Origin of the sequence: Pantoea sp. BAV 3049 (assembly GCF_009765445.1) — a bacterium.
Lineage (GTDB): Bacteria > Pseudomonadota > Gammaproteobacteria > Enterobacterales > Enterobacteriaceae > Erwinia.
This window is the reverse complement of sequence record NZ_WHOY01000031.1, coordinates 4,578,696-4,631,539: the sequence shown is the minus strand read 5'-3', so window position 1 is coordinate 4,631,539 and position 52,844 is coordinate 4,578,696. Positions and strand designations below refer to the sequence as shown.

The 52,844-nt window shown below is 52.8% G+C and carries 74 protein-coding genes, 1 pseudogene and 1 riboswitch (1 of these 76 only partly in view); of the genes and pseudogenes, 42 read left to right on the top strand and 33 right to left on the bottom strand.

The genetic code is table 11. The features are described from left to right. The 3 genes in view from modA to modC are tightly spaced (each overlapping or abutting the next) and all read left to right on the top strand, a layout consistent with a single transcriptional unit that may run on beyond the window. Positions 1-514, top strand: the 3' portion of a protein-coding gene (gene modA, locus GSQ70_RS23010; RefSeq protein ID WP_158784680.1) for a molybdate ABC transporter substrate-binding protein. The gene continues 260 nt to the left of window position 1, outside the view; 514 of the gene's 774 nt are visible here — the last part of the coding sequence; the start codon falls outside the window, past its left edge; the stop codon is at positions 512-514. Further along, positions 511-1,200: a molybdate ABC transporter permease subunit gene (modB, locus tag GSQ70_RS23005; protein ID WP_158784679.1), complete on the top strand. Its 690-nt coding sequence runs from the start codon at positions 511-513 to the stop codon at positions 1,198-1,200. Before modA ends, modB begins: the two co-directional genes overlap by 4 nt. Then, positions 1,200-2,171, top strand: a complete 972-nt coding sequence (gene modC, locus GSQ70_RS23000; RefSeq protein ID WP_158784678.1) for a molybdenum ABC transporter ATP-binding protein ModC — start codon at positions 1,200-1,202, stop codon at positions 2,169-2,171. Before modB ends, modC begins: the two co-directional genes overlap by 1 nt. Before the next feature lie 5 nt (positions 2,172-2,176). On the opposite strand, the gene GSQ70_RS22995 is transcribed toward modC, so the two are convergent. Beyond that, positions 2,177-2,995, bottom strand: coding sequence for a pyridoxal phosphatase (locus GSQ70_RS22995; protein WP_158784676.1), 819 nt, complete (start codon positions 2,993-2,995; stop codon positions 2,177-2,179). 146 nt (positions 2,996-3,141) lie between these two features. Between GSQ70_RS22995 and pgl the strand changes: the two genes are divergently transcribed. After that, entirely contained in the window at positions 3,142-4,137 is a 996-nt protein-coding gene (gene pgl, locus GSQ70_RS22990; protein WP_158784675.1) for a 6-phosphogluconolactonase, read from the top strand. Positions 4,138-4,226: 89 nt separating this feature from the next. On the opposite strand, the gene GSQ70_RS22985 is transcribed toward pgl, so the two are convergent. Genes GSQ70_RS22985 through GSQ70_RS22975 form a run of 3 tightly spaced genes read right to left on the bottom strand, consistent with a single transcriptional unit; the run spans position 4,227 to position 6,452 of the window. After that, positions 4,227-4,703 carry a kinase inhibitor gene (locus tag GSQ70_RS22985; RefSeq protein WP_158784673.1) on the bottom strand — a complete coding sequence of 159 codons (477 nt, stop codon included), beginning with the start codon at positions 4,701-4,703 and terminating at the stop codon, positions 4,227-4,229. Positions 4,704-4,717: 14 nt separating this feature from the next. Beyond that, positions 4,718-5,398, bottom strand: a complete 681-nt coding sequence (locus tag GSQ70_RS22980; protein WP_158784672.1) for a type 1 glutamine amidotransferase domain-containing protein — start codon at positions 5,396-5,398, stop codon at positions 4,718-4,720. A gap of 10 nt (positions 5,399-5,408) precedes the next feature. Further along, a complete protein-coding gene (locus tag GSQ70_RS22975) occupies positions 5,409-6,452 on the bottom strand; it encodes an NADP-dependent oxidoreductase (RefSeq protein WP_158784670.1) in 1,044 nt (347 codons plus the stop codon). A gap of 522 nt (positions 6,453-6,974) precedes the next feature. On the opposite strand from GSQ70_RS22975, the gene GSQ70_RS22970 reads away from it, so the two are divergent. From GSQ70_RS22970 to GSQ70_RS22955, 4 genes are all read left to right on the top strand, one after another. Beyond that, positions 6,975-7,571, top strand: coding sequence for a fimbrial protein (locus GSQ70_RS22970; RefSeq protein ID WP_158784669.1), 597 nt, complete (start codon positions 6,975-6,977; stop codon positions 7,569-7,571). A 58-nt stretch (positions 7,572-7,629) separates the two neighbouring features. Continuing rightward, the gene (locus GSQ70_RS22965) at positions 7,630-8,367 is read left to right on the top strand and encodes a molecular chaperone (RefSeq protein ID WP_158784668.1); all 738 of its coding nucleotides are present in this window, start codon (positions 7,630-7,632) and stop codon (positions 8,365-8,367) included. Positions 8,368-8,477: 110 nt separating this feature from the next. After that, complete coding sequence (locus tag GSQ70_RS22960; RefSeq protein WP_158784667.1) at positions 8,478-10,901, top strand: fimbria/pilus outer membrane usher protein; 2,424 nt, start codon at positions 8,478-8,480, stop codon at positions 10,899-10,901. 14 nt (positions 10,902-10,915) lie between these two features. Continuing rightward, a complete protein-coding gene (locus GSQ70_RS22955; RefSeq protein ID WP_158784666.1) occupies positions 10,916-11,959 on the top strand; it encodes a fimbrial protein in 1,044 nt (347 codons plus the stop codon). Here the strand turns inward: GSQ70_RS22955 and bioA are convergent. Next, positions 11,950-13,242: an adenosylmethionine--8-amino-7-oxononanoate transaminase gene (gene bioA, locus GSQ70_RS22950; RefSeq protein WP_158784665.1), complete on the bottom strand. Its 1,293-nt coding sequence runs from the start codon at positions 13,240-13,242 to the stop codon at positions 11,950-11,952. The genes GSQ70_RS22955 and bioA overlap by 10 nt on opposite strands. A gap of 88 nt (positions 13,243-13,330) precedes the next feature. Here bioA and bioB point away from each other — a divergent pair, with 88 nt between their 5' ends. Genes bioB through bioD form a run of 4 tightly spaced genes read left to right on the top strand, consistent with a single transcriptional unit; the run spans position 13,331 to position 16,926 of the window. Continuing rightward, the gene (gene bioB / locus GSQ70_RS22945; protein WP_158784664.1) at positions 13,331-14,362 is read left to right on the top strand and encodes a biotin synthase BioB; all 1,032 of its coding nucleotides are present in this window, start codon (positions 13,331-13,333) and stop codon (positions 14,360-14,362) included. After that, complete coding sequence (gene bioF / locus GSQ70_RS22940) at positions 14,363-15,520, top strand: 8-amino-7-oxononanoate synthase (protein WP_158784663.1); 1,158 nt, start codon at positions 14,363-14,365, stop codon at positions 15,518-15,520. Continuing rightward, positions 15,501-16,259 (top strand): malonyl-ACP O-methyltransferase BioC, encoded by a 759-nt coding sequence (bioC, locus tag GSQ70_RS22935; protein ID WP_158784662.1) that lies wholly within the window; start codon positions 15,501-15,503, stop codon positions 16,257-16,259. The genes bioF and bioC overlap by 20 nt, the downstream gene beginning before the upstream one ends. Continuing rightward, on the top strand, positions 16,252-16,926 hold the full coding sequence (bioD, locus tag GSQ70_RS22930; protein WP_199257298.1) for a dethiobiotin synthase: 675 nt from the start codon (positions 16,252-16,254) through the stop codon (positions 16,924-16,926). The genes bioC and bioD overlap by 8 nt, the downstream gene beginning before the upstream one ends. 1 nt (position 16,927) lies before the next feature. Here bioD and GSQ70_RS22925 read toward each other — a convergent pair whose 3' ends face one another. After that, positions 16,928-17,647, bottom strand: coding sequence for an ABC transporter ATP-binding protein (locus GSQ70_RS22925; RefSeq protein ID WP_158784660.1), 720 nt, complete (start codon positions 17,645-17,647; stop codon positions 16,928-16,930). A gap of 904 nt (positions 17,648-18,551) precedes the next feature. Between GSQ70_RS22925 and uvrB the strand changes: the two genes are divergently transcribed. Beyond that, positions 18,552-20,576, top strand: coding sequence for an excinuclease ABC subunit UvrB (uvrB, locus tag GSQ70_RS22920; protein WP_158784659.1), 2,025 nt, complete (start codon positions 18,552-18,554; stop codon positions 20,574-20,576). A gap of 56 nt (positions 20,577-20,632) precedes the next feature. Here the strand turns inward: uvrB and yvcK are convergent, their stop codons facing one another. Beyond that, entirely contained in the window at positions 20,633-21,541 is a 909-nt protein-coding gene (gene yvcK / locus GSQ70_RS22915) for a uridine diphosphate-N-acetylglucosamine-binding protein YvcK (RefSeq protein WP_158784658.1), read from the bottom strand. A gap of 182 nt (positions 21,542-21,723) precedes the next feature. Continuing rightward, positions 21,724-21,856: riboswitch (molybdenum cofactor riboswitch) on the top strand. Here yvcK and moaA point away from each other — a divergent pair. From moaA to GSQ70_RS22880, 7 genes are all read left to right on the top strand, one after another. Further along, complete coding sequence (gene moaA, locus GSQ70_RS22910; RefSeq protein WP_158785440.1) at positions 21,843-22,832, top strand: GTP 3',8-cyclase MoaA; 990 nt, start codon at positions 21,843-21,845, stop codon at positions 22,830-22,832. It overlaps the preceding riboswitch by 14 nt. A gap of 17 nt (positions 22,833-22,849) precedes the next feature. After that, positions 22,850-23,365, top strand: coding sequence for a molybdenum cofactor biosynthesis protein B (gene moaB, locus GSQ70_RS22905; protein ID WP_158784657.1), 516 nt, complete (start codon positions 22,850-22,852; stop codon positions 23,363-23,365). After that, positions 23,365-23,850, top strand: coding sequence for a cyclic pyranopterin monophosphate synthase MoaC (moaC, locus tag GSQ70_RS22900; protein ID WP_158784656.1), 486 nt, complete (start codon positions 23,365-23,367; stop codon positions 23,848-23,850). Before moaB ends, moaC begins: the two co-directional genes overlap by 1 nt. Next, positions 23,843-24,088: a molybdopterin synthase sulfur carrier subunit gene (gene moaD / locus GSQ70_RS22895; RefSeq protein ID WP_158784655.1), complete on the top strand. Its 246-nt coding sequence runs from the start codon at positions 23,843-23,845 to the stop codon at positions 24,086-24,088. The genes moaC and moaD overlap by 8 nt, the downstream gene beginning before the upstream one ends. Before the next feature lies 1 nt (position 24,089). Continuing rightward, positions 24,090-24,542: a molybdopterin synthase catalytic subunit MoaE gene (gene moaE / locus GSQ70_RS22890; protein ID WP_158785439.1), complete on the top strand. Its 453-nt coding sequence runs from the start codon at positions 24,090-24,092 to the stop codon at positions 24,540-24,542. Positions 24,543-24,545: 3 nt separating this feature from the next. Beyond that, the gene (locus GSQ70_RS22885) at positions 24,546-25,181 is read left to right on the top strand and encodes a TetR/AcrR family transcriptional regulator (RefSeq protein WP_158784654.1); all 636 of its coding nucleotides are present in this window, start codon (positions 24,546-24,548) and stop codon (positions 25,179-25,181) included. A gap of 11 nt (positions 25,182-25,192) precedes the next feature. Continuing rightward, the gene (locus GSQ70_RS22880) at positions 25,193-26,287 is read left to right on the top strand and encodes a DUF1615 domain-containing protein (protein WP_158784653.1); all 1,095 of its coding nucleotides are present in this window, start codon (positions 25,193-25,195) and stop codon (positions 26,285-26,287) included. Between the two features lie 440 nt (positions 26,288-26,727). On the opposite strand, the pseudogene GSQ70_RS22875 reads toward GSQ70_RS22880, so the two are convergent. The 24 genes and pseudogenes from GSQ70_RS22875 to GSQ70_RS22765 form a co-directional block, all read right to left on the bottom strand. Beyond that, positions 26,728-27,739: pseudogene (locus tag GSQ70_RS22875) on the bottom strand (hypothetical protein). 231 nt (positions 27,740-27,970) lie between these two features. Next, positions 27,971-29,782 (bottom strand): methyl-accepting chemotaxis protein, encoded by a 1,812-nt coding sequence (locus tag GSQ70_RS22870; protein WP_158785438.1) that lies wholly within the window; start codon positions 29,780-29,782, stop codon positions 27,971-27,973. A gap of 133 nt (positions 29,783-29,915) precedes the next feature. Beyond that, the gene (locus GSQ70_RS22865; RefSeq protein ID WP_158784652.1) at positions 29,916-31,040 is read right to left on the bottom strand and encodes a phage integrase Arm DNA-binding domain-containing protein; all 1,125 of its coding nucleotides are present in this window, start codon (positions 31,038-31,040) and stop codon (positions 29,916-29,918) included. Further along, positions 31,024-31,266, bottom strand: coding sequence for an excisionase (locus tag GSQ70_RS22860; protein WP_158784651.1), 243 nt, complete (start codon positions 31,264-31,266; stop codon positions 31,024-31,026). Before GSQ70_RS22860 ends, GSQ70_RS22865 begins: the two co-directional genes overlap by 17 nt. Next, entirely contained in the window at positions 31,263-31,406 is a 144-nt protein-coding gene (locus GSQ70_RS25820) for a hypothetical protein (RefSeq protein WP_199257297.1), read from the bottom strand. The genes GSQ70_RS22860 and GSQ70_RS25820 overlap by 4 nt, the downstream gene beginning before the upstream one ends. Beyond that, complete coding sequence (locus tag GSQ70_RS22855; RefSeq protein WP_158784650.1) at positions 31,399-31,788, bottom strand: LexA family transcriptional regulator; 390 nt, start codon at positions 31,786-31,788, stop codon at positions 31,399-31,401. The genes GSQ70_RS25820 and GSQ70_RS22855 overlap by 8 nt, the downstream gene beginning before the upstream one ends. Continuing rightward, the gene (locus GSQ70_RS22850) at positions 31,772-32,134 is read right to left on the bottom strand and encodes a hypothetical protein (RefSeq protein WP_158784649.1); all 363 of its coding nucleotides are present in this window, start codon (positions 32,132-32,134) and stop codon (positions 31,772-31,774) included. Before GSQ70_RS22850 ends, GSQ70_RS22855 begins: the two co-directional genes overlap by 17 nt. Before the next feature lie 11 nt (positions 32,135-32,145). Next, on the bottom strand, positions 32,146-32,346 hold the full coding sequence (locus tag GSQ70_RS22845) for a hypothetical protein (protein ID WP_158784648.1): 201 nt from the start codon (positions 32,344-32,346) through the stop codon (positions 32,146-32,148). Further along, positions 32,346-32,588 (bottom strand): hypothetical protein, encoded by a 243-nt coding sequence (locus GSQ70_RS22840; protein ID WP_158784647.1) that lies wholly within the window; start codon positions 32,586-32,588, stop codon positions 32,346-32,348. Before GSQ70_RS22840 ends, GSQ70_RS22845 begins: the two co-directional genes overlap by 1 nt. Next, positions 32,581-32,913 (bottom strand): hypothetical protein, encoded by a 333-nt coding sequence (locus GSQ70_RS22835; RefSeq protein WP_158784646.1) that lies wholly within the window; start codon positions 32,911-32,913, stop codon positions 32,581-32,583. The genes GSQ70_RS22840 and GSQ70_RS22835 overlap by 8 nt, the downstream gene beginning before the upstream one ends. After that, positions 32,910-33,221, bottom strand: a complete 312-nt coding sequence (locus GSQ70_RS22830; RefSeq protein WP_158784645.1) for a hypothetical protein — start codon at positions 33,219-33,221, stop codon at positions 32,910-32,912. The genes GSQ70_RS22835 and GSQ70_RS22830 overlap by 4 nt, the downstream gene beginning before the upstream one ends. Next, on the bottom strand, positions 33,218-33,442 hold the full coding sequence (locus tag GSQ70_RS22825) for a hypothetical protein (protein ID WP_158784644.1): 225 nt from the start codon (positions 33,440-33,442) through the stop codon (positions 33,218-33,220). Before GSQ70_RS22825 ends, GSQ70_RS22830 begins: the two co-directional genes overlap by 4 nt. A gap of 130 nt (positions 33,443-33,572) precedes the next feature. Next, complete coding sequence (locus tag GSQ70_RS22820) at positions 33,573-33,698, bottom strand: sodium:solute symporter (protein WP_158784643.1); 126 nt, start codon at positions 33,696-33,698, stop codon at positions 33,573-33,575. Continuing rightward, on the bottom strand, positions 33,682-34,284 hold the full coding sequence (locus GSQ70_RS22815) for a hypothetical protein (RefSeq protein ID WP_158784642.1): 603 nt from the start codon (positions 34,282-34,284) through the stop codon (positions 33,682-33,684). The genes GSQ70_RS22820 and GSQ70_RS22815 overlap by 17 nt, the downstream gene beginning before the upstream one ends. After that, positions 34,269-34,985 carry a Rha family transcriptional regulator gene (locus GSQ70_RS22810; protein WP_158784641.1) on the bottom strand — a complete coding sequence of 239 codons (717 nt, stop codon included), beginning with the start codon at positions 34,983-34,985 and terminating at the stop codon, positions 34,269-34,271. Before GSQ70_RS22810 ends, GSQ70_RS22815 begins: the two co-directional genes overlap by 16 nt. Next, positions 34,978-35,256, bottom strand: a complete 279-nt coding sequence (locus GSQ70_RS22805) for a hypothetical protein (RefSeq protein ID WP_158784640.1) — start codon at positions 35,254-35,256, stop codon at positions 34,978-34,980. Before GSQ70_RS22805 ends, GSQ70_RS22810 begins: the two co-directional genes overlap by 8 nt. Positions 35,257-35,265: 9 nt before the next feature. Next, entirely contained in the window at positions 35,266-35,631 is a 366-nt protein-coding gene (locus GSQ70_RS22800; RefSeq protein WP_158784639.1) for a hypothetical protein, read from the bottom strand. Next, a complete protein-coding gene (locus tag GSQ70_RS22795) occupies positions 35,631-35,975 on the bottom strand; it encodes a hypothetical protein (RefSeq protein WP_233268455.1) in 345 nt (114 codons plus the stop codon). The genes GSQ70_RS22800 and GSQ70_RS22795 overlap by 1 nt, the downstream gene beginning before the upstream one ends. Further along, the gene (locus tag GSQ70_RS22790) at positions 35,972-36,163 is read right to left on the bottom strand and encodes a hypothetical protein (RefSeq protein ID WP_158784638.1); all 192 of its coding nucleotides are present in this window, start codon (positions 36,161-36,163) and stop codon (positions 35,972-35,974) included. The genes GSQ70_RS22795 and GSQ70_RS22790 overlap by 4 nt, the downstream gene beginning before the upstream one ends. Then, a complete protein-coding gene (locus GSQ70_RS22785; protein ID WP_158784637.1) occupies positions 36,160-36,369 on the bottom strand; it encodes a hypothetical protein in 210 nt (69 codons plus the stop codon). Before GSQ70_RS22785 ends, GSQ70_RS22790 begins: the two co-directional genes overlap by 4 nt. Next, positions 36,369-36,560: a hypothetical protein gene (locus GSQ70_RS22780; RefSeq protein WP_158784636.1), complete on the bottom strand. Its 192-nt coding sequence runs from the start codon at positions 36,558-36,560 to the stop codon at positions 36,369-36,371. The genes GSQ70_RS22785 and GSQ70_RS22780 overlap by 1 nt, the downstream gene beginning before the upstream one ends. 111 nt (positions 36,561-36,671) lie before the next feature. Beyond that, positions 36,672-37,031: a S24 family peptidase gene (locus GSQ70_RS22775; protein WP_158784635.1), complete on the bottom strand. Its 360-nt coding sequence runs from the start codon at positions 37,029-37,031 to the stop codon at positions 36,672-36,674. A gap of 70 nt (positions 37,032-37,101) precedes the next feature. Continuing rightward, positions 37,102-37,431, bottom strand: a complete 330-nt coding sequence (locus GSQ70_RS22770; RefSeq protein WP_158784634.1) for a hypothetical protein — start codon at positions 37,429-37,431, stop codon at positions 37,102-37,104. Between the two features lie 159 nt (positions 37,432-37,590). Further along, entirely contained in the window at positions 37,591-38,295 is a 705-nt protein-coding gene (locus GSQ70_RS22765; RefSeq protein WP_158784633.1) for a LexA family transcriptional regulator, read from the bottom strand. On the opposite strand from GSQ70_RS22765, the gene GSQ70_RS22760 reads away from it, so the two are divergent. The 9 genes from GSQ70_RS22760 (at position 38,295) to GSQ70_RS22720 (ending at position 43,772) form a co-directional block, all read left to right on the top strand. After that, positions 38,295-38,654, top strand: coding sequence for a Cro/CI family transcriptional regulator (locus GSQ70_RS22760; protein WP_233268453.1), 360 nt, complete (start codon positions 38,295-38,297; stop codon positions 38,652-38,654). The two genes, GSQ70_RS22765 and GSQ70_RS22760, sit on opposite strands and share 1 nt — an antisense overlap. Continuing rightward, the gene (locus GSQ70_RS22755; RefSeq protein WP_158785435.1) at positions 38,654-39,289 is read left to right on the top strand and encodes an ORF6N domain-containing protein; all 636 of its coding nucleotides are present in this window, start codon (positions 38,654-38,656) and stop codon (positions 39,287-39,289) included. The genes GSQ70_RS22760 and GSQ70_RS22755 overlap by 1 nt, the downstream gene beginning before the upstream one ends. Beyond that, positions 39,282-39,515, top strand: a complete 234-nt coding sequence (locus GSQ70_RS22750; protein WP_370521093.1) for a Lar family restriction alleviation protein — start codon at positions 39,282-39,284, stop codon at positions 39,513-39,515. Before GSQ70_RS22755 ends, GSQ70_RS22750 begins: the two co-directional genes overlap by 8 nt. Further along, a complete protein-coding gene (locus GSQ70_RS26505; protein WP_158785433.1) occupies positions 39,430-39,690 on the top strand; it encodes a DUF4222 domain-containing protein in 261 nt (86 codons plus the stop codon). Before GSQ70_RS22750 ends, GSQ70_RS26505 begins: the two co-directional genes overlap by 86 nt. After that, positions 39,687-39,947 carry a hypothetical protein gene (locus tag GSQ70_RS22740; protein ID WP_158784632.1) on the top strand — a complete coding sequence of 87 codons (261 nt, stop codon included), beginning with the start codon at positions 39,687-39,689 and terminating at the stop codon, positions 39,945-39,947. Before GSQ70_RS26505 ends, GSQ70_RS22740 begins: the two co-directional genes overlap by 4 nt. 6 nt (positions 39,948-39,953) lie before the next feature. Continuing rightward, positions 39,954-40,901, top strand: a complete 948-nt coding sequence (locus tag GSQ70_RS26130) for a hypothetical protein (protein WP_233268452.1) — start codon at positions 39,954-39,956, stop codon at positions 40,899-40,901. A gap of 108 nt (positions 40,902-41,009) precedes the next feature. After that, positions 41,010-42,884 (top strand): toprim domain-containing protein, encoded by a 1,875-nt coding sequence (locus tag GSQ70_RS22730; protein ID WP_158784631.1) that lies wholly within the window; start codon positions 41,010-41,012, stop codon positions 42,882-42,884. Beyond that, positions 42,884-43,195, top strand: a complete 312-nt coding sequence (locus GSQ70_RS22725) for a hypothetical protein (RefSeq protein WP_158784630.1) — start codon at positions 42,884-42,886, stop codon at positions 43,193-43,195. The genes GSQ70_RS22730 and GSQ70_RS22725 overlap by 1 nt, the downstream gene beginning before the upstream one ends. Before the next feature lie 178 nt (positions 43,196-43,373). Next, positions 43,374-43,772: an antiterminator Q family protein gene (locus GSQ70_RS22720; RefSeq protein ID WP_158784629.1), complete on the top strand. Its 399-nt coding sequence runs from the start codon at positions 43,374-43,376 to the stop codon at positions 43,770-43,772. 3 nt (positions 43,773-43,775) lie between these two features. Here GSQ70_RS22720 and GSQ70_RS22715 read toward each other — a convergent pair whose 3' ends face one another. Both GSQ70_RS22715 and GSQ70_RS22710 read right to left on the bottom strand, forming a co-directional pair. Continuing rightward, entirely contained in the window at positions 43,776-44,102 is a 327-nt protein-coding gene (locus GSQ70_RS22715; RefSeq protein ID WP_158784628.1) for a contact-dependent growth inhibition system immunity protein, read from the bottom strand. Continuing rightward, positions 44,071-44,895, bottom strand: coding sequence for an RNase A-like domain-containing protein (locus tag GSQ70_RS22710; protein ID WP_158784627.1), 825 nt, complete (start codon positions 44,893-44,895; stop codon positions 44,071-44,073). The genes GSQ70_RS22715 and GSQ70_RS22710 overlap by 32 nt, the downstream gene beginning before the upstream one ends. 159 nt (positions 44,896-45,054) lie before the next feature. Here GSQ70_RS22710 and GSQ70_RS22705 point away from each other — a divergent pair, with 159 nt between their 5' ends. The 13 genes from GSQ70_RS22705 (at position 45,055) to GSQ70_RS22645 (ending at position 52,789) form a co-directional block, all read left to right on the top strand. Then, positions 45,055-45,354: a hypothetical protein gene (locus tag GSQ70_RS22705; RefSeq protein ID WP_158784626.1), complete on the top strand. Its 300-nt coding sequence runs from the start codon at positions 45,055-45,057 to the stop codon at positions 45,352-45,354. A gap of 489 nt (positions 45,355-45,843) precedes the next feature. Continuing rightward, entirely contained in the window at positions 45,844-46,107 is a 264-nt protein-coding gene (locus GSQ70_RS22700) for a hypothetical protein (protein WP_158784625.1), read from the top strand. A 158-nt stretch (positions 46,108-46,265) separates the two neighbouring features. Then, complete coding sequence (locus GSQ70_RS22695) at positions 46,266-46,616, top strand: phage holin, lambda family (protein ID WP_158784624.1); 351 nt, start codon at positions 46,266-46,268, stop codon at positions 46,614-46,616. Further along, positions 46,603-47,028: a lysozyme gene (locus GSQ70_RS22690; RefSeq protein ID WP_158784623.1), complete on the top strand. Its 426-nt coding sequence runs from the start codon at positions 46,603-46,605 to the stop codon at positions 47,026-47,028. Before GSQ70_RS22695 ends, GSQ70_RS22690 begins: the two co-directional genes overlap by 14 nt. After that, the gene (locus GSQ70_RS22685; RefSeq protein ID WP_158784622.1) at positions 47,025-47,483 is read left to right on the top strand and encodes an Rz lytic protein; all 459 of its coding nucleotides are present in this window, start codon (positions 47,025-47,027) and stop codon (positions 47,481-47,483) included. The genes GSQ70_RS22690 and GSQ70_RS22685 overlap by 4 nt, the downstream gene beginning before the upstream one ends. Positions 47,484-47,608: 125 nt before the next feature. After that, a complete protein-coding gene (locus tag GSQ70_RS22680) occupies positions 47,609-47,869 on the top strand; it encodes an Ig domain protein group 1 domain protein (RefSeq protein ID WP_158784621.1) in 261 nt (86 codons plus the stop codon). A 191-nt stretch (positions 47,870-48,060) separates the two neighbouring features. After that, a complete protein-coding gene (locus tag GSQ70_RS22675) occupies positions 48,061-48,789 on the top strand; it encodes a KilA-N domain-containing protein (RefSeq protein ID WP_158784620.1) in 729 nt (242 codons plus the stop codon). A 116-nt stretch (positions 48,790-48,905) separates the two neighbouring features. Further along, the gene (locus GSQ70_RS22670) at positions 48,906-49,802 is read left to right on the top strand and encodes a hypothetical protein (RefSeq protein ID WP_199257296.1); all 897 of its coding nucleotides are present in this window, start codon (positions 48,906-48,908) and stop codon (positions 49,800-49,802) included. Then, on the top strand, positions 49,799-50,038 hold the full coding sequence (locus tag GSQ70_RS22665; protein ID WP_158784618.1) for a hypothetical protein: 240 nt from the start codon (positions 49,799-49,801) through the stop codon (positions 50,036-50,038). Before GSQ70_RS22670 ends, GSQ70_RS22665 begins: the two co-directional genes overlap by 4 nt. 8 nt (positions 50,039-50,046) lie before the next feature. Continuing rightward, positions 50,047-51,504 (top strand): glycosyltransferase family 2 protein, encoded by a 1,458-nt coding sequence (locus GSQ70_RS22660; RefSeq protein ID WP_158785432.1) that lies wholly within the window; start codon positions 50,047-50,049, stop codon positions 51,502-51,504. 42 nt (positions 51,505-51,546) lie between these two features. Further along, on the top strand, positions 51,547-51,807 hold the full coding sequence (locus tag GSQ70_RS22655) for a hypothetical protein (RefSeq protein WP_158784617.1): 261 nt from the start codon (positions 51,547-51,549) through the stop codon (positions 51,805-51,807). A gap of 71 nt (positions 51,808-51,878) precedes the next feature. Beyond that, the gene (locus tag GSQ70_RS22650; protein ID WP_158784616.1) at positions 51,879-52,478 is read left to right on the top strand and encodes a hypothetical protein; all 600 of its coding nucleotides are present in this window, start codon (positions 51,879-51,881) and stop codon (positions 52,476-52,478) included. Then, positions 52,475-52,789, top strand: a complete 315-nt coding sequence (locus tag GSQ70_RS22645) for an HNH endonuclease (protein WP_158784615.1) — start codon at positions 52,475-52,477, stop codon at positions 52,787-52,789. The genes GSQ70_RS22650 and GSQ70_RS22645 overlap by 4 nt, the downstream gene beginning before the upstream one ends. Positions 52,790-52,844 lie beyond the last annotated feature (55 nt).

Here is a 52,844-nt window from a genome sequence, read left to right as displayed (position 1 = left end):
TTACGCTGCGCAGAAGAAAACTATCGACGAGTCCAGTCGTTATACCCTGTTGGGCAACGATCTGGTGCTGGTTGCACCTGCTGAGGGCAAGCCGCAGCCGGTGACTATTTCGAAAACCACCGACTGGAAAAGTCTGCTGAAAGGTCAGCGCCTCTCCGTTGGCGATCCGGACCACGTTCCGGCCGGGATATACGCCAAAGAAGCATTGCAGAATCTGGGGGCCTGGACAGAGCTGGAACCCGTGCTGGCACGCGGCAACAGCGTTCGCGCGGCTCTGGCGCTGGTTGAGCGCAATGAAACGCCTTATGGCATCGTGTATGGTTCTGATGCGGTTGCCAGTAAAAAAGTCACCGTGGTGGGATCGTTCCCTGTCGACAGCCACAAGCCGGTCGAATACCCGATGGCGATGATCAAAGATCGTAACTCTGCCACCGTCACCGCGTTTTATAACTATCTCAAAGGGCCGGAAGCGGCTGCCATTTTCAAACGTTATGGATTTACACCTGAATCATGATCCTCAGTGACCCCGAATGGCAGGCCGTCGCCCTGAGCCTGAAAGTCTCCACCGTGGCGGTTTTATTCAGTCTGCCGTTCGGGATCCTGATGGCATGGGTCCTGGTCCGCTGCCGCTTTCCCGGCAAAACCCTGCTGGACAGTTTGATCCACCTGCCGCTGGTGCTGCCACCGGTAGTGGTGGGTTATCTGTTGCTGATTGGCTTTGGTCGTCGCGGTTTTATTGGTGAATACCTCTACGACTGGTTCGGCTTTACCTTTGCCTTCAGCTGGCGCGGTGCGGCGTTGGCCTCGGCGGTGATTGCTTTCCCGCTGATGGTCAGGGCAATCCGCCTGGCCCTGGAAGGGGTGGACAGCAAGCTGGAACTGGCCGCACGCACTTTAGGAGCCGGACGCTGGCGGGTCTTTTTCACCATTACTCTGCCGCTGACCCTGCCGGGGATCATCGCTGGTACGGTGCTGGCCTTTGCCCGTTCGCTGGGCGAGTTTGGCGCGACTATCACCTTCGTTTCCAACATTCCGGGCGAAACGCGCACCATCCCTTCTGCCATGTACACCCTGATTGAAACGCCCGGCGCGGAAAACGCGGCGGCGCGTCTCTGCGTGATTGCTATTTTACTGGCGCTTGGTTCACTGTGGGCTTCTGAATGGCTGGCCCGCTGGGGCCGTAAACGGCTGGGGGCCTGATGTTAGAGTTAAATTTCATCCAGCATCTTGGTGACCACCGCCTTAAGATCAAGGCTAATTTGCCTGCAAAGGGGATTACCGCAATTTTCGGCGTCTCCGGCGCGGGGAAAACCTCGCTGATTAATGCTATCGGCGGCTTAACTCTGCCGCAGGAAGGCCAGATTTCACTGAACGGCAGGTCGCTGCTTGATGCTGCAAGCGGGCTGAATCTGCCGCCGGAAAAGCGGCGGATTGGCTATGTGTTTCAGGATGCCCGGTTATTCCCGCACTATCGCGTGCGGGGGAATCTCGAATATGGCATGGCGAAAAGTATGCGCCCACAGTTTGATTCTCTGGTCCGGCTGCTGGGTATTGAAGAGCTGCTGAGTCGCTTTCCGGTTTCACTCTCCGGCGGCGAAAAACAGCGTGTGGCGATTGGCCGTGCGCTGCTTACCGCGCCGGAAATTCTGCTAATGGATGAGCCGCTGGCCTCGCTGGATCTGCCGCGAAAGCGTGAGCTGCTGCCGTATCTGCAGAAACTGGCCAGCCAGGTGGAGATCCCGATTTTGTATGTCAGCCACAGCCTTGATGAAATTCTGCAGCTGGCGGACAACGTACTGGTGCTGGATAACGGAGAAGTGAAAGCGCTGGGCACGCTGGAGAAGGTGTGGGCCAGCAGCGCGATGCGGCCGTGGCTGCCGCGAACGGAGCTGAGCAGCGTGCTGCGGGTTCAGGTGCTTGAGCAGCATCCGCACTATGCAATGACGGCCCTGTCGCTGGTGCTGCAGCCACCGGTCAACAGCAGCATCCGCAATGTGATCCCGGCGCAGGTGGTGGAGCTGGTGGATGTTGACGATCAGATTGAGGTGAAGTTGCTGGTGGGACAAAGCGAAATCTGGGCGCGGATCACGCCCTGGGCTCGCGATGAACTGATGATCAAGCCGGGAATGTGGCTTTATGCGCAGATCAAGAGCGTGGCAATCACGCCCTGATCGTATTACAGCACTTCGCGATAAATCGTTTCCGCAATGCCTGGTTCCAGATTGGTGCCAATAACCCGACCGGCGCGCGCTTTAATGGCGTCGTCGGCGTTGCCCATCGCCACGCCCAGTCCGACCGTTTCCAGCATGCTCAGGTCGTTGTAGTTATCGCCGAAGGCCAGCACATCGCTCATCTGCAGCCCTTCAGAAGCGACCCATTCCGCCAGGCGTTTGCCTTTGCTGTTGCCCGCTTTCGCAATATCCACCTGATCGTGCCATGACCATTCGCAGGCCAGGCCCATCTCCTTTTCCACCTTTTCAGCAAATTGCTGCAACGCCCGGGTGTCAGGATGGGACAGGGCGAATTTCCAGATGGAGTCAGCCTCCTCAGCGGCCTTTGCCAGACTCTCTACCCGGTTAAACACCGGGCGCTGATGCTCGGGCAGTGACAGCCCCCAGTTGATGGTGCGGGTAACGTGGCCGGTTTCGGTCTGATAAAGCATGGCGTTATCAACATACAGCAGGCCGTGGATCGCCGCTTCGTCGAGCATCTCAATCACGCGCAGAGCCCTATCTTTCGGCAGCGGATCGGACTTCAAAACATTTTTTGCATGATAATCATACAAATAGGTGCCATTACAGCAAATTGCAGGTGTATCCAGCGCCAGTGCCTGATAAAAAGGATGAATAGCAACATGGTGACGGCCGGTGACGATGGCGACCTTCACGCCAGCCTCGCGGGCTTTTTTCAGTGCTTCCAGCGACTCAGGCAGAATGGTTTTACGCGGCGTTAACAGGGTGCCGTCCAGATCCAAAGCAATGATGCGATAACTCATAAACAGTTCCGAAAGTAGCTGAACAAGAATTTCCGAGTGTACACCTTGTGGCTCGGCGGACAACATTGCTCTCACAAATCCCCCTACGCGGAGAGGAAAAACGCGCTACGCTTTGGGCAAAAGATTACCCCGAAAAAGGAGAATTCATGAAACAAGTCGTTTATACCGCCAGTCCGGAAAGCCAGCAGATCCACGCCTGGCAGCTCAATGATGAAGGTGCGCTTACTCTGCTGCAGGTGGTGGATGCGCCAGGTCAGGTTCAGCCGATGGTGGTTAGCCCCGATAAGCGTTTTCTCTATGTTGGCGTGCGACCTGAATTCCGCGTTGTGGCCTATAAAATTGATGGCGAGGGCAAGCTGAAGGAAGCGGGGCACGCATCGCTTCCGGGCAGCCCGACGCATATCTCCACCGATCGTCAGGGACGCTTTATCTTCGTTGGCTCCTATAACGATGCCTGCGTCAGCGTGTCGCCGGTGGGTGCAGATGGCCTGCCTGGTGAGCCGCTGCAGGTGATTAAAGGGCTTGATGGCTGTCACTCGGCCAACATCGATCTGGATAACAAAACCCTGTTTGTCCCGGCGCTGAAGCAGGACCGCATCTGCCTGTTCGATCTGCAGGAAAATGGTGAACTGCAGCCACACAAACAGACCCAGGTCACTACGGTGGAAGGGGCTGGTCCGCGCCATATGGTGTTCCATCCGGGCAAACAGTACGCCTACTGCGTGAACGAGCTGGACAGTACCGTTGACGTCTGGCAGCTGCATAACGCCCGCGGTGACGTGGAGCGCGTGCAAAGCCTGGACATGATGCCAGCAGATTTCAGTGATACCCGTTGGGCAGCTGATATCCACCTGACGCCGGATGGCCGCCATCTTTACAGCTGCGATCGTACCGGCAGCATCCTGACCGTGTTCAGCGTCAGCGAAGACGGCGGCCTCCTGACGGTAGAAGGCCATCAGCCGACGGAAACTCAGCCGCGCGGATTTAACATTGATAACAGTGGCAACTATCTGGTGGCGGCAGGTCAAAAGTCACACCATATTGAAGTCTATAAAATCAAAGGGGAGCAGGGATTACTGCAGCCGCTGGCTCGCTATGCCGTCGGGCAGGGTCCGATGTGGGTAGTGATTGCTGAAATCTGAATGAAAGCCTGAAGGAAAGGGGCGACGCCCAAAACATCTCCCCTGACAATACGTCCCGCACCGCTCAGAGCGCGGGACGCTGTTCTTTCTCAGCTGTACATCGCAGTGATGGATGCGCTGGCTAACTGATGGAAATGCACGTTAAAGCCGAGATAAGCGCCACTGGCGTTCTCATCCACTTCCAGTTTTTCCACGTCTAACGCATAGACCGTAAAGATATAACGGTGGCTTTCACCTTTTGGTGGAGCCGCACCGCCGTAGCCTGCTTTGCCAAAGTCGGTACGGGTCTGCACCGCACCGGCAGGCAGTTCGGCCACGCCGGAACCTGCACCCTGTGGCAGCACGCGCGTGTCAGCTGGCAGGTTAGCCACGCCCCAGTGCCACCAGCCAGAGCCGGTCGGCGCATCGGGATCGTAGCAGGTTACGACAAAACTCTTGGTGCCTGGCGGTACATCGTCCCACGCCAGATGCGGGGAGAGGTTGTCGCCGGTATAACCCATGCCATTAAAGACCTGGCGCTCTGGCAGCTTAGCGCCATCGTTGAAATCCTGGCTTAACAGTTTCATTCCACCTCCTGGTGTTATTGATGAAGCAGTTTCAGCAGCTCTTCGGCTGCGGCGGCGGAGGATGCGGGATTCTGTCCGGTGACCAGATGACCGTCGGTCAGGGTGTAAACGCCCCAGTCATCGGTTTTTTCATATTCGGCCCCCAGCGCAGTCAATGCATCCTCAACCAGGAAAGGTACCACATCTGTCAGCCCGACGGCGCGCTCTTCGCTGTTGCTGAAGCCGGTAACCCGTTTCCCTGCGACCAGCGCGCTGCCATCCGGTTTTTTGGCATGACGCAGCACGCCTGGAGCATGGCAGACTGCACCCACGGGCTTGCCGTTGGCATAAAAATTTTCGATCAGTTCAATGCTTTTTTTATCTTCCGCCAGATCCCACAGCGGGCCATGTCCGCCCGGATAAAACACCGCATCAAATTTACTACTGTCAATGGTTTCCAACTGCTGCGTATTTGCCAGCAACTGCTGGGTGGCAATATCTTTGCGGAAACGTTCGGTATCCACGGACTGTGCGTCAGGCTCGTCACTTTTTGGATCCAGCGGCGGCTGGCCGCCAGCCGGAGAAGCCAGCACCACATTCATGCCAGCGTCGCGGAACACGTAATAAGGTGCAGCAAACTCTTCCAGCCAGAACCCGGTTTTTTTCCCGGTATCCCCTAACCGATCGTGCGACGTCAGCACCATTAATACTTTCATGCTGTCCTCCTTAAGGTTTATCGCCAGCGACCCTGATCAGCACCTTGCCAAAATTCTTGCCTTCAAGCATCCCGATAAAGGTTTCAGGGGCGTTATCCAGTCCGTCGATAATATCTTCACGGAAAACGAAGCGATCTTCCGCCACCCACTGGCTCATCTGGCTGAAAAACTCTCCAAAGCGGTGGCCGTAATCCTGAGTAATGATAAAGCCTTCAACGCGCAGGCGTTTACGCAAGATAGCGCTCTGGAATGGCGGCAGATGGTCCGGGCCTGCCGGCAGTTCAGTGCTGTTGTAGTCGGCGATCAGACCGCAGACCGGAATGCGGCCTTTAGTGTTCATCAGCGGCAGCACGGCATTGAACACCTTGCCGCCCACGCTTTCGAAATAGACATCAATGCCGTCACGGCAGTAGCGTTTCAGTGCTTCGGCCAGATCGCCAGAGCGGTGATCCAGGCAGCGGTCAAATCCCAGAACCTGTTCGGCATGGCGGCACTTCTCTGTGCCACCGGCAATGCCAACCACATAGCAACCCTTGAGCTTGGCAATCTGGCCGACCATCGATCCCACTGCGCCGGTTGCAGCGGCGACTACGACGGTTTCGCCCGGCTGCGGGTTACCGATATCCAGCAGTCCCATATAAGCGGTGAAACCGGTCATCCCCAGCATCCCAAGCGCCCACGAAGGATGTTTCAGCACCGGACCACTGAGTTTAAACAGGTCTTTGCCATCCGACAGGGCAAAATCCTGCCAGCCGCTATTACTGACCACCCAGTCGCCTGTGGTGTAGTCCTCATGATTTGATTGTTCGACAATTGCTACCGTACCCGCGCCCATTACCTCATTGATCTGAACCGGGGGAACATAAGAGGGGGCATCACTCATGCGGCCACGCATATAAGGGTCCAGCGAAAGCCAGACGGTACGCAACAGGATTTGTCCTTTCCCGGGAACGGGAAGGTGTTGTGATTCAAGACGGAAGTTGTTTTCCGTTGGCGCGCCATGCGGTCGTGAGGCCAGCACAATGCGTCGGTTGGTCTGTTTATCTTGCGGCATTTTATCCTCCTTTACGGGACGGATCCCTGTAAAAGAGTAGTGCATTCGCAGCCGTCTCGCCCGGCACGTAACAGGTAAAAATAACATTTAATCCAGAAAGAATGCGCTAAATATATTTAAATAACATGATTGGTTCATTATTTTTTTTCCATTTAATTTAGTTGGCTTAACGTAAGTCCCGGAAGTAAATGGGAGTTAGGGAGATTTTTATGCAGGGAGCTTATTATTTATAGAGTCTTATTGTATTGAATGTTGATTGTTTTTTACATTCATTCTTTTTTGATTGTTGTTAACCGCCTGATTAGTAATGTTAAGCCAAATGTAAATACTATCCGCACCAGAAATCATTCAGTTAACCGGCGCTTTAAAGCAAATTAATGCTATTTACTTGTTCCAACTGAAGGATAGAGAATATTGCCGAAAATCGGGTTGTGTTGAGTTTTAATCTTTCCCAGTCGCGATTTTACAGGATGAAATGTTGGTGAATAGTTCCCGCTAAGCGTGCGGGACAGAGGGATGAAAATGAACAAGGTCAATCAGTTTTTTGCAGTTTCAGCTATCGTGGCTGCCTTTACCGCAGGCAATGCGGTTGCTGCAACCAGCGCACCAGTGGCAGGTGGCATCGTTACCTTTAACGGAGCAGTCAGTGATACCACCTGTAATGTCACCACCAATAACGGTGCTGACTTTACCGTGAACGTAGCCCCCGTTGCTAAAAGCGATTTGGGTACCACTGTGGGTGTGGTCAGTGCCAGCGCCACGCCATTTACTCTGAACGTTTCAGGTTGTACTGGTTTTGATGCGACCAGCACGGCGGCACAGTCACTGGATATCGCTTTCAGCGGTTCTAACGTTTCAGATGATATGAAATACCTGAAAAATGAATCCGGTACTGCGCAGGGCGTGGGTATTGCTATCACCTCAGACGGTTCTCAGGTGGTGAATATGGGCACTGCAATGGCCACTGGATTGAAAACGACTCAGTCCGGCAGCACGGTTTATGATACCGGTGCGGAAGGCGTGATTAACCTGTACGCAAACTACTACAACTACGGCGGTGCCAGTGCTTCAACCGGTTCGGTTGTGACCACGGCTACCTATACCTTTAGCTACGAATAAGTGACAGACAGGAAGGCGCTGCTTTCCTGTCTTTTTTAGTTTAAGTTCAGGAGCAGTTGTGGGAAAAATCTTTCTCATTATTTCAGGGATGCTGTTGAGTCTGAGTGCGGAAGCTAACGTGGTGATTAATACCACGCGCGTTGTCTTTCCCTCCGATGCTAAAAGCGTGTCAGTACAGTTGATCAACAAAAGTCGGGATCAACACCTTATTCAGTCGTGGATTGATGATGGGCGACAGAATGAAAAACCGGAAAACATTATTACCCCGTTCACCATTGTGCCACCGGTAGTTAAAATTAACGGTAACGACGGGCAGATTTTGCGGATTAACCGCAAAGATCAGGTCACCCGTTTTGCCACCGATCGGGAAACTGTTTTCTGGATAAATATCCTCGACATTCCACCCGTTCCGGAAAAAATGGACGCGGGGACAGATTATTTGCAGATGGCAATCAGAAATCGCATCAAGCTTTTCTGGCGTCCGTCGTCATTAAAAATATCGACTGCCGATATTCCCAGCCATCTGGGCTTGAAAAATAACGGTTCAACCGTCTGCATTGACAATGCCACTCCTTACTACATCACGCTGATCCAGATGATGAAATGGGATGGTAAAAGCACACGGGTTCAGCAGGGCAAAAAGCAGGATAATTTAATCAGCAAGGCGGTCTTTATCCCTCCTTTCAGCTGCCAGACTCCTGCTGGCGGATCATTTGCCCCGCAGAACGGAAAGTATCAGTTAGTGTATATCGATGATTACGGCAGCCGCGTTCCCCTGACCGTGACGTTAAAATAATCGACAGGATGTTGAAGGTTGAGATGATGGAAGCAAGGCGGAATTTGCTTTCAGCTGTCGTCAGTAGGGCGATCTTTTCCAGCGGGTTGGTGACGCTGATGGTGCCCTGCATGGCTGCAGCTGCAAACTTTAATACCAGCATGATGGCTGGCGATTCCGCACAGGCTGGCTGGAATAACGCGGACCAGACCATTGCACCAGGCATTTACGATCTGGATGTTTACATCAATGGTGACTGGCGCGGCAATCTGCCGGTAAAGGTGGTGGATGAGCGCACCTTTTATCTCAATGACAGTTCGATCAGCATTCTCTCAATCAAAATGGATAAACTCCCGCAGGGTGACAGGCAGGGCGACTGGACGCCGGTCAGCCAGATTATTCACGGGGGCCAGGCGAACCTTAATGCCGGGCAGTTACGTCTTAATCTGACGATTCCACAGGCTTATATTTACAACAAAGATCGTAGCTGGATCGCGCCGGAACTGTGGAACGCGGGGATTAATGGTGCCTTCACCAATTACAACCTCAGCTACTACAATTCCCACCGGCAGGACGGCTATGGCGATGCGAACAATGTCTTTCTGTCCCTGAACAGCGGCATCAATCTTGCTGGCTGGCAGTTTATTGATAATTCGAACTTTCTGAAAAATCGTGCCACCGACGGCCAGTGGGTCAACAATTCACGTTACGTTGAGAGGGCGCTTCCCGCTTTACGCTCGGTGGTGCGTGTTGGGGACAGCTACACCAGCTCCCCCTGGTTCGATAGCCTGCGTTTTCGCGGAGTGACGCTGAAGCAGGATCAGCGAATGTATCCGGATTCATACCGGACCTATATGCCGGTGATCCGGGGCGTGGCTACCAGCAATGCAGTCGTCAAGATTTATCAGAACGACGCTATTGTGTACCAGCTTAACGTACCGCCAGGTCCGTTTGAAATTGATGACATGATGCCAACTGGCTCGCGAAACGATTTAACCGTTGAAGTAGTGAACGGCGGAGGATCTACAGAGCGCTTCACTGTCCCTTATTCCACGGTCTCCGATATGCTGCGCGAAGGAACGTCAGAATGGCTGCTGACTGCCGGTAAAGTGCAGATGCAGGGGATTGACGAACATCCGGCGTTTGTTCAGGGTGATATCTCGCACGGGATGAATAACTACCTGACGCTGTACAGCGGAACGACGCTAAGCCCTGATTACTATTCCGCGCTGGTGGGCAGCGCGATCAGCATTCCCGGCCTTGGGTCTTTTTCTGGCAACGTGGATATAGCCAGCGCCCGTCAGCAAAACGGTAAAACTTTTCAGGGGCAGCGCTGGAAGCTCTCCTTTAGCCGCTACTTTGCCACCAAAACTAACCTGACTTTAGCGACGTTTTATTACGACACTTCGGGTTATCTCTCCTTTTATGACGCGGTGCAGATGAACGACATCGCCCGCAAGCAGGAGAGCGCACAGATCTATAAACGGAGTAAGCAGAGCTTTAACATCAACCTCGATCAAACTCTGCCTGAAGGCTGGGGGCGCATTGCGCTGGATGGCTACTGGCAGCAGTACTGGAACAGCCAGCAATCTTCGCGACAGTACAGCCTGACCTACAGCAACAATTTTCATCGAGCCACCTGGAGCCTGTCGGTTCGCCGTAATCACTATGAATACGACAGTAACAACAGCAGCAACGAATACGATGAACAGAATTATGGTAACCGTAAAAGTTACGATGAAAACCGTATTGAGCTGATGCTGACCCTGCCGTTCACCCTGCTGGGTAACAACGCCAATATGACTGTGCGCAGCGCGCTCCGGGACGGGAAATATGGCGGTTCCGAAGTTGGGGCTAACGGTAGCACCGGACTGCTTGATTACAGTCTCAACTACAGCCATGACTACGACGGGAACGACTCGGTATTTGGCGGCTATGGAGCCTGGAGAACGCCCTGGGCGCGGTTCACCGGCAACTACAGCCAGTCATCAGAGTACCGCCAACTGGGCGGAAGCGTCAGCGGCAGCGCGGTCTTGTGGCGGGGTGGAGTGCTGGCTTCCGGTAATGCCGGAAATACCTTTGTGATCCTTGATGCGCCCGGTATTGCCGGGGCGACGGTCAACGGTAACCGCGAGATGCGGACCAATGCTTCAGGCGTGGTGCTGGTGCCATCCGTCACGCCTTATCGTATGAATAATTACCGTCTGGAAAACAACCAGAACAGTGCCAGCAGCGGCGAACTGAAAGGCAATATCGGCCATATCGCCCCCTGGGCGGGCAGCATCAGCTATATCCGTTACCAGACCGACACCCGCAAAGTCTTCACGTTGAGCGCGCATCAGGTCAATGGTCAACCGCTGCCCTTTGGCGCAGATGTGAAAGATCGTTCAGGCAATGATATGGGCTATGTGTCACAGGGCAGCCAGCTGTATGTAAAGGCTGACCAACTGCCAGAGTGGCTGGAAGTCCAGTTGGCCGAAGGCGAAGCATGCCGCATCCACTCACCAAAAACAGACGGTGACAACCTGTGTTTGATGCAGAAAAGTCAGCACTGAGGAGAAAGAGAGAAATGAGTGCAAAAGCAGGATTTCTGCTGTTACTGCTGCTGGCAGCTTTCCCGGCGTTTGTACAGGCGGGCTGTTCACTGAAAAGCGGATCCACCGTGAAGGCCACGGACACGATTGATATTTCCACCCTGCTGAACACACAAAGCAGCTATGCAGAGACCCGCACCGGTACCTGGACGATCCCGGTGGGCTGCTTTGCGCTCACTTTTTCGAATGCCGTGCACTTTGTCAGCCCGATTAAAAATGGCTTCTACGTGAAGTTTATTAATGTGGCGGGGGCGGCACGCTGGGTAAAGTTTCAGACCAGTGGTTATACGGATGTGGTCAACTATGGTAACGGCGATACCACACTCAGCGGCGGTAACCTGAGCTATACGCTGACTGCCACGCTGCTCCCGGCAGATCCCGGCGTAACTGACAGTAAGTATTATACCGTGACGCAGAGTGGCAGTGCATCGATTGTGACTATGGTACTGCATAACGCCAATATCTTTGGCGCGACTCCATCGGAAGATACCGCAGCCGGCGTTGTCGCCTCCGGAAGCTGGAACAATGACTATCTGGGCTATCAGTCACTGACTGTGACCTTTAACCCAAAGGAAACCACCTGCGAAATGCCTGACCAGACGGTGACAATGCCCAGAGTTTCGTTAACCGATTTGCGGGATGGCCGCGATGTTGGCCGCACCGCTGTTGAGTTACCGGTCAGCTGTTCAAATACACTTGCCGGTGTGGCAACACGTGCGGTTAATGCCTGGTTAACCAGTGCCGATCTGGTCGACAGCAACAAACAAATTATGCGCAACAACGCTTCCAGCTCTTCCGGTGTGGGCATTGTGCTGAGCACCAGTGCGGCCTTGCCGATCACGCTCTCCGACAGCACCGCCAGCGGAACAGGGGCAACTTCGCTGTTGACTATTTCCAGCGGCGCGGGAATTAACAACAGCGCAATCAATCTGAATGCCGCTTATAAAATCTATGACCAAAGTAACCTTCGCCCGGGAACGGTGGTGGCGACGGCTACCCTCTACTTTGATTATGACTGATTAAACAACGCTGGCTGCTCCACGGCTTCGGCTATGGCATCGGTCAGTCTGGTCAGCGCTTCCGGCTGGATGATGTAAGGCGGCATCAGATAGATCAGCTTGCCAAAGGGACGGATCCACACTCCCCGTTGCACAAAGAAGGCCTGCAGCTCAGCCATATTTACCGGGCGGCGGGTCTCAATTACCCCAATGGTCCCCAGCACGCGGGCATCGGCCACTTCCGTTTTATCCTTTAAAGGCAGCAGGGCCGAGCGCAGCAGGGCTTCAATACCGGCAACCTGCTGCTGCCAGTGATTTTCCTGCAGCATCGCAAGGCTTTCACTGGCGACCGCGCAGGCCAGCGGATTACCCATAAATGTCGGACCGTGCATAAAGCAACCTGCTTCACCGTTGCTGATCGTGTTAGCTACTTCACGGGTGGTCAGGGTGGCGGAGAGCGTCATGGTACCGCCGGTTAACGCCTTGCCCACGCACATAATGTCAGGTGAAATACCTGCATGCTCGCAGGCAAATAACTTACCGGTACGGCCAAAACCGGTGGCAATCTCATCGGCGATCAGCAGCACATTGTGCTGGTCACAAAGCTCGCGCACTCGTTGCAGATAATCTGGATGGTAAAAACGCATCCCGCCCGCGCCCTGTACGACAGGTTCAAGAATAACAGCGGCCAGTTCTCCGGCATGCAGACGGATTAAGCGGGCGAAATCGTCAATGTCTTTCTCCTGCCAGTCGGCGTCAAAGCGGCAGGTGGGGGCCACGGCAAACAGATGGCTGGGCAGATACCCCTGATAGAGGCTGTGCATCGAATTCTGCGGATCGCAGACCGACATCGCCGCAAAAGTATCGCCGTGATAACCGTTGCGCAGGGTGAGGAAACGCTGGCGGCGTTCGCCACGAGCCTGCCAGTATTGCAGCGCCATTTTCATCGACACTTCCACGGCTACCGACCCCGAATCTGCCAGAAATACACACTCCAGCCCTTCCGGCGTCATCGTCACCAGCTTACGGCAAAGCGCAACAGCCGAAGGGTGGGTTATACCGCCAAACATCACGTGTGACATTTGCTCAATCTGTGTGCTCAGCGCCTGGTTCAGGCGCGGATGGTTGTAACCGTGGATCGCTGCCCACCAGGAAGACATGCCATCAACCAGCTCGCGGCCATCGTCGAGCTGCAGTGACGTTCCCCGCGCAGCCACCACCGGAAAAACCGGCAGCGGCTTGCTCATCGAGGTGTAGGGATGCCAGATATGGTCACGGTCAAACGCCAGGTCGGAAGGGGTCATAAAGTGCTTGTAAACCAATTTTAAAAAATTTAGTTTACAAGTATAACCAGGCAGAGACGATAAACGACAGATTTTTTTGGAGCAAGCAATGGCAAATCGCTGGACAACCGCACAGGCTCAGGCCCTGTTTGATAAACCTTTTCTCGAACTGATGTTTGAAGCGCAGCAGATCCACCGTCAGCATTTTGATCCCCGTCAGGTACAGGTCAGCACGCTGCTGTCGATCAAAACCGGAGCCTGTCCGGAAGACTGTAAATACTGCCCACAGAGCGCCCGTTACAAAACCGGGCTGGAATCCGAACGTCTGATGGAAGTGGAAGAGGTGCTGAGTTCTGCCCGTAAAGCCAAAGCTGCAGGCTCAGACCGTTTCTGCATGGGAGCTGCATGGAAAAACCCTCATGAACGCGATATGCCTTACCTTGAGCAGATGGTCCAGGGCGTGAAGGCGATGGGGCTGGAAACCTGTATGACGCTGGGCACGCTGAGCAACGATCAGGCGCAGCGTCTGGCGCATGCCGGGCTGGATTTCTACAACCATAACCTCGATACCTCGCCGGAATTTTACGGCAGCATCATCACCACCCGCAGCTACCAGGAACGTCTGGATACGCTGGGCAAAGTGCGTGATGCGGGAATTAAAGTCTGTTCAGGCGGGATCGTTGGTCTGGGTGAAACCGTCAACGATCGTGCCGGTTTGCTGGTACAGCTGGCTAATCTGCCAACCCCGCCTGAAAGCGTGCCAATCAACATGCTGGTGAAGGTGAAGGGCACGCCGCTGGCGGATAATGAAGACGTTGATCCCTTTGACTTTATCCGCACCATTGCCGTGGCGCGCATCATGATGCCCGCCTCGCATGTACGTTTGTCCGCAGGGCGTGAGTCGATGAGCGAGCAGACCCAGGCGATGTGCTTTATGGCCGGTGCCAACTCCATTTTCTACGGCTGCAAGCTGCTGACCACGCCGAACCCGGAAGAAGACAAAGATTTGCAGCTGTTCCGTAAGCTGGGTCTGAATCCGCAGCAGACCACCACCGAAGCGGGTGATAACGAACAGCAGCAGGCGCTGGCCGGACAATTGTTACATGCCGATACCGACATGTTCTACAACGCGGCCGTATAAATGAGCTGGCAGCAACGTATCAACGCGGCGCTGAATGAGCGCCGTGAGAAAGGTCAGTTTCGCCAGCGCCGGGTGAATCAGCAGGGCGATGCCCGCACTCTGCAGGTTGAGGGCCGGCAATACCTGAATTTTTCTGCCAATGACTATCTCGGCCTGAGTCACGATCCACGCATTATCAGCGCCTGGCAAAAAGGGGCCAAACGTTACGGCGTGGGCGCGGGCGGTTCCGGGCATGTGACAGGTTACAGCGCCGTACACCAGGCTTTTGAACAGCAGCTGGCGGAGTGGCTCGGCTATCCGAGAGCGCTGCTGTTCATTTCCGGTTTTGCCGCGAATCAGGCGATTATCGCCGCGATGTTGGGTAAAGATGAGCGTATCTTCGCCGATAAACTGGCCCATGCTTCGCTGCTGGAGGCTGCGGCACTCAGCCCGGCTACGCTTCGGCGTTTCAGCCATAATAAGCCAGATTCGCTGGCAAAATTGCTCAGTGCGCCAGCAGAGGGCGGCGAAAAACTGGTGGTCACCGAGGGCGTGTTCAGCATGGATGGGGACAGTGCGCCGCTGGCCGAATTGCATCAACTGACCAGGCTGCACGGTGGCTGGTTGATGGTGGACGATGCTCACGGCGTGGGAACCACCGGCGAGCAGGGCAGAGGCAGCTGCTGGCAACAGCAGGTGAAGCCGGAGCTGCTGGTGGTGACCTTTGGTAAAGCCTTTGGTCTCAGCGGTGCGGCAGTGCTTTGCAGCGATGAAACCGCAGACTATCTGCTGCAGTTCGCCCGCCATTTGATTTACAGCACGGCAATGCCTCCGGCTCAGGTCTGCGCGCTACAGGCCTCGCTCTCCTGTATTCAGCAGGGTGATGAACAGCGTGAGCTGCTGCAACGCAATATTGCCCGGTTCCGTCAGGGGGCTGAGCAGTTGGGGCTGGCGATATCACCCTCCGCTACCGCTATCCAGCCGCTGATCGTCGGTGAAGAAAACCGGGCGTTGCAAATGGCTGAGGCGCTACGGCAGCGGGGATGCTGGGTTACGGCTATCCGTCCGCCAACCGTGCCGCCGGGAACGGCCAGATTACGCATTACCCTGAGTGCGGCACACCAGCAGGAAGATATTGCACGACTTCTGGAGGGGCTGGATGATGCAAACCGTCAATAAGCAGGCGATTGCCCAGGCCTTCGGGCGGGCAGCGCAGAGTTATAACCAGCATGCCGAACTGCAACGCATGAGTGGGGAACAGTTGGCTTTTCATGCCAGACGGCAGCAGGGCCAGAAAATACTCGACGCAGGCTGTGGTCCTGGCTGGTTCAGCCGGCGCTGGCGCAGCGCCGGAAATCACGTTACCGCTCTGGATCTGTCAGCAGAAATGCTGAGTCAGGCCCGGATGGAGCAGACTGCTGACCGCTATCAGCCGGGCGATATCGAGGCATTACCCTTTGCGGAGCCAATGTTTGATCTGTGCTGGAGCAACCTTGCGGTGCAGTGGTGCAGCGAGTTAAGTGTGGCCCTGATGGAGCTGCGGCGTGTGACGCTGCCAGGCGGGCAGGTTCTGTTCTCAACGCTGGCTGCCGGATCGCTGAGTGAACTGAATATCGCCTGGCAAACGCTGGATCTTCCCGCCCCGGTGAACCGCTTTCTCAGCGTTGCCGCGATAGCGGAAGCCGGAGAGCCGGTGGGCGTTCAGCTTCATCAGCAAACGCTGACGCTGGGTTTCCCGGACGTGCTCAGTGCGCTGCGCTCGCTGAAGGGAATTGGGGCTACCCACCTGCATCAGGGGCGCAGCGGGGGGTTATTAAGTCGCCGTCATCTGCAGCAGCTTAAGCTGCACTGGCCGCAGGATCAGCGGGGTTTTCTGCTGAGTTATCATCTGGTTTATGGAGTCATTGATTGTGAGTGAACGTTGGTTTATTACCGGCACCGATACCGAAGTCGGGAAAACTGTTGCCAGCACCGCGCTACTGCAGGCGGCGAAAGCGGCAGGTTTTTGCAGCGTGGGCTACAAACCGGTAGCTTCCGGGAGTGAGATGACTGCGGAGGGCATTCGTAACGGCGATGCGCTGGCTTTGCAGCGCAACAGCGTGCTGTCGCTGCCTTATGACTGCATCAATCCGTTAGCCTTTCTGGAACCCACTTCTCCGCACATTGTCAGCGCGGAAGAGGGCAGACCAATCCATTTCTCACAGCTTTCTGCCGGGCTGGCGGAGCTGGCAAGCCAGGCCGACTGGGTACTGACCGAGGGGGCTGGCGGCTGGTTCACGCCGCTGTCGGAAGAGACAACCTTTGCGGACTGGGTGTTGCAGGAACAGCTGCCGGTGGTACTGGTGGTGGGCATTAAGCTGGGTTGTATCAATCACGCGATGCTGACGGTGCAGGCCATTCAGGCCAGCGGACTGCGGCTGGCAGGCTGGATCGCCAACGATATTCTGCCACCCGGTAAGCGGCATGCTGACTATCTGGCCACGCTGCAAAAGCGGCTTCCGGCCCCGATGCTGGGTGAGATCCCTTATCTCACCGACAGCGCCCAGTTTGACCAACTGGGCCAGTATGTGCAGCTTCCCGTGTAAATTACGATACGGTCAGCCAGGTATTAACCATGCTCTCATCCAACTGCGCGACCCTGCCATGCGCCACGTTCCTTCCCCGGTGCAGCAGCAGAAAGTAATCAGCCACCTTGCGAATAAACGAGATGCGCTGCTCAAGCAGCAGAATGGTCAGGCCAAAATCGTGATTCAGCCGGTGGATCAGATTGCCCATCTCTTCCTCCAGCCAGGGTGACATGCCCTCGGTAGGCTCGTCCAGAATCAGCAGTTTTGGTTGCAGCACCAGCGCACGGGCCAGTGCCAGCTGCTGCTGCTGATCGATGGTCAGCTCGCCGCTGCGCTGGTGACGCAGGGAATGGAGTGCCGGGAACAGGTCATAGACCATCTGGGGGATTGCACGGTGGCGCTCAAGACCAGCACCTGCCAGCAGGGCAATCTGCAGGTTATCCTCCACGCTCAGCTGCGAGAAAATCTGCCTTCCCTGTGGCACATAGCCAATCCCCAACGCGGCACGCTGCTCCACCGGCTGCAGCAGCAAATCCTGCGGTGGCAGATTAGCTTCCTGCCAGATCATCGACCCGCTGTTAATTGGCAGGTGACCCATGATGCAGTTGACCAGCGTGGTTTTTCCCATGCCGGGCTTGCCCAGCACGCCGGTACAGGTGCCGGGTGGCAAATCGAGATCGACATCCCACAAGATATGATTTTGCCCGTAAAACTGGTTAATCGAACGTAAGCTGAGCATCTGACACTCTCCTCCAGACAATTGATCGTACCTGATTGCATCCGCTCTCAGTTGTGAGGCAAACGGTTATACCTGCGAAACGCCTGCGGCCTTTGCTTCCCGCTCTGCGAACGCAGCGAGAGGCAGTTAAAGATTATCTTGCAATTCATGGGCCAACTTATGCCACTTCGCTTAACATGGTGAGAGAGCAGGCGAACACGGCCAGTGATTGGTCAGAAATGTTAAACAATTGCCCCAGGGTATTTCCTGGTGCACTTTGTCAGTGCTGCGGGTTAATCATTTCTGGTGCAGTTGCCTGTCACAGAGGCAGAGAAGCCTGGCAAAAACCTGAAAAAAAACGGTTAAAAAGGGTAGCCGCAATGCAGAAAATATGCATTTCAGGCCCGCCAATCCTCAGGAAAGAAGCGAAAATAATTCCAAAAAAATTATTTGCGGGTCCGATCGCAGGTCAGGGATGATTTATACACATCAGACGGCTCGGGCGCTTAAATCAGTTATCCACCATTCCTGTGGATAACCATGTGCATGAGCGGCTTAAAACCTGCAGGAAACGAGAGCGGGCGCGGCTTGAGCACGAGTTGATGCGAAACTCGGCTCGGAAGGCAATGATATAAAAATCAATTAGTTAATGAAAATCAAGCAACTGAAATTGTCACCATAATTCGGGCCGCGCATTTTGTCAGGATTTCTTGACAAATGTTAAAGTTTCACCCTGTCTGGGGATAACCTCCTGCAGACGCTGACTTTGAGTTCCGGCTGGTCCTGCAAAAGTGCGTTGTTGCCATTTAACAAAGCATCATGCTAAATTACTGTGATTATATCCAGTCTTTTTTGCTGGTAAAATCGACGCGGCGGAGTAAAATTAGAGTCCGGTTCGTGTGATCCATCAGCAGGTAGTCATTCAATGAGCAAAGTCTTTAAACTCAACTCCGATTTCAAACCTTCCGGTGACCAGCCGGAGGCAATCCGCCGTCTCGAAGAGGGACTGGAGGACGGGCTGGCTCATCAGACGCTGCTCGGGGTCACCGGCTCCGGTAAAACTTTTACCGTGGCTAACGTGATTGCCGACCTGAACCGCCCGACGATGGTACTGGCGCCAAACAAAACTCTGGCAGCTCAACTTTACGGTGAGATGAAGGAGTTCTTCCCGGATAACGCCGTGGAATATTTCGTCTCCTATTACGACTACTACCAGCCGGAAGCTTATGTTCCAAGTTCTGACACCTTTATTGAAAAGGATGCTTCAGTTAACGAACACATCGAACAGATGCGTCTGTCGGCCACCAAAGCGTTGCTGGAACGGCGGGATGTGATTGTGGTGGCTTCGGTATCGGCCATTTATGGTCTGGGCGACCCCGATCTCTATCTGAAAATGATGCTGCACCTGACGCGCGGCATGGTGATCGATCAGCGGGCGATTCTGCGTCGTCTGGCCGAGCTGCAGTACACCCGCAACGACCAGGCTTTCCAGCGTGGCACCTTCCGGGTGCGTGGCGAAGTGATTGATATCTTCCCGGCAGAATCAGATGACTACGCGCTGCGCGTCGAGCTGTTCGATGAGGAAGTGGAGCGATTGTCGATTTTCGACCCGCTGACCGGGCAAATTGATTCGGTGATCCCGCGTTACACCATCTACCCCAAAACGCACTACGTTACCCCTCGCGAGCGAATTTTGCAGGCGATGGAAGAGATTAAGGTAGAGCTGGTGGATCGCCGCAAGGTACTGCTGGAGAACAACAAGCTGCTGGAAGAGCAACGCCTGTCGCAGCGTACACAGTTCGATCTTGAAATGATGAATGAGCTGGGCTACTGCTCGGGGATTGAAAACTACTCGCGCTACCTTTCTGGCCGTGGTCCGGGTGAAGCGCCGCCAACGCTGTTTGACTATCTGCCTGCCGATGGTCTGCTGGTGGTGGACGAATCGCACGTCACTATCCCGCAAATTGGCGGCATGTATCGGGGGGACCGGGCGCGTAAAGAGACGCTGGTGGAGTATGGTTTCCGCCTGCCTTCAGCGCTGGATAACCGCCCAATGAAATTTGAAGAGTTCGAGGCGCTGGCGCCGCAGACCATTTATGTTTCCGCGACGCCTGGCAATTACGAGCTGGAGAAGTCGGGTGGCGAAGTGATTGACCAGGTGGTGCGCCCGACCGGGTTGCTCGATCCACTGATTGAGGTCCGGCCGGTGGGTACTCAGGTGGACGATCTGCTGTCAGAAATCCGCAAGCGGGTGGCGATCAACGAGCGCGTGCTGGTCACGGTGCTGACCAAGCGCATGGCGGAAGACCTGACCGAATATCTGGAAGAGCACGGCGAACGGGTTCGTTACCTGCACTCGGATATTGATACCGTCGAGCGGGTGGAGATTATCCGCGACCTGAGGCTGGGCGAGTTCGACGTGCTGGTGGGGATCAACCTGCTGAGGGAAGGATTGGATATGCCGGAGGTGTCGCTGGTGGCCATTCTGGATGCGGATAAAGAGGGCTTCCTGCGCTCCGAGCGCTCGCTGATCCAGACCATCGGGCGTGCAGCGCGTAACGTTAACGGCAAAGCCATCCTGTATGGCGATAAGATCACGCCGTCGATGGAGCGGGCGATTGGCGAAACCGAACGCCGTCGGGAGAAGCAGGAGATCTACAACAAAGAGCGGGGCATCGTTCCGCAGGGGCTTAACAAGAAAATCGCCGATATTCTTGAGCTGGGGCAGGGGATCAACAAGAACAAAACCAAAACTCGCGGCAAAGGGCCTCGCAGCATCGTGGAAGACGATGCGGTGCCAATGGATATGTCACCCAAAGGGCTGCAGAAGAAAATCCACGAGCTGGAAGCGAAAATGCAGGAGCACGCGCAGAACCTGGAGTTCGAAGAAGCGGCTCATGTTCGCGATCAGTTGCATCAGATGCGCGAGCTGTTTATCGCCGCTTCCTGAGGTCATTCTGTTTGGCAGGCCGCTGTCGGGGGCAAATTTATTCGTCCCCCATTTGATCAGCCAATTGACTGAATAGCGTGTTCCAGCGCGATATGCAGCAGCTGACGGTCATGGCGATATTTGATATCGGCAGCCTCCAGCGGCTCCTGAATAATCAACCGGTCAGTGACGTTGCGGGTGTCCACCAGCGGGCTGACCACCACCGCGTCAATCACCTTTTTCCCGATGTATTTCTCCATCATCGCCAGCTTATCGGCCAGTGACAGCTGCGCCGCCGCCGGGCTTAACTCTTTCCCCAGATTGCCGATAAACACCATGGTGGCGGGCGTGCGACGTAGTGCCTGTGCCATATCCGGCATCAGCAGCACCGGCATCAGGCTGGTATAAAAACTGCCCGGTCCAATCAGGATCAGATCCGCTTCCCCGACGGCTTCAACCGCTTCCCGCGTGGCGTTAACAACCGGCGACAGCATCAGCTCCTGCGGCGGCTGCTGCATCTGGTCAATTTCAGTTTCGCCATAAACCAGATGCCCCTCGCTGTCGATGGCGACCAGGTCAACCGGCTGTTCGGACATCGGGATTAAAAAAGCATCCACCTTCAGTAAATTTCGGATCAAATTAATCGCTTCAAACGGGCGGACGCTGAGGTGGTCCAGCGCTTTCAGCATCAGATTGCCCAGGTTGTGCCCGGCCAGTTCGCCATTCCCGGCAAAACGGTATTCAAACATCGCTGAGGCCACGCTCGGTTCGGTGATCAGCTGGTTCAGGCAGTTGCGCATATCACCCCAGGCAATCCCGCCTTCGGAGCGACGAATACGCCCGGTCGACCCGCCGTTATCGGTGGTGGTGACGATACCGGTGAGGCGGGAACCCAAAGGGGAAAGAGCCGACATCACGCGGCCCAGGCCGTGGCCGCCGCCGAGAGCGACGACGCGATCGAGATCGGCCAATGTGCGATTACGCATAAAATTCCTTTCAGAGGTTAAGGCCATTCCGGAAACTGGTCTGGCATTTTTTGTTTATTTTACGCTAACGTGTGGCGAAAATGTGGTGAAAATTCGTTATATATCAAAATGTATAGCGAAACTTCGTTCTGGTAACGGCTTCACAATAGCGGTAGAATTTTGTCACCATGATTTACCGATGTGCGGTAAGTCACACTTAGCCCTGGTACCTAAGTCTGCGGATACGGTACCCTGGCCGCAACCTTTGAGTTGCCAGGGTGCAGAAAGAAATGCCTGCATCTCCCGTCTCTGGAAAGGTGTTCTGGTGCCACAATTTACCGATAGCTTCGACCGCAGCTTTTATTACCTGCGCCTGTCGATCACTGATGTTTGCAATTTTCGTTGCAACTACTGCCTGCCTGATGGTTACCAACCGCAGGGCGTAGCGAACAAAAGCTTCCTTTCGCTGGATGAGATCCGGCGTGTGACCCGTGCCTTTGCGGCTGCGGGCACAGAAAAAGTGCGCCTGACCGGCGGCGAGCCCTCGCTGCGGCGTGACTTTACCGACATTATCGCCGCCGTACGCGAAAATTCTGCCATCCGCCAGCTGGCGGTGACCACCAATGGTTACCGGCTGGCCCGCGATGTCGCTCACTGGCGCGAAGCAGGTCTGACTGCTCTCAACGTCAGTATCGACAGTCTTGATGCCCGTCAGTTCCACGCCATCACCGGCCAGGATAAATTTCAGCAGGTGATGAGCGGTATCGATGCCGCTTTTGAAACCGGGTTCAGCAAGGTTAAAGTTAATACCGTGCTGATGCGCAATATCAATCATAACAGCCTGCAAACTTTCCTTGACTGGATCCGCTCGCGCCCAATCCAGCTACGCTTTATCGAGCTGATGGAAACCGGTGACGGTGGCGAACTGTTCCGTAAACACCATATCTCCGGCTCGGTGATCCGTGACAGCCTGCTGTTGCAGGGGTGGATCCGCCAGCCCCGTGGGCGCAGCGACGGTCCGGCGCAGGTGTTCCGCCATCCTGACTATCAGGGTGAAATTGGCCTGATTATGCCTTATGAAAAGGACTTTTGCGCCAGCTGCAACCGCCTGCGCGTCTCCGCCACCGGTAAACTGCATCTCTGCCTGTTTGGCGACGGTGGCGTGTCCCTGCGGGATTTACTGGCGGATGACAGCCAGCAGGAGCAGCTGCAGCAGCGAATTGCCGCCTGCCTGCACAGCAAAAAGCAGACGCACTTCCTGCATCAGGGCAACACGGGCATTACCCAGAATCTCTCTTATATCGGCGGTTAACGCTAAGGACGCAAATAATGGGAAAATCGACGGCCGAATTTGTGCCGCTTAACGTGGCGGTGATGACCGTTTCTGACAGCCGCGATGCGGCCAGCGACAGCTCCGGTGACTATCTGCGTGAGGCAGTGACGGAAGCAGGCCACAAGGTGCTGGATCATGCGCTGGTAAAAGATAACCGTTACCGTATCCGCGCGGTGGTCTCCAGCTGGATTGCCAGTGATGATGTGCAGGTGGTGATCGTCAATGGCGGCACCGGATTCAACAGCAAAAACAGCACCCCTGAAGCATTGGTGCCGCTGTTTGATCGCGAGATCGAAGGCTTTGGTGAGCTGTTCCGTATGATCTCTTATGAAGAGATTGGCAGTGCAAATCTGCAGTCCCGCGCGGTGGCCGGAATGGCTAATCAGACGCTGATTTTTGCCGTGCCCGGTTCGACCGGAGCCTGCCAGAGCGCGTGGGAAAGGGTCATTCAGGAGCAGCTGGATGCCCGCACCCGACCTTGTAACTTTGTTTCGCATGTGAAGAAACTCTGATGTCGCAACTGACCCATATCAATGCCGCAGGCGAGGCCCACATGGTGGACGTCTCGGCTAAAAATGAAACCGTCCGTGAAGCGCGGGCGGAAGCCTTCGTGGTGATGAATCCGGAAACGCTGCAGATGATCATCGACGGCAGCCATCATAAAGGTGATGTTTTCGCCACGGCGAGGATTGCCGGTATCCAGGCGGCCAAGCGCACCTGGGAACTGATCCCGCTGTGCCATCCCCTGCTGCTGAGCAAAGTGGAAGTGACACTGGTTGCCGAAGTGGAACATCATCGGGTGCGGATTGAATCGCTGTGCCGTCTGACCGGAAAAACCGGTGTGGAGATGGAGGCGCTGACGGCAGCCTCTGTTGCAGCACTGACCATCTATGACATGTGTAAAGCGGTGCAGAAAGACATCAGCATCGAGCACTGTCGCCTGCTGAGCAAAAGCGGTGGCAAGTCTGGCGATTTCCGGGCGGCAGATCATGATTAACGTGTTGTTTTTTGCCCAGGTGCGTGAGCTGGTGGGGACCGGCAGCGTCACCATGACGGAAGAGTACGCCACGGTGGAAGCCCTGCGTGCCGCCCTGGCTGCCAAAGGCGACCGCTGGGCGCTGGCGCTGGAGTCCGGCAAGCTGCTGGCTGCGGTAAACCAGACGCTGGTTTCTCCTCAGCATCCACTTAAATCCGGGGATGAAGTCGCCTTCTTCCCGCCGGTGACCGGAGGATAACCTGGAAACGAAAATTATCGTCGGACCTGCGCCATTCGATATGGCCAGTGAGTACCGCTGGCTGTCGGCCTGTGATGAAGACGGTGCAGTAGTAACCTTCACCGGCAAAGTCCGTAATCATAATCTGGGTGACCAGGTGGCCGCTCTGACCCTGGAGCACTATCCGGGCATGACCGAAAAAGCGCTGGAAGAGATCGTCGCTGAAGCCCGGGAACGCTGGCCAATGCAACGAGTTACGGTCATCCATCGCATCGGAGAACTGTTTCCCGGTGATGAAATTGTGATGGTTGGCGTCAGTGGAGCTCATCGGGCAGGCGCGTTTGCCGCAGCCGAATTTATTATGGATTACCTGAAAACCCGCGCACCTTTCTGGAAGCGCGAAGCGACCCCTGAAGGCGATCGCTGGGTGGAATCACGCGACAGCGACCAGCAGGCCGCCTCGCGGTGGGAGTAGCCAGTGAGCCAGCAGCCAGACCTGAATATCCCGCGTAAATCCCCGGTTCAGGCGCGATCCATTGCCACCGTGGACGCCATTCTTGATGCCACCATCCAGGTTTTATTGCGTGAGGGCATCGACCCCTGCACCACTACCCGTGTAGCTGAACGGGCTGGCGTTTCCGTCGGCACGCTCTACCAGTATTATCCCAACCGGGAAACGTTGCTGACGGCGGTGCTGGTGCGCCATCTGCACGCGGTGGCGGACGACGTCGATGAAGCCTGCGTAGCCTGTCATCATCTGTCGCTGGATGAGATGGCGCAGGGGCTGGTGGCGGGCTGGCTGAAGTCCAAACTCGGCGATCCGGTGCTGTCGCGGGCGCTGTATGCCATTGCTGAGAACTATGCGGCACCCGAGCTGATCAAGTCACCGCAGAAGCGGGTGCTGATGTCGGTTTCTGCGATGCTGGAGACCGCCAGCGATGGCAAGTTTAAGGCGCTGTCGATGGTGTCATTAATGACGCTGGGCGCTATCTACGGCCCGGTGCGTCTGTTCCTCGAAGGGCGGTTTGAGCTGGAAGATAAAGACGCTTTCCGCCTGCAGCTGGTTGCGTTGACGCGCGCGTATCTGTACCAGGCGGCGAGCGCTGTTGAATAACAAGGAAAGCAATGAATTACTCCGCAATTAAGCGTCTGTCGCTGCTGGGGCTACTGGTGCTGGCAGGCTGTAGCAGCAAGCCCACTTCACAGGCACCGGAACGACGACCAGCTGATGTAAAATCGCAGATAAACCAGCTGCTGCCGGTGAAGGTCAGCGATCGCCAGGCCTGGACCGAAGCCCTCTTTGTGGCGTTTAACGGCCAGGGTATCGATCCTTCAGCCAGTAACCTGTGCTCGGTCATCGCCATCACCGATCAGGAGTCCGGTTTCAACGCCGATGCCGCGATTCCGGGGCTGCCGAAAATTGCATGGGGCGAGATTGACCGTCGTGCCGGTAAGCTGCATATCCCTTCTTTTGTGGTGCGCACCGCGCTGATGATTAAATCCCCTGACGGCAAGAGCTATACCGATCGGCTGGATCACGTGAAGAGCGAAAAAGAGCTTAGCGCTATTTTTGATGATTTCATCAACATGGTGCCGATGGGGCAGAAGCTGTTCGGCAACCTTAATCCGATTCATACCGGTGGCCCGATGCAGGTCAGCATCGACTTCGCCGAAGCGCACGCCAAAGGCTATCCGTATCCGGTTGATGGTAGCATCCGCCGTGAAGTGTTCACCCGCCGGGGCGGCGTCTGGTTTGGCACTATGCATCTGCTTGGCTATCCGGCGGATTACAGCCGGGCGATATACCGCTTTGCCGATTACAACGCAGGGTGGTACTCCAGCCGTAACGCCGCGTTCCAGGCTGCCGTTGCCCGTCTGAGTGGAATCAAACTGGCGCTGGATGGCGATCTGATCCAGTACGGTTCGGATGTGGCCGGTTCAACCGAGCTGGCGGTCCGGACGCTGGGTAAACGTCTGGATATGAGTAACAGCGCGATCCGCAGAGCACTGGAGAAAGGGCAGACGCAGGATTTTGAGAAAACGGATTTATGGCGGCAGGTATTTGCGCTGGCGGATAAAAATGCCGGGAAGCGGCAGCCGCGTGAGATGCTGCCGGGCATCAAGCTGGAGAGCCCCAAAATCACCCGAAATCTGACCACAGCCTGGTTTGCCCAGCGGGTTGAGGGCCGCTATCAGAGTTGCCTGACCCGCGGGAATTAAGAGAGCGGGGCGGTTGTGTGCCGCCCTTAAGGTTGCGCGCACTACGAGATAAACGCAGTTTGTAATTTAATCATCAGGCCAATAAAACACAGGATGCAGGTGAATCCTAATCCTGTCAGGAAAGTGTAGTAAAACGGTATTATTCCATTAATGAGATGTTTGTTGTTCTTTTTATTGGGAAAGTTATAAATATCATTACCCTCATTAATGAAAAATATTTTTTTGTTGTTTTTTATTCTCAGGAATAAATAAGCCATTACGGGTGCGCCAAAAAAACCCACACTTGAATGATATGAATAAAAAACAGGCAGGACATTTTCCTTTTTTAATTCATTGAGCAGGTTATGATAATTTTTTCTATTTAAACCATATAATAAAATGCACGCAATCAAACAAATTAAAGGGATAATGGCAATAAACATTGCTATGGATTTCATTTTTTATTTCTCGAAATAGTCAAAAAAAGCATCAATCAGAGAATCACTTACCTGACTACCCGCATAGCCCGCGGCTATTGAACCGACTGCTGCGCATGCAACTCCTCCCACACCTGCTGTGGCGATACCAATTGCTGCACATACTCCCAGTCCAGCAGCAGCACCTATTGCTCCAGTACCTAATCCTGCTAAAGTTCCTGCACCGAACTTTGAATATTCTCTGTAAACCACTTTCTTGCATTCACCTTCACGCCCTTTAGTACAAGCATCCACCACGTCATTAGTCGTTCCGGCAAAAGAGAAACCAATACCAATATAGCCCCCGGCTTTGAGGAAACGAGCCGCTCTGGCCGCATTGCCGACATAGTATGAATATCCTGGTATACCACCCATCCCCACAGTGGACCACTCATGCACTATCGAACGGCTGGAGAGATTTAACGCCCGCTTCATATTTTCATACTCCCGGAATTTCACCGTATGGCGGGAAAGTGATTTTTAACAGCGGTTTGTTAACCAGATCCTTTAACTGATTTAGCAGTTGATTACGTTCAATAAAGAATTGCTGACTTATAAGCGAACCCTGAGTGCGGAACTGGTTCTGATAGCTGGCCTCGATTTTTTTGAGGGTTTGCTCAATAGTATTAAAATATTTTTCACCGGCATCTCCGGCGGTACTGAAAACCTTATCCCCGACGCTGGTCAGCGCGGCAATCGCCCCGTAATGCTTTCGCATAAAACCGGCCTCTTCGGCATTTACGCCGATAAAAGCCGCATTGGTTTTTTGCTTCGCCTGCCTGAGCGTGTTCAGCATTTGCAGGGTAAGTTGAGCTGGCGTGTACGGGTCAGCAACAATCAGAATCTGGCCGGGCTTCAGCCACTGCGTATCCGCATTGAGTTTCATAAACAGGCTGGCGGACGGGGAACGGCTATCTCTGAACAGTTCCCGCGCCTGATAATCCAGCGATCCGGCTCGTTCCACTACGCAATATCCGGGGGCTATGTTACACGCCATGCTTCCTTTCTCCCTTTATTTCCCAAAGTCAGTGATGATTGCCATATATGGCAATATCAACGTGGTCAGAAAAACTGCGGTAAATATAAATAATTCTGCTTCAGCACGCAAAAAGTGTCGTCATTTTGTCAGACAGGGATCACTGCTTCATCTGCGATAAGCGTTCTGGCAGGAGTATAAGGTGGGGGGCTCAGGAGAGAATGGGGCGGATGAGTTCCGCCCCTGTATGGGTTATGCGGCATCCAACCTGAACAACTGCACGGTCTGTGCCAGCTGCTGCGCCTGGTCTTCCAGCGAGGCGGCGGCGGCCGACATCTGCTGCACCAGCGCGGAGTTCTGCTGAGTGGCGCCATCCATCTGATTAACGGCTACCGTCACCTGACCAATTCCCTGCGACTGCTCGTCAGAAGCGTGCACAATCTCGCCGATGATCGTTTTCACTGAATTCACCGCCGAGGTCATCTCCTGCATGGTTTTCCCGGCATTCTGAACCAGCGTGACGCCCTGATCAACACGTTGGGTGGACTCGCTAATCAGTGCGGAGATATCTTTCACCGCATTGGCGCTGCGCTGAGCCAGGCTGCGCACTTCTGCTGCCACTACGGCAAAGCCACGACCCTGTTCACCGGCCCGTGCTGCCTCAACCGCGGCATTCAGTGCCAGGATGTTGGTCTGGAAAGCAATGCCGTTAATAATGCTGGTGATTGCGCCTATCTTGCGCGAACTCTCATCGATCTGCTGCATAATCGTTACCACCTGCTGCACCAGCTGCTCGCCGCGTCTGGCGATATCAGTGGCATTTTCAGTAAGTGAAGTTGCCTGATGCGCATTGTCGGCGTTGTGCTTCACCGTGGCGGTCAGTTGCTCCATGCTGGCGGCTGTTTGTTCCAGCGCGGCTGCCTGCTGCTCCGTTCGCGAAGCAAGATCAAGGTTGCCCGAGGCAATCTCGCCAGCGCCCTGGCGCACTGAATCACTGGCGGAAATGATTTCGCCAACCATGGTGCGCAATTGCTGCTGCATGGTCTGCATGGCAAAGAAAATACTCTGGCGGTCATTTGCGCCAACCGGGATTTCTGCCGTCAGATCGCCTTCCGCCACGCCAAGGGCGATCTCGGCGGCCCGAGCGGGTTCACCACCGACAGGGCGGGCAACTTTCCGGCTGAACAGCAGGCCCAGAACGGCGCAGACAATCACAATGCTCAGCACCATCATCATCAGCGCGTTCATCAGCTGGCGGTTTGCGATGGCCATCACCGCCTTAACCGGCGTAACAATACCCAGATACCACGGTAGTTCGCTGTTGCCGATCTTCACAGGACGCCAGGTTTCCAGCACGTTTTCACCCAGTACACTGTCGTAGTGCTCGGTAATGTTCTGGCTGAATTTGTCGGTTTCTCCGGGATAAAGTTTACCCGACTGCGCTTTATCGGGGCTGGAAACCACCAGGCCTTTATTCGACAGCAGCAGGGCATAACCAATGCCTTTCCACGGCTTGATCGCGCCAACGGTTTGCTGCAGTGAAGCGAGGGAAATATCGGAGGTAATCACCGCCTTCAGTTTGTTATCGTCAATCACCACCGCAGCCACCGAGGTCAGCAGCGTATCCACGCCGTTATAGGCATAGCTGTAGGGTTCAATCAGCACGTCTTTCTGCAGCTTTTGCGGGATCAGATAGTAGTCTCCCTGACCCGGAGTCAGGAATGAGTCGAGGTTATGCAGGGCAAAATTGCCGTTTTTGTCACGGTCGACGAAGCGCGCAAACCGGCCTTGTGGCGCTGCGCCCGGCTGTTGGGCGATTTCCGCATCTTTGCCGTCGAAAGCGTTGGCTTCAAAAATCACCGACATCGACAGATAATCCGGGTTCTGTTTGAGGGAGTATTTCATCAGGTCTTCAGCGACCTTACGGTCGGCGATCCCGGCACCGGGAAGGGCAATCAGGCTCTGTCCCAGATCTTTAGCGACGGTGCGGGCGTACTCCAGATCTTTCTGCACTCCCAGCGCGTTACTTTCGGCGATTTGTCCGAGGTACTCTTCGGCCAGCATGCGCTGTTGCTGGCTGGACTGCCAACTCAGCAATCAAGTGAATTCTTAAGTGGTTGATATAATTATTAATTTACTCTTTCTGCAAAATCACTGCAAAATCACTGCAAAACGATTCTGCAAAACTGCTGATAGTTTAGACGCCTACCAGCTTCCATTCTTTTCCTCGATCGTCATTATATTTGTCTGTCATCAGGCTGGTTTTGTGTCCAAGTAATATCTGAGTAGCAATGCCCTGTTCGCGATAGAGGCGCTCAGACAGTGAACGTTGTTCGTGAAAGGTCGGCGGCGACCCATCGGCCCAATCCAGCCCGCAGCGTTTACGTGCTTCAGTGAAAGCCATAGTGATAGTGTCGCTCTTCACAGCTCCACCACGTTCACAATTTCGACGTGCGTGATGGTGGTGGAGTATCCAGGGGCTAAGTACGGAGTCACGACAATCGGCAATGATTTCACGAAGTGAAATTCCAATAGCCTCACAGCGAAGGGAAAGTGGTATCGCTACTTTAGAGCCGGTTTTAAGCTGTTCGACATGCAAAGCATCATCCCAGATGTTGGTAAATTTCATCGCCGCGATATCGCCCAGCCTTTGGCCTGTAACAAGTGCCAGCAACATGGATCTGGATGCCCAGGAAGGCAAGTTTTTGGACTCTTCATAAATAGCTTTCCATTCATCAAGTGACAGTCTCTGCCTCGTGACTTTTGCGCGAGGTTTCTTTGTGGCCAGAGCCGGATTATGGCCGGGTGAAACCTCACCTGCATGCTGAGCCTCTTTGAAAACGTCGATCAATACAGAGCGCACCATCTGCCCCATTCGGGCTTTACCGCGCTCTGTATACTCGTCAATGATCGATGCAATATCGCGCGTTCCCACATCCTGAAGTACACGAATACCACAATAGTTGGTTAAGGCTTTCAATGCAGACCTTCTGAAAGCAACGGTACTTTCTTTCAACTCCCCGGCTTCAACCTTTTCATTTTGAATCTTAAGGTACTTTTCAGCCCAGGCATAAGCGGTTACGCCATGCGCGGTGCTTTTAGCGATTTCCTCCCTTGCCTTGAGCATGTTTGCCATTTGATTTTCAGACAGGCGCATATTGGCCTCAGCAGCGATTGCAACCGCCGCCGCCTCATCAGTACCCAGGCCGTGAAACTTCCCTGTTACCGGGTGCTTGTATCGCCAGTAAACCTTCTTTGTCCTGGCGTCGGTGTAGCACGACAGGCCCGGTATAGTGACGTTGTATTTACGTGGACGTGCCATCTTCAAGTATCCTTTTCAGGCGATCATCGTCATTTTTTTTGATAACTGGCTTGACGGACATACCAACAAAACGCGCTGTTCTGTCTACCCGCCAGCACCTACCGGCCTTAAAAGGCTGGGGCGATATCATGCCATTTTTCACATACTTTAAAAGTGAAGGCATACTGGGGATCGGCTCGTCGAACTCCTCCTTCGCCCAGTCCAGCAGTTTGATTGTCCTGCTCACGCTGCCACCCCCTTACACTCACACCACACTTCAAACATCCGCTTAACCACTTCCCGGCAATAGTAACCGTGCATATCGCGGGTAAGGTCGTAGCGGTCGCCGTACTTCATGCGCACCATCGTCTCAAAGGCTTTATTCATCTTCGGCCTCCTGCTCATCGATTTTTACCGGCTTACCGCAGCCGGGGCAGAACTTGAAGTTATTCTCTGCTGGTCCGTCATCGCTGAACCACCATGCCATCCCGCAGGCACCTATCCAGTGATAATCCGGTTCATCGCTGTACGACCACTGGCAGGTTTCAACAGCGGCGCTGTCGGTCAATACAAGCCCGCGACTGGCTCCGCGCCTTTTCTTCAGGTGACCTTTCTTTATCAGAGACCTGACGTGTTCATCGGCGCTATTGGCTGACTTCCAGCCCATGCCACTGGCGATTTCACTATATGTTGGAGCCAATCGGTTTTCGCGAATGTATCCCCGGATAAAGTCGAGCGTTGCTTGTTGGGTTTCAGTCAGTCGTTTCACAGGCTGCCTCCTGTTTCATCTTCGCCCGGTGAACACAGGCGGCGAACGCGGAGCGGGGCAGGTAGCGCCGCATTTCTGCAATCAACAGGTCATTGTGCTGCACATTGACAATCCTGTTTTGCTCCTTCTCCTGCTGGCGCAGTACCGCCAGTTTGGTGCTGATATTCATCTTGATAGCTTTGCACTTTCTGAAGGCGAAGCTGGCGCGTTGCTGCCACTCCGGATCGTCACCGCGAGGAAAATCCAGCTGCAGGCGAATATCCTCAATATCAGCTGTGATTTGCGCGAGGGCTGCCAGGCAGTCAGCGATAGTTTCCAGCTTTTCAACGTTGATAAAGTTTTTCATTCTGCTATTCCTTATGTCCTGAACGACTGGCAGTTAACGGTTGAACCATCGGTTTTGCATACGGTGGTGCTGCCTGTACTACCTACAACCGTCACGGTGCCGTCATCGCACTGAGTCACCATTTTTCCACCTTCAGTCTCGCTGATGCAGTGTGGTGCCTCAGCCCAGGCGGGCAGTGAAAGCGCCAGCAAAATAATCAGGGTACTTTTCATCACACAGCCCCTATCGCTTTCTGAACCACACGATGCCCGCGTCTGCGTGGCTTCTTCTTCGGTGCGATTTTCACTGGTGCCACCTGTGGCCGCGCCGGTGCTGGTTGATGAATGCCCATGCTGCGCCGGTAGTTTTTCTTCGCATCCCATAACAGCCATGCGGTCCAGTCGCAGCCATCATCGATAGTGACGCTGGACTTAACCAGCGTGTCGTTGAGGTCTGCCATGTTGTGCTCAGTCACTGGTAACCTCCATGCGCTGATAACCAGCGGCGATGATTGACTTTGCCGCGCTGACTGCTGTTGAACCGTCTGGTGCCACTGCCGGGTAAACACACTCATTCAGTTCTTCCTTCAGTACGCTGGAATAATTCTTCGGCCATACATCCCACGGCATATCAGCACCGTGGCAACCGCAGATAATCTCCAGCGTCAGCGCGACAGCGTCTTCTGTAGAGCGCTCAGATTTGCGATAACCTGCCGCCCATACAGCATCGGTAACGTCGCTGGGGTCGCTGCCTGCCGCTTTGATAACCTGCGCCAGCGCGAACACGTTGGTGTCGTTCATCGTCCGACCCCACTCAATTTGACCTCAGCTGCCTCTATCCGGCGAATCAATGCAAGCACTGTTTCAGGGTTAACGGCCGCAATGTATGCGGCATTTGCTTGCTGCTCACTCAGGAAAGGCTCATCATAACCAGACTGTGAGCCACCTCCATTGATGACCGCAATTGGCTGGAAACTTTCTTCCTTCCTGTGTTGAGTCGTTATTTCAGCGTTATCTCCATCTGACCAGTCTTCATCAATTACCAGCCATTCCCCTTCTGCTGCCTGAAGGGCCAGTTTCTTAATTAGCTCTAAATCAATAGTTTTCATCGTCCTGTCTCCCGTCCCGCCACTTTATAAGCTCTCATTACTTCCGGCGTTCTGCCGGACAACACCGACTTCATGAAGAAGCAGCCTTTACGCTCAGCAATCAGGTTGCTGGTGGACAGCAGAGCGGCATCGACCGCCCGGTTGTGCGCCCGGAACTCGAAGGCGGTGCTGGTGATGGTCAGACTGGCTACCGCGCCGTAGTCCTGATAGTCAAATTTCATGATGTCAAATCCCCCCATAGCGTCTTAGCGATGATGGCAATAATCAGAAGTACGCATGAGCCAACTCCAACGGCCGCGACACATGCAAAGGCTTTCAGGCCCCAGTCAGCGCATTTATCAAAAGTGATTTTCATCTGATCACCCTCCACAGCAGCTGGCAGACGCCGATGAAGCAGTAGAAGCCAGCCGTTAATCCGAACCCGCTCAGGACGGAGAAGAACAGCGTGAACATAATCAGCTCAGATACCTTTTTCATTCAGCACCTCAGCCAGCAGATCAAAGGCGTTATCGCGCAGCGGCATAATCACCATGAAGGGGTTGCCGTACATGTAGTTGACGCCATCATCGAAAATCAGCTGGCATCCAGCCTCTTTACCGTATGGCTTAAACTTCACGGCCACGCAGCCCAGGTCACCAAACATCTGCTGGGGCAGGGCGAGGTACTTCGCCTGGAATGCTGGCAGGGCATCACATGGTTCCGGCTCAGCCGGTAGCAGCTTGCTGAAGTCCGGATAGCGACATTCAATTTTGGTCACCCTGGAAAAGCCCATCCGGTATTCGTTTTCATCGTAATGAATTGCGAACCATTCCCCATCAAAAGTGCCAATATCGGTCATTTCAGCGGAGTCAGGGATATGCAAATTATCAAAAATGAATACGCCCTCAACGGTGCTATCACCGCCATGCTCCATCGATACGCAGGCACCAGGATTACAGGCCTGAATGTGGGTAGGCGTGATCCTCACGCCGCGCAGGTATTTACGCTCTTCCTTTTCGTCGGCGACGCAGCACAACGCGGCCCGGAGAAAATCAGTGTGGATAAACATTATTTTGCCTCCCATTTGAGAACCTGAAAGAGGCCCATTGCTGGATGAAACCAGCGTGTACCTTTCCGCTCAGCTTCAGCCATAACCCGGCGCAATGCAGCCATGAACGGTTCGTACTGGACAATCTCTCTCTTTGAGAGCAGTCCATCAGGAGTAAGGAACTCATGGGTATCAGTAGGGACGCTATATGCACCAATCAGTGTTTTGCATTTAAGCGGAGACATGCCCAGTTTCGCTTTCAGGCTTGAATATCCAATCCAGCCAGCGGGAAGAGAGCCGCGTTTGATGTTTTCTACCGTCTGCGCCACTTCATCGACTTTGTTTTCGACATGGTTAATCCGGCGTTCCTGCTCAACGTTCGCCAGCGCCATTGCTGCAATGATCTCAGCCTGAGATTTTGGCTTACGGCGTTCTTCTTCCAGTTCCTGCCAACGGTCTACCAGTTGGGCTGTAAATTCAGGGCAAAGCTGGGCGACAACAATGATGCTGTCGCGCTTACCTTTTTCACCATTGAACACGTAGTATTCTCTGATAACCTTCAGGCCTAAGTTGTTGATTTCCTCGAAATCCACCAATGGTGGAAGTCGGATGACTCCGTTTTCTGCGAGGCGCTCAATGGTGCGCTTGACGCTATCAATGCGAGAACCGGTCAGGTCGGCAATCTCTTTGTGGGTCATGGTTACGTCCGACCCAGAGTTAATCAGCACGTTATTCATCGTCTTCTTCCTTCAGCTCTTTGGCTTCACGTTCATCAATTGCTTCCATCTCTGCTTCAATTGAATCCTGCTCACCATATGTAGCGACACGAATAGATTTAAAGGTTGGGTTGCTGAGTCCGTTGTTGGATTCGCATATACCAACAGCGGCTGATACGGCAGCGCCTGCTTCACTATTACCCTGGGTAAATATCGAATGCTCACGGCGATCACCGTTTTCGGTAACCATAAAAGTGACGCGATACCACACGCTGATAAGTTCGTTTTTCATCTTTATTCCTCAGAAAGGTTTGCTTTTCATTAATTCGGCATACTGATCTACCAGCGCTTCGTGCTTGCGCTCCCACTCTTTTTGTTTACGCTTTTTAGCCAGAATCAGGCGAATACGGCGGGCGGTTCGATCATGTGCCAATAAATACTGGTGCGTATGCTCACCGATACTGTGAATAATTGGCCTACCCTCGGTGTCATACATCGGGTGATTAGTCTCAATGGCAAGGCGATAAAAAACCTTAGTCACCATGTAGTGCGCCAGATTATTAATGGCAGCACTACGGCTCAGGCAGCGCTTATAGCCGCCGTGACGTGTCACGATGTAAACAGGTGACTGAACGATGCGAAAGCATTCGTCGATTGCCTGAAGCATTATTTACCCTCTCTTTCTGTAAAAGCCTGTTCAACCAGATTTTCAATAAGTGCGCCAATAAACAGTTGGCCCTTATTGGTTAACTTCCCGTGGTTCACGTTCACGCACTCGCTGTAAACGTCTGCGATTTCTTTTTCGGCTTCCGCACGTTTATTGATGTCGTAAACTATCGCCTCGAATAGTTTCTTAAGCGCCTTTGTGACAATATCGGCGTCAAGTTCGACGGTAGTTACTGAACCGTCTGGCAGTTTCACAGGCGTAATACAGCTACCTGTTTTATCCTGCAGGTCAGCCAGTGCTGCCAGAACGAGGCGGTTACGGGTGCGTTCAATAAGGCTGCTCATAATTGAGACTCATCCTTTGCGCCAGCCCCGCAGAACTGCAGCAGCATCCCAGACAGATTCAATGCAATGCCTGTTAATACTGCTTTCTGGTATTCGCTTATCTCGCCCGCACCGTCCACAACCTCTAAAATCACATGAAGTTGCTCAGCAATATGTTCTGATTCTTCGAAAGTGGTTAACGCGATCATTTATTTACCTCAATAATATCTGTAACGGCCTTGTCAATATCCTGAGAAATACCGCGAGATACATGAAATGCAACGTGAAGAATGGACTTTATTTCACTATCCTCTATGCTATCCACGTTACGCATGCACACACATAAAAGGTCACTTAATGATTCAGACATTAACCCGGCATCTTCCAGATTAAGTCGGGTTTTAAAGATATCCATCACTTCACCCCGGACTTTTTATCAAGTTCAATCAGGATTGCCGAAACTTCAACTGACAAGTCGAAGGCTAGGGCAATAAGGGATTCGGTAACATCATCATCCTGAGAACCGCTGTTATTCATGATTGCCAGCAGAGCACAAAGTTGGTCGCCTTTATAATTCGCTTGAGAGATGTTCACTTTGAGTTTCATCACTTCACCCCATACGCAGCACGAAGGAATAATTCAGCCAGAACGCTGTGGCCCATTTCATGAAACATCAGCGCCTGGCGGTATTTGGTCTGGTCTTTGATGAATGACATATCAATGTCTCCTGATATTCTGGCTTGCGGTAACGCGGCCAATAAGAGTCAGCTTGTCATACTCTGATTCATCAATTTGCCACGCCATGTAATATTGGCTTTCGGGAATAACGCGAACCATGCCTGACATAAAATGCAACCGCTTAACCATGAAAATCCCTTCCCACCAGAAAGCATATATTCCATCCTGTGGGTGACTCGATGGGGTAATGTCAATTGCTATTGTTTCACCGCATTCAATTTCACCTTTCATTGTGTCATCAGGCCTAATCTCGAGTACGTGATTCTTACCGCGAGGCATAAATCTGTATTCGCTGGCAGAATGAAGCACTAATTCATTTTTTGCGATTAACGTATTCATCATTTACACCACTAAAAATTTGGTTGCAGTTGTTCCCAGTGCGGGCACTGTAATTTAAATTCATTAACGGTTAATTGTTGCGTGCGTGTTCCATCCAGCCCAATATTGAGTTTTTCGCTTGCGGCCATTCTTCAAGGATTTTTAGCGCCTCCGGGCAGGCTTCATTAATGTCTGAGAAGAAATCAACTAGGATAAAATAGTTACCAACTCTCTTGTAAAGAGAAAATTCCATGTCAATCAAATTAACATGAAAATCACATTTAACATCTGATTGGTGTGGTTGAGCTAAATACATATGTGTCAAAGAGGATTTTCTGGATTTTAATTTTTGATGGATATCGAATTCAGCGTAACTGACACTACCGGTATCTGCTGATTTAGTTTTGGTTGAAGTGGTCATCTCACTGGCTCCGTTGTTTGCCGATGAGAAAATAATACTATAAATATTATTAACCGCAATACTAAAACTCATAAAATTTAATAGTAAATTATTAGTTATTGATATTTAAGGTTATTTAATTTTTGAAGGCGCTATGTAGCGCCTCTGGAGGGGGGGGGGTTAAAGAAGTCTCATTTTGGTTTCGACGGCGACACCTATAATTCTGCAGTTGCTGCCAATCGGGATCATTGGCCATGCAGGATTTAGCCCTTTCAGATACTTATGTGCACCATCAATTATAAGCTTTTTAAACGTGGCTTCATTCGCATCATCTTGCTTGGCTATCACCAGGTTTCCGTTTTTGGGTTCTCTACCTGTGTCTATCAATACCATCGTTCCTTCGGGGATGCTTATTCCTGCCGGAGCGGTCATTGAGTCACCTTCAACTTTTAACCAAAAGCCAGCACCTTCAATGTGAGCATCAGATTCATACCATTCATCAATGCCTTCCAGAGTATAGGGTTCGTATGCCTCCTCCCACGCTCCAGCATTTACCCAGCTAATGAGCGGATAAGATGGTGATGATTTGTAGCGAGAATCAAAAACTACATTGGATAGCAATCCCAGCTTGCTTGCATCTCGGGCAAGTCGGGGGCTGAAATCGTTAATCGATATCTGCAACATTTCTGCAAACTTGGCTGCCACATTTAGATTTAGAGGGATACGCCCGTTGAGATAATGCCCTACCGCGCCCTGAGAAATCTCTAGTGCTTCCGCGATTCCATACTGAGTAATTCCCAGTTGTTTTTTCTTCGACTCATACAGAGCTTTCAGCCGCTTAGCGTCTTCATGCTGTTCTGTCGTCAGGACCTTTTTGTTTTCCATTGTTAAATTTTAATACCTTTAGTTTGAAAAAGTCTCCTACTAATAGTATTATTTATATTATTACTTTTACTATTAATGTCTACTGGGATTTTTACATGGATAACATGACATTGCGAGAATTCACTGACCGTTATGGTCAGGCTCAAGCTGGTGAGGCACTGGGTACTACCCAAATGGCAATCAGTAAAGCGTTAGCTGCAGGTAGGAATATTTCTGTACGTATTACTGATGAGGGCGTTGTAGAGGCTACTGAAACCAAGGCTTTCCCCGCAGCTAAATGCGTAAGAAAAAAATTGAAATTAAACCTGCCAGATATCGTTCGAGCAACCCACCCAGCCCCCGCACAGGAGGCTCAGTGATGAATATTGCTATCCAGCAGGCACAGCTTCCTGCGCTGGAGTACCAGGGGCAGCGCGTTGTGACCCTCCCGATGATTGATGAAGCGCATGAGCGGCCAGAAGGAACTGCGAGAAACGCATTTCACCGTAACTTTCGCCATTTTATTGCAGGCGAGGACTTCGTTAAGGTTACCCCTGATGAATATCGCGGGCTCACCAGTGGTATGCATTCTGCCTATTACGAGTGCGCGTCAGTTAAACGTACGCGCAAAAATTCACCAGATAAAATCACCGAAGACGTAACTCTGTTCTTCGAATCTGGCTATCTGGTGGTCGTTAAGTCATTCAGGGATGATCTGTCATGGCAGGTTCAGCGTGAACTTGTACGGGCATATTTTCGCCGTCCGGAAGCGGTCACATTTCACCACGTCGATTTGCCTTCTCTCGAAGAACTGGCTGCTATGCCGATCTCCGATGCCCGAAACATTGTCACATTGGCCGACCGGGATTCAAAACAATTTCATGGCTCGCAGGGCAGCAAGGGTATGAATCTTCGCAAGAAGGAACTCAAAACCATTCGTCCGGCTGAAAAGCTGGTGGACGCGATGGGTCAGATTGGCTTCGACAAGTACGAGTGGGAGCCGTCAGATGAATAACCCCTCACAAATGACAATCATGTATAGCGAATTTCCGCTTAAGCCTTGCCCGTTCTGCGGAATTGTTGAGGTTTTTCTTATCCGCGTGTCGGACTTTTGTGGAAATGGTGATGCGTACTACGTTGCTTGCCCCAACTGCAATGCAAATCAGTTTCCTGACGTCAAGGAGAGGGCCATCCAGGACTGGAACCAACGCCGTGAGCCAAGGGGAGTCTGCTGTGAGTGAGCACACCATCAAAACACTGGACCGTAACTACCGTGATCCACGGGGTATCCCAGTGCATGTAACCGGGTGGGATCGGGAGCGTGACCAGGTAATTTTCATGCGCCCAAATTATCCGCATGAGTGCATGCAGCCGGTCTGGAAGTTCCAACAGTTTTTTAAGAGGGTTGAGGTATGAAGGCTTATTTCGATAAATACGCTTCGCTTGTTATTGAGGCAGAGAATGACTCAGAACGTGCCGCGCTTTTATTGTGGTCTGAATCGAATTCAATGGATGGATGTAACAGCAAATCGTTTTTTGAAGTTATTGATCAGGTCAAAGGGCTGCTTTTGCATGCTGATGGCATGAGTATTTTTAATAACTCGCAAAAAATGCACATCGACGGTAACGCAAATAGTAACGCTGCGAGCGTTACAAAAAGCGATTCGGAGTAACGCTAAATGGCTTATGAGTGGATCAAAATAGAAGTTGTTACGCCTGATAAGCCGGAAATATACCAACTGGCTGAGATTCTGGCTATCGATCCGGATGCTGTTTTGGGCAAGTTAATTCGCGTTTGGGCCTGGGCTGACCAACAAACTATCGACGGTAACGCAAATAGTAACGCTGCGAGCGTTACAAAAAGCGCTATAGATCGTATCGGTTTTATGCCTGGCTTTGCTGATGCATTGCTTCAGGTAGGTTGGTTAAGGTTCGAGGGTTCGGTCCTGATATTTCCGAACTTTGAGAGGCATAACGGAAAATCTTCTAAAAAACGGTTACTTACCAATCGCCGCGTTACCGAGCACCGCGAAAAAAGTAATAACAGTAACGCTAAGAGCGTTACATCAGCGTTTCAAAAAGCGTTACCAGAAGTAGAAGTAGAATTAGAAGAAGAAGTAAAAGAAAAAAACACTATGTCCGATTCGGATCGGACCGATGGCGAAAATACTCCTGATTCTGACAACCCTCCTGCACAGGACGAACACGAAAATTGTTCGGGTTCAGGGGATGCTGGAAAACCAGATCCGGTAGCGGAAGCGTTCGAGGGGATTTTCTGGTGTGCAGGGCTGCGCAAAGACGCCAAGGTTAAATCCCAGTCAGCATTCCGCAGTAAATACCAGACCTGGAAAAAGACCTCGCAGGGAACGCCAGCAGAGTTTGCAACGATGCTGGCAGACGACATTCAACTGCGGATCACTGGTCAGCAGATGGGTATCGACAGGCTACTCCCAACCTCGTACCTGAATGGTGAACGCTGGAACGATGAGAAACCGGGTAGCCGGGAAACTGGCGTCCAGGGTGATGGTGCGGCAAGACAGGCGATGTGCCGTGATGAATCGAGCGGTGAGGTGTTCGTGAACATCGACGCCATGCGAGAGGCGGTAGGCGGAGGAGGGCGGTGGTGAGATGCGAAGTCTTATCAAGCGGGTGTTGGTGGCGGGTTACAACCACGGACTCTTCAGCCAGAAATTTTGTACCAGGTGTTTTGTTAAATTTGAACTTCGGAGTGCGTAATGAGTCCTGCTGAGCTTTCGGTAAAACTTTGGGATCAGGCTGACCGCGTAGCGCGTTACCTGCTTCCCAATGGGCACAAAGAGGCCAACGAGTGGTGCGTGGGCAGCGTGGACGGCGAAGCCGGGAAAAGCCTGAAGGTGAATCTGGCCGGGAAGAAAACCTGGGCTGATTTCGCCAGCGGAGACAGCGGCGACCTGCTGGATCTGTGGGTACTGGTCCGGAACTGTCCGCTGCACGACGCCATGCGCGAGGCTAAGGAGTTTCTGGGTCTGAAGGATGACGATCAGCACTTCCAGAATAAAAAACAGAGCTTTTCGAAGCCGACAAAGAAGGGCGTGAAGAAAGCTGACAGCTGTTACTCCTACCTGGAGTCACGCCGCATCGGTCGGGCCACCGTGGATAAGTTCAAAATCAGCGATGCTGTGGTCTGGTATGCCGAAGAAAACCGTGAGCTTCCGGCACTGGCGTTTCCGTACATCCGCAACGGTGAACTGCTGCAGGTTAAGCGGATCAGCACCGAGCGCCCGAACGGAAAAAAAATCATCATGGCCGAAGCGGGCTGTGAGCCGTGCCTGTTTGGCTGGCAGGCCCTGGACAAAACCACCCGGTCGTTAATCCTCTGCGAAGGTGAAATTGACTGTCTGTCTTACGCACAGATTGGCTTACCTGCGCTTTCAGTGCCGTTCGGCGGCGGGAAGGGAGCCAAGCAGCAGTGGATTGAATACGAATACCACAATCTGGACCGTTTCGAAGAAATCTGGCTGAGTCTGGACAATGACGATGTAGGGCGTGAGGCAGCTAAAGAGATTGCCCGCCGTCTGGGTGAACACCGCTGCAGGCTGGTGGAGCTGCCGCACAAAGACATCAATGAATGCCTCCAGCAGGGAATGAGCGGTGATGACGTTTTCCAGTATCTGGAGCGGGCGAAACATTTTGACCCGGATGAGCTGTGTTCCGCTGGCGATCTCCTCCAGGAAACGTTTGATGCTTTCGAGCGCCGGGATCTTGGGCTGTTTACCACACCCTGGCCGTCACTGAACTACAACTTCAAATTCCGCTCTTCCGAGCTGACGCTGGTTAATGGGGTGAACGGTCACGGTAAAACCGAGCTGGTTGGGCACATCGCCATCGAAGCGATGTCACAGGGTGCGCGGGTATGCATGGCTTCTCTGGAACTTAAGCCAGGTAAGATGCTGGCCCGACTGACTCGCCAGACCATCTGCACGGCCACCCCGCAGCGCTCGGAGATCCAGCAAACCAACGAGTGGTTTTCAGACCGACTGTGGGTGTTCAAGCTGACAGGCACAGCCAAAGCTGATCGCCTGCTGGAAATATTCGCGTATGCCCGCCGCCGCTACGGCATTGACCTGTTCGTTATCGATAACCTGGCAAAGTGCGGCTTTGACGAAGAAGACGCTTCCGGCCAGAAGGCGTTTATCGACAGCCTGTGTGACTTCAAGAACGAGCATAACTGCCACATCATCCTGGTCACTCACAGCCGTAAAACCGATGAGCGCGTACCGACCGGAAAGATGGACGTGAAAGGCACCGGCGCACTAACCGATATGCCAGACAACGTGATGTCGGTCTGGCGCAATGTGGCCCGCGAACTGGCTCAGCGCAAACTGGATAAGCAGGGGCCACAGGCTCTCGATGACAGCGACAAAAAAGCCCTGGATATGATGCCATCGCTGATCCGTCTGCTGAAGCAGCGCGAAGGGGAAGGTTGGATCGGTGATATTGGGGCCACCTTTGACCCTCGCTCCCACCAGTTTCTGGAAATGAACAAGCCCGCCATCAATTATCTGGCCGGAAAGCCCCAAAGCGAAGTTGATATGGACTGGGAAATGAACAACGTATCGAGGATTGCATAATGGATCGTCTTATTCGCGAGATGTCTTACCTGTTCACTAAGGCACGTTTTGATGAGCTTCAGGAATGCGCGCGGGAAATTGCTCTGGGTTATAGCGATTATCCGGAATGCTTTGGACTTATCGCAGATGAAATAGCATCGTTTGTCGAGGGAACAACAGCAGATGAATGGCGTGAACATGAAAAAATTATCATGCACTACATGGTAATGCGTGCGCTGACTCTTTGGGGAGAAGGGGAAAAAATAACTCCAGTGCGGTGGGCGCACCCCGGCTGGTTCGGCACAGCTGAGCAAGGGGAAACTATTCAGTGATACTCACCCAAGAAGACGAACACACGATAGAGCAGTACATCCGGCTGGCCCACGGCGGCTATAAAGGGCCGGTGGGGATCTGGATGGGTAGGCTGGTGGAGCTGCACATGGCCTACAGCAGGATGATTGCATCAACAGCAATAATTGCGGCACGTTACGAATCGAAGGGGAAAGCATAATGCGCGATATTCAGATGGTGCTGGAACGCTGGGGTAACTGGTCAAAACACAGGATCGAAAGTGACGTTGGATATTCAGCCATCGCGGCCGGATTCAAAGGGCTGCTTCCGGAAAGTGCGTCCGGTGTCAGTTGCACTGACAATGACGCAATGATTATTGACACCTGCGTGGGCAGGCTGAAGCAAAAACGCCCGGATGAGTATGCCCTGCTGGTGGATCATTACATCAAGGACATCTCCAAGAGGGCGCTGGGCAGAAAGCTGAAGCTGTCAGAGGGTATGATCCGGATAAAGTTTCAGATGGCCGAGGGATTCATTGACGGCTGCCTGGCGATGCTGGATGTACGGTTAGAGATGGATAGCTGGGATGAGGTGACTGCCCGCAAGATGCGGGCGTAATGATTAATTCTCACTTGTGAGTGTTTTCATTGTTCTTTCCAAAAAACCACGCCATGTTTCGCCCCAGGGTTCGGGGCGGAATTCATCACCAGCAATTGCTGTCATGACTGCGATCAGTTCATCATCTTTTTCAATCTGAAGGACGAGATTTATTTCATGCATTGCATCAGTAACAGGCATCTGAGAGTCAATATAACTCTGCAGCATTTCCTCAATTGTGGTTCCGAAGTCGTCGTGATGACAACTTAAAAATACCCTCAGCATTCCGGTTAACGCCGGGTATTCTTTTTCGGGTTTTTTACCCCATCCAGGGATAAGACGTGAGAACATAATAAGGCTTCCCGTTATAAGTTTTCTTAAGCAGCACCACGCGCACCGCGTAACAGGTTTCTTTGGCTGTTTTTCCCTTCCTGAATCCATAACCAACAGCCGTGCCGCTGCGGTATACCAGCTCAAGAGGACCAGAGTTATTTCCCCAGTTTGCCCAGTGAATGATCCTGAGTCGGTTAGCCTTCAGGGCTGAGCTAATCGCTCTCTCTGCATGCTGAATAGAATAATAGGATGATACTGACTGCATGTTGGGGCTACGGGCCAGCCTGGCGAGTAAGTCGCTATCGGCAATTGCCACGTGCTTGGATATAGTATGTCCGCCAGCCCTGACCGACCGAACAGCCTCATGCTCAGCTATTTTGAGCGTCCCGGCACGAACATAAACAATACGGGCAGCGCCAACAGTCAGACCGAACGCCGCAGGTACACCTACATCCACGGCCAGACCAATATTCCATGCTGTTTTGTCATCAGCCCCAAATTGTTTGGCGAGTGCAACAGCAGCCTGATAAGTGGCTGTGCGGGTATCCTGACCAGTAAGCACCCGGTTAGCCGCTGCATTAATACTATCCATGCTGTGAGCGCCAACGACGACACAGGCCGCCTTGGTTAATCCAGTAGGTTCCGGCACCATACAGAGAGCTGTTGCGCCTGCAAGTTCCAGACTACCCATAAGCAGATCAAGCCCACCCAGGAGGCGGTTACTCATAGTTTCTGACTCAGTAACTGTTTTATCCGATAGCACAGCAGCCAACTGAACAGGAGACATTGCAACCTGAATACCGTTATCCATAACATTTACACCCCGAAAAAAAGTTCATTTCGATAGTAAATAATTCTACTGCGTTACGCAAAAACTATTATAAAGTGTTATGAGTGGTCACAACGAAACGACACATAATCATCGAAACCTCGCCATCCTGGTGAGGTTTTTTGCTTTCTGGGGTTTGAAATGCCATCTCATGTAACAGAACAGTTAATATTCCGTCCGGCCAGCGAAAAACCGACTCCTGACATGGATGATAAGGATGTGCTGGTTTATAACCCGTGCGATGGCTGGCATGAGGGCACTATTCGTGTCTCCGAAGAAGATGGTGAGATTTACCACATTGGCATTTACAAGTTTTTCATGGAAGAAATGACGCCCCACAGCTTTTATGTAGCCTGGGCCTTATTGCCGGATGGTATTTCACTTGGTGAAAAATTCGAAAGTGAGCGAAATCCATACTGGCATCCAGGGCTTGACGACTGAACAATGATATTGTAGAAAATAGTCACCTTCCGTTATCTGTTGTTAACCGAGAAAGTCCAATCCGTTGAATGGCGGAAGGTAGCTCCGGTCCCTCTACCGGGGCTTTTTGTTTCTGCACAACAGATAAGCTGCCTGACGAATCGAACCGCATTGCGGGGCGCTCGCGTTGTGAAACAGGCGGCTTTTCGTTGTGGTGAATGCGCAGGCTGATGCGCTGGAAATTCAGAGTCGACTGCATCCAGTCGGGTAGACGCTTAACCCGATAAAGCCGGAGATCAGCACCGGCCACCACAACCCAATTCGCCCCGGCATCGACGGATGCGGAAGATCGCTTAAGGCGCGGGGTAATTATTCTCTGAGGATATCTGGCGGATTTGAGAGTCAGCAATCCTGACGCACAAAATCGAACTGCCAGATATCATCTGGTAGTTAAAAAATGAACAATTCAAGGTCGCCACAGAGCGACCTTTTTATTTTGGAGTGCATAAAATGCTGGCATCAATCAAGGCCGACACCAGCGGCATAGAGAAAAAGCTGGGTGCGTTACTTGAAATGTTTCCCGAAGGCATCCCTGATGAGTTTGCTGGCGTAGTCTCTGGCCTGACTGACAATGTCGTCCTTGTTAATAGTGCGACCACAGTTGTTACAGGTGGTGCCTTCGATGTCGTCTGTGTTCTCGATTTCGACTGCGCTTTTTACGACAAGGTCTTGTCCGCAGCCAGGGCATTTAAAGCTGATTTTATCACTCATTAAATACTCCGTTTCTGTAAGGTTATTTTTGGCGATTTAACGATATCAGAAATGGATATAACCAGCCAGATAACTACTGGTACCAATTTTAAGGCTCACTTCGGTGGGCCTTTTTATTTCAAACAGCATGCCGCCATCATCCCGGTGGCGGGAACAGGCGTATGTCTCCAGAACAAGACCCAGGCTTTTGGGCCAACGTATTGCTATGGCTCTACAGCCACAAAACTGAATGGGGATATGCCGGAGTAGCAGGCATGTTTTCACTGTTAAGAAGTGCCTATGCAAAAAGCCCCTGGAGTAAGCGCGTACTGGACGCTGTGTCATGCAGTGCTCTGGCCTTTTTTGCCGCGCCAACGCTTCAGGTAATTGGTGCCCTCATGAACTGGAACGTACCGGATGCGGCAGCACAGGTATTCGCGGTTTACATCGGCTATGTGGGTAACGACTACATCAGCGAGAAATTACGTGGCTGGATAAGCCGAAAAGCAGGAGATACCAATGAAAGTCAGTAACGCGGGTGTTGAACTCATCAAGCGCTTTGAAGGAGTAAAGCTCAAGGCATACAGAGACAGCGTTGGTATTCCCACTATTGGCTACGGTCACACTCATTCTGTGAAGGATGGCGATGTGATCACCGGACAGCGGGCTGATGAGTTTCTTCGTGAGGATTTAGCCGTCGCGGAACTGGCGGTGAATACAAACGTCAGAATGCCGATCAGTCAGGGGCAGTTTGATGCGATGGTCTCATTCGTATTCAATCTCGGAGCCGGAAACTTCGTCAGATCCACGCTGCTGAAGAAGCTGAATGCTGGCGACTATGACGGCGCGGCCGCTGAGTTTGGCCGCTGGGTTCAGGCTGGGGGTAAAACTCTGCCAGGTCTAGTTAAGCGTCGGGAAGCAGAAAGGGAGATGTTTACAACATGACTCTCACAATCATCAACTTCTTCAAAAACTATTCTCCGGTCATAGTGGTAGGCCTCATCTGCATAGCGCTGTGGGGGCTTCATGCCCGCAATTCTCAGCTGACGGCAACCAATGAGCGCCTGGAGCAACTGGCGAACAGTAAAGATTCACAGATTAACGATCTACGCTCAAAAAATGATGGCCTGGCAGACAGCGTAAAAGACCTGGTCACAGCAGTAAATCAACAGAACGCCGTCATGTCTCAGGTTACTGAGCAACGCGCTGTGACTGCACAGCAAAACAGGAAGCTCCAGAATGAAATCAAGCGTTATCTCGCGGCTGACAAGTGCGCTGCTGCTCCTGTGCCCGCTGATGCTGTTGACCGGTTGCGGGACGCCGCAAAAGCCGCCAGTGGAGTACCGGACAGTAAAGCAGCCAACGGTAAACCTGCCAGCGGCGCTGACCAGCTCCATTGATGCACCAGGAGTGCCGGACAATATGACGTTCGGCGACAGTGTGACCCTGAATGCTGAGCTTTACGGCTTGCTGGGGCAATGCAACATAGACCGCGCTGGCATTCGCAGCATAGAGGCATCGCGCAATGACAAAACTCCTTAACTGGCTGAAGGGCCTGTTCATCCATTCCAAAGAGACAAACACCATGACCGATACAGTCGTAGAAGTACCAGCAGTATCAACAGCAACCACTGAAAAACCCACTGTTGCCACTACTCCTGCAGAAGAGGCAAAAGCTGGCGTGGCTGATTTCGAGGCTGCGCTGGCGTTTGTAGAAAGCGGCGTGGCTCAGCTGGGTGAAGCTGCCAAAGATGAGCTGAAAGCGCTGGCGGTTAAGTACCTGTAACAGCATCCCGAATATCAAGAGGTCGCTAATCGGCGGCCTTTTTTTATGCAGTAAATCTCTGTGCATTCGCGTGCACATCATCCGAGAGCTTTCCGTAGTGTGAGTCTGAGATAGGGCGGTGGATTTCATCGTTCCGCTCTCGGCTGCCCATTATCTACGCGAACAGGCTCGCACCACCGAAAGGAAATACGATGAGTAATATCATTCCTATTAAGTTCGAAGGTCACTCCATGCGTTTTTATGAGGATGGATGGATTGATGCTACAACAGCAGCAGAGAAATTCGGTCGAGTTCCTAATGACTTTCTTCGCTTACCGGAGACAGAGGCCTACATTCACGGGCTTGAACGTAGATACGGGAAAATCCCGTATGTAAAAACCAGCCGTGCGAGAAAAGATCGCGGTGGCGGAACGTGGCTTCATCCCAAGCTTGCTGTGCGATTTGCCCGTTGGCTGTCGGTAGATTTTGAAATCTGGTGCGATGAGCAAATTGACGCAATTATTCGTGGCACCGCCTCGCCGGTCGACGATGAACGCATCAAGGCGATCTTCCTGCTCAGTGAATCCGTTCCGTGGGAGAAGCGTTTTAGCGATCCTTTTTACGCGGCATTGTTTAAAATGTCCGGCTTGCCAAGACACAGGCCAAACCGCCGCCCGGCCTTATTTGGCATGATAAGTGCCAAATGGGTTTATGGACCAGTCCTGCCGCCAGAGGTTTATTCAGAAGTTAAATCACGGCTGACAACAGGCGAAAAAATTCATCAATATCTTAAGCCTGATGCGTTGAAGTTGGTGGAACACCAGATCATTGCTGTCACCAGCATCGCCAATGGCTGCTCTGACTATCGAGACTTCGAAGCTCGCTGTATGGCGGCGTTCCCGGTCAAAGGTCAGATGAAACTGCTTTATGCGGCTGCATGAGTGGCGCAATTCTGCGCCGCAATGATATCAATAACTTACCGAGAGCCACTTTCACAACGTCTTTCATCACAAGGCGCATTTTCGAGTGCGCCTGATGATGAATAACGAGGTATAGCATGATAATCACCCCGAACAGCTCCATTATCGGGGCGACTAAATCAGGCATCTGGGCGACGGGAACCACAGTCATCGGCAACGTATCCTCTACGCCGACAATCCCACCTATCGACCTGACGGCACCTATTCTCGACTCACGCATCACGTACACCGGGCCAGCTCATTTTGTCCTGGATGACACAGGGAACCTTGATCTGTGCGATACGAACGAATGGCGCGTAGAGGGGACTATGTCGCTGGGCGTCCTCGGCAGGCATGAGCCTGAACCGGCTGCAACAAACCTCCAGCCGCAGTCCAGGGCCACCGTGCTGGGCGACTTCATCAAGACGTCTGGCATCGACAGCCTGCAGGTCAGCGAGAACGGCGGTCCGGACGGCGGTGCAATCGCGCTGGCTCCGCTGGAGTGCGACGTTTACGCATTCAGTCAGGATATCGGTGGCGCTTACCTGTTCCCGCCAACAGCATATAACCTGACGCCAGGCTGGCAGCGTATTGTGTTCACCGTCACGTCGACAGCAAGAAGCGCACTACGGCTCTGGTTTGGTCGAAACAGTGTGAATGGTGCTCCGGCATTCTGGGGTACACAAGGCCAGATGGCAGCTGGGACGTACACAGCATCATTCTACGTGCGCAGCAACGACGACAGCACGTTCCGCGTTGGTTTTGCACAGATTGAAGCTGGAGAACTGGCAACCTCACCGATTGTCACGACTGACGCGCAAGCCTCACGCACAGCGGCTTCAGTCGTAGTTGACACCAGCGCATCAGCATCAATGACTGTTCATTACAACAACGGCGAGAGCGACACGTACGCAACGCCCGACGACAGTTTCACGATACCGCCCGCAAAGAAGAACTGGGGTGTGCGATACATGCAGAGGATTGAATTCAGATGAGCGAATTGATTCAGGTCACCAGAACGCCAGTTCAGATTACTGATGGGACTGCCGGAGCTCACATTACCCTGGATGCGGGAGCCTTTGAATATGCTGACAGCGCGAACAGCCCAGCATGGCACAGGCACACTGCAAATCTGCCTATTAACGTTACGGCACCGACGATTTTCTATCTCAGGACATCGGTTGATTCTGGCGCGGTCCTGTCTGTAGTTGTAACGAGAATCACCGAATGATGTTAGCTATGGATGTTCTGATTGAAGGTGTCCGGTATATCCCCGCAAATAATCGAGCCTCCAATATTGGCATTGCGATCAGCACGCACAACCGGCATGAAGTTTTATCACGGGCTTTGGATCATCACCTTAAAAATCTGCCAGCCGGTGCGCAGGTGGTTGTCATTGATGATGGCTCATCAACGCCTGTTACGGTACCAGATGGCGTCAGGCTGATTCGGTGTGAAATGTCACGCGGCATTGTGGCATCAAAGAACGCCAGCATTGAGGCACTGATTGATGCCGGTTGCGAACATCTGTTTTTGTGGGACGATGATGCCTGGCCGATAGCTGGTGGTTGGGAGCAACCTTACATCGCATCACCTGAACCGCACCTGGCCTACCAGTTTCAGGACTTCGCCACGGGGCAAAAACTTAACGATATTGCGGTGCTTTACCGTGACGATCGCCATGTAGCTTACACAGGCCAGCGTGGCGTGATGCTTTACTATCACCGCTCAGCGATTGAGAGGGTTGGCGGCTTCGATCCAGTATATGGACGCGGCATGTATGAGCACAGCGATTTAGCTCTTCGCATACATAACGCCGGATTAACCACCTGGGCCTTTGCTGATGTGGCTGGGTCAGAAAAGTTGATCCACTCGCTGGACGAACACCAGGCTGTTGAGCGGTCAGTACCGCGGTCGGACAGGGAGCAGCAGGTAAAGAATAACGTACGCATTCACAACGAGCGGCGTGAAGCGGGCTATGCCGGATACGCGGAATTTCGGCAGAAGCGCAATGTGGTGATCACCTCGCTACTGACCAGCCAGCCAGACCCGCAGCGTGGCACAAAGTTGATGGCATCGCCTGACCTGCTGAGTAAGTGGGCCGCGTCCGTTAAAGGCGCTGATGCCGTTGTGCTGGTGGATGAACTGGAAACAGCACCTGCAGGCGTAACACTTCACCGCGTTCCTGTTGTGCCGATGAACGTTTATTTCCGCCGCTGGCTTCACATCTATCAGCACCTTCGAGATCACTCTGAATACCGTTTCGTCTGGTGTACCGATGGCACTGACGTGGAGATGCTTAACGAGCCCTGGCAGGAAATGGCGCAGGGGAAACTCTACGTTGGCTCTGAGCCAAAGACTTACGCTGACGCATGGGCAACGGCCAACCATCCCGAAGCCTGCTATCAGCAATTCCTAACTGAGCACCGAAACGACCTGATGCTCAACGCCGGGTTGCTGGGTGGAAGTCGTGAGGAAGTGATGGCTTACGCTCACGCTATCTTGCGGATTTACTACCGTATCGAAAGCAACCGGTTCTGGGGTAAAGAGAAGGGCAAGCCGTGCGTAGGCGATATGATCGCTTTCGGCATGGTGGGTTATGAGCGGCGTGAAAAGTTAGTAACCGGCCCGCTGGTGAACACAGTGTTTAAATCAGATGGTATCGGTAAAGAATGCGCATGGTGGAGGCACAAATAGGATATAATCCGATCAATATCATTGACCAATAAAGGTTGAGAAATGAAACGATTTATTGTTTTTGCCTTCTATGATGATCGTGGACGCGGTGGTTACAGCGATATATTTTCTTCAGCTGACGACCTTGATAAGGCGATTGATGAGGCTGAAAAAGCAAAGATGGCTGGATCGTTTGATTGCATCGAAATATATGACCATGAAAAAGAAGACCTTTATCAAAGACAGAATCTAATGGTTGATAGGTCATGGGGTAATGAGATAGATAATTACGAAGAAGTTATTCATGGGGCAGACGAAAAATAAATAGACATTACGAACACCACTATCAAGGTCGCTAAGGCGGCCTTTTTTTATTGACTGCGAATAGGTCAATCATGAGCAATATCAGATTCATTGTGGTCGGTCATCACTCACGCCGGGATATTGCGTTGCGCCTGGCTGATTCTATGGACGCACTCACCCTCATTGATGAAGGTGACAACGGCGCAAACTGGAATCATCACCGCGCCATAGAGTGGGCAAGCCAGCAGGATTGTAGGGTGGTGATACTGGAGGATGACGCGCTGCCGGTCACTGGTTTCACTGATAAGGTCACAGCCTGGCTTGAACGTTTCCCGGATGATCTGTGTTCTTTCTACCTCGGCACCGGCAGGCCGCCTCAGTACCAGATGCAGATAGCCGCCAGCCTGATAGAGGCTGACAAGCGGCAGGATGACTACATCATCATGCACCGACTGATACATGGCGTGTGTTACAGCCCACCACAGCACAGCCTCAGCAGCATACTGAATAAGTGGAACCACACCAAAGCCGCCGACTATGCGGTAGGCGATGCCTATGGCGGACGTGTCGTCTATCCCTGTTACTCACTGGTGGATCATGCCGATGGTGTGACAGTTGAGCGGCATCCGGACAACGTACTGCGAACAGAACGCCGCAGGGCGTGGCGACTCGCGCAGCAGGAGAACTCATGACTAAGCTCACAACGTTAAAGCCCCGACTCGCGGTTGCCAATACCCAACGCCTGAAAGCCATGACCGTTGCAGATCACCGCATGACTGGCTGGAAGCTACAGCAGCGCCGCAAGCGATTATGGGCAGCAAACCCCTGTTGTGCTGAGTGTGGACGGCTTACTGAGTATCCGCATGGCTTTGAGCTCGACCATATTGTGTCGCTGTATCAGGGTGGACCAGACACCGATGATAACTGCCAGATCCTTTGCAACGGAGAGAACGGATGTCATCGGAAAAAGACAAGGCAAGACATGAACCACAAACAATATTGATTTCAATTTGAAACTATATGAGTTTTCATTGATAACATTATGAAACTATATCATT

Coding starts and splice junctions, on each gene's coding strand:
- modB (WP_158784679.1), top strand. CDS start 511: ATGATCCTCAGTGACCCCGAATGGCAGGCCGTCGCCCTGAGCCTGAAA.
- modC (WP_158784678.1), top strand. CDS start 1,200: ATGTTAGAGTTAAATTTCATCCAGCATCTTGGTGACCACCGCCTTAAG.
- GSQ70_RS22995 (WP_158784676.1), bottom strand. CDS start 2,995: ATGAGTTATCGCATCATTGCTTTGGATCTGGACGGCACCCTGTTAACG.
- pgl (WP_158784675.1), top strand. CDS start 3,142: ATGAAACAAGTCGTTTATACCGCCAGTCCGGAAAGCCAGCAGATCCAC.
- GSQ70_RS22985 (WP_158784673.1), bottom strand. CDS start 4,703: ATGAAACTGTTAAGCCAGGATTTCAACGATGGCGCTAAGCTGCCAGAG.
- GSQ70_RS22980 (WP_158784672.1), bottom strand. CDS start 5,398: ATGAAAGTATTAATGGTGCTGACGTCGCACGATCGGTTAGGGGATACC.
- GSQ70_RS22975 (WP_158784670.1), bottom strand. CDS start 6,452: ATGCCGCAAGATAAACAGACCAACCGACGCATTGTGCTGGCCTCACGA.
- GSQ70_RS22970 (WP_158784669.1), top strand. CDS start 6,975: ATGAACAAGGTCAATCAGTTTTTTGCAGTTTCAGCTATCGTGGCTGCC.
- GSQ70_RS22960 (WP_158784667.1), top strand. CDS start 8,478: ATGGCTGCAGCTGCAAACTTTAATACCAGCATGATGGCTGGCGATTCC.
- GSQ70_RS22955 (WP_158784666.1), top strand. CDS start 10,916: ATGAGTGCAAAAGCAGGATTTCTGCTGTTACTGCTGCTGGCAGCTTTC.
- bioA (WP_158784665.1), bottom strand. CDS start 13,242: ATGACCCCTTCCGACCTGGCGTTTGACCGTGACCATATCTGGCATCCC.
- bioB (WP_158784664.1), top strand. CDS start 13,331: ATGGCAAATCGCTGGACAACCGCACAGGCTCAGGCCCTGTTTGATAAA.
- bioF (WP_158784663.1), top strand. CDS start 14,363: ATGAGCTGGCAGCAACGTATCAACGCGGCGCTGAATGAGCGCCGTGAG.
- bioC (WP_158784662.1), top strand. CDS start 15,501: ATGATGCAAACCGTCAATAAGCAGGCGATTGCCCAGGCCTTCGGGCGG.
- GSQ70_RS22925 (WP_158784660.1), bottom strand. CDS start 17,647: ATGCTCAGCTTACGTTCGATTAACCAGTTTTACGGGCAAAATCATATC.
- uvrB (WP_158784659.1), top strand. CDS start 18,552: ATGAGCAAAGTCTTTAAACTCAACTCCGATTTCAAACCTTCCGGTGAC.
- yvcK (WP_158784658.1), bottom strand. CDS start 21,541: ATGCGTAATCGCACATTGGCCGATCTCGATCGCGTCGTCGCTCTCGGC.
- moaB (WP_158784657.1), top strand. CDS start 22,850: ATGGGAAAATCGACGGCCGAATTTGTGCCGCTTAACGTGGCGGTGATG.
- moaC (WP_158784656.1), top strand. CDS start 23,365: ATGTCGCAACTGACCCATATCAATGCCGCAGGCGAGGCCCACATGGTG.
- moaD (WP_158784655.1), top strand. CDS start 23,843: ATGATTAACGTGTTGTTTTTTGCCCAGGTGCGTGAGCTGGTGGGGACC.
- GSQ70_RS22880 (WP_158784653.1), top strand. CDS start 25,193: ATGAATTACTCCGCAATTAAGCGTCTGTCGCTGCTGGGGCTACTGGTG.
- GSQ70_RS22870 (WP_158785438.1), bottom strand. CDS start 29,782: ATGCTGGCCGAAGAGTACCTCGGACAAATCGCCGAAAGTAACGCGCTG.
- GSQ70_RS22865 (WP_158784652.1), bottom strand. CDS start 31,040: ATGGCACGTCCACGTAAATACAACGTCACTATACCGGGCCTGTCGTGC.
- GSQ70_RS25820 (WP_199257297.1), bottom strand. CDS start 31,406: ATGAATAAAGCCTTTGAGACGATGGTGCGCATGAAGTACGGCGACCGC.
- GSQ70_RS22850 (WP_158784649.1), bottom strand. CDS start 32,134: ATGAAAAACTTTATCAACGTTGAAAAGCTGGAAACTATCGCTGACTGC.
- GSQ70_RS22845 (WP_158784648.1), bottom strand. CDS start 32,346: ATGAAAAGTACCCTGATTATTTTGCTGGCGCTTTCACTGCCCGCCTGG.
- GSQ70_RS22835 (WP_158784646.1), bottom strand. CDS start 32,913: ATGAACGACACCAACGTGTTCGCGCTGGCGCAGGTTATCAAAGCGGCA.
- GSQ70_RS22830 (WP_158784645.1), bottom strand. CDS start 33,221: ATGAAAACTATTGATTTAGAGCTAATTAAGAAACTGGCCCTTCAGGCA.
- GSQ70_RS22825 (WP_158784644.1), bottom strand. CDS start 33,442: ATGAAATTTGACTATCAGGACTACGGCGCGGTAGCCAGTCTGACCATC.
- GSQ70_RS22820 (WP_158784643.1), bottom strand. CDS start 33,698: ATGAAAAAGGTATCTGAGCTGATTATGTTCACGCTGTTCTTCTCCGTC.
- GSQ70_RS22815 (WP_158784642.1), bottom strand. CDS start 34,284: ATGGGAGGCAAAATAATGTTTATCCACACTGATTTTCTCCGGGCCGCG.
- GSQ70_RS22810 (WP_158784641.1), bottom strand. CDS start 34,985: ATGAATAACGTGCTGATTAACTCTGGGTCGGACGTAACCATGACCCAC.
- GSQ70_RS22805 (WP_158784640.1), bottom strand. CDS start 35,256: ATGAAAAACGAACTTATCAGCGTGTGGTATCGCGTCACTTTTATGGTT.
- GSQ70_RS22800 (WP_158784639.1), bottom strand. CDS start 35,631: ATGCTTCAGGCAATCGACGAATGCTTTCGCATCGTTCAGTCACCTGTT.
- GSQ70_RS22795 (WP_233268455.1), bottom strand. CDS start 35,975: ATGAGCAGCCTTATTGAACGCACCCGTAACCGCCTCGTTCTGGCAGCA.
- GSQ70_RS22790 (WP_158784638.1), bottom strand. CDS start 36,163: ATGATCGCGTTAACCACTTTCGAAGAATCAGAACATATTGCTGAGCAA.
- GSQ70_RS22785 (WP_158784637.1), bottom strand. CDS start 36,369: ATGGATATCTTTAAAACCCGACTTAATCTGGAAGATGCCGGGTTAATG.
- GSQ70_RS22780 (WP_158784636.1), bottom strand. CDS start 36,560: ATGAAACTCAAAGTGAACATCTCTCAAGCGAATTATAAAGGCGACCAA.
- GSQ70_RS22775 (WP_158784635.1), bottom strand. CDS start 37,031: ATGAATACGTTAATCGCAAAAAATGAATTAGTGCTTCATTCTGCCAGC.
- GSQ70_RS22770 (WP_158784634.1), bottom strand. CDS start 37,431: ATGACCACTTCAACCAAAACTAAATCAGCAGATACCGGTAGTGTCAGT.
- GSQ70_RS22765 (WP_158784633.1), bottom strand. CDS start 38,295: ATGGAAAACAAAAAGGTCCTGACGACAGAACAGCATGAAGACGCTAAG.
- GSQ70_RS22755 (WP_158785435.1), top strand. CDS start 38,654: ATGAATATTGCTATCCAGCAGGCACAGCTTCCTGCGCTGGAGTACCAG.
- GSQ70_RS22750 (WP_370521093.1), top strand. CDS start 39,282: ATGAATAACCCCTCACAAATGACAATCATGTATAGCGAATTTCCGCTT.
- GSQ70_RS26505 (WP_158785433.1), top strand. CDS start 39,430: ATGCAAATCAGTTTCCTGACGTCAAGGAGAGGGCCATCCAGGACTGGA.
- GSQ70_RS22740 (WP_158784632.1), top strand. CDS start 39,687: ATGAAGGCTTATTTCGATAAATACGCTTCGCTTGTTATTGAGGCAGAG.
- GSQ70_RS26130 (WP_233268452.1), top strand. CDS start 39,954: ATGGCTTATGAGTGGATCAAAATAGAAGTTGTTACGCCTGATAAGCCG.
- GSQ70_RS22730 (WP_158784631.1), top strand. CDS start 41,010: ATGAGTCCTGCTGAGCTTTCGGTAAAACTTTGGGATCAGGCTGACCGC.
- GSQ70_RS22725 (WP_158784630.1), top strand. CDS start 42,884: ATGGATCGTCTTATTCGCGAGATGTCTTACCTGTTCACTAAGGCACGT.
- GSQ70_RS22720 (WP_158784629.1), top strand. CDS start 43,374: ATGCGCGATATTCAGATGGTGCTGGAACGCTGGGGTAACTGGTCAAAA.
- GSQ70_RS22715 (WP_158784628.1), bottom strand. CDS start 44,102: ATGTTCTCACGTCTTATCCCTGGATGGGGTAAAAAACCCGAAAAAGAA.
- GSQ70_RS22710 (WP_158784627.1), bottom strand. CDS start 44,895: ATGGATAACGGTATTCAGGTTGCAATGTCTCCTGTTCAGTTGGCTGCT.
- GSQ70_RS22705 (WP_158784626.1), top strand. CDS start 45,055: ATGCCATCTCATGTAACAGAACAGTTAATATTCCGTCCGGCCAGCGAA.
- GSQ70_RS22700 (WP_158784625.1), top strand. CDS start 45,844: ATGCTGGCATCAATCAAGGCCGACACCAGCGGCATAGAGAAAAAGCTG.
- GSQ70_RS22695 (WP_158784624.1), top strand. CDS start 46,266: ATGTCTCCAGAACAAGACCCAGGCTTTTGGGCCAACGTATTGCTATGG.
- GSQ70_RS22690 (WP_158784623.1), top strand. CDS start 46,603: ATGAAAGTCAGTAACGCGGGTGTTGAACTCATCAAGCGCTTTGAAGGA.
- GSQ70_RS22685 (WP_158784622.1), top strand. CDS start 47,025: ATGACTCTCACAATCATCAACTTCTTCAAAAACTATTCTCCGGTCATA.
- GSQ70_RS22680 (WP_158784621.1), top strand. CDS start 47,609: ATGACAAAACTCCTTAACTGGCTGAAGGGCCTGTTCATCCATTCCAAA.
- GSQ70_RS22675 (WP_158784620.1), top strand. CDS start 48,061: ATGAGTAATATCATTCCTATTAAGTTCGAAGGTCACTCCATGCGTTTT.
- GSQ70_RS22670 (WP_199257296.1), top strand. CDS start 48,906: ATGATAATCACCCCGAACAGCTCCATTATCGGGGCGACTAAATCAGGC.
- GSQ70_RS22665 (WP_158784618.1), top strand. CDS start 49,799: ATGAGCGAATTGATTCAGGTCACCAGAACGCCAGTTCAGATTACTGAT.
- GSQ70_RS22660 (WP_158785432.1), top strand. CDS start 50,047: ATGGATGTTCTGATTGAAGGTGTCCGGTATATCCCCGCAAATAATCGA.
- GSQ70_RS22655 (WP_158784617.1), top strand. CDS start 51,547: ATGAAACGATTTATTGTTTTTGCCTTCTATGATGATCGTGGACGCGGT.
- GSQ70_RS22650 (WP_158784616.1), top strand. CDS start 51,879: ATGAGCAATATCAGATTCATTGTGGTCGGTCATCACTCACGCCGGGAT.
- GSQ70_RS22645 (WP_158784615.1), top strand. CDS start 52,475: ATGACTAAGCTCACAACGTTAAAGCCCCGACTCGCGGTTGCCAATACC.